This is a genomic window from Paenibacillus sp. (assembly GCF_035645235.1).
Taxonomy (GTDB): Bacteria; Bacillota; Bacilli; order Paenibacillales; family YIM-B00363; genus Paenibacillus_AE.
Genome location: NZ_DASQMZ010000152.1, coordinates 1 through 54,596 on the forward strand (window position 1 = coordinate 1; position 54,596 = coordinate 54,596).

General features: G+C 61.1%; 38 protein-coding genes. 25 read left to right on the forward strand and 13 right to left on the reverse strand.

Annotated features, from left to right (window positions below; genetic code table 11):
* On the reverse strand, positions 1 to 201 hold a 201-nt coding region (locus VEZ38_RS14955; RefSeq protein WP_324894770.1), incomplete at its 3' end, for a LysR family transcriptional regulator.
* A gap of 108 nt (positions 202 to 309) precedes the next feature.
* Here VEZ38_RS14955 and VEZ38_RS14960 point away from each other — a divergent pair.
* Complete coding sequence (locus VEZ38_RS14960) at positions 310 to 828, forward strand: YIP1 family protein (RefSeq protein ID WP_324894839.1); 519 nt, start codon at positions 310 to 312, stop codon at positions 826 to 828.
* 129 nt (positions 829 to 957) lie between these two features.
* Positions 958 to 1,680, forward strand: coding sequence for an SDR family NAD(P)-dependent oxidoreductase (locus VEZ38_RS14965; RefSeq protein ID WP_324894772.1), 723 nt, complete (start codon positions 958 to 960; stop codon positions 1,678 to 1,680).
* A 16-nt stretch (positions 1,681 to 1,696) separates the two neighbouring features.
* Here VEZ38_RS14965 and VEZ38_RS14970 read toward each other — a convergent pair whose 3' ends face one another.
* From VEZ38_RS14970 to VEZ38_RS15005, 8 genes are all read right to left on the reverse strand, one after another.
* Positions 1,697 to 2,986 (reverse strand): MFS transporter, encoded by a 1,290-nt coding sequence (locus tag VEZ38_RS14970; RefSeq protein ID WP_324894774.1) that lies wholly within the window; start codon positions 2,984 to 2,986, stop codon positions 1,697 to 1,699.
* A gap of 178 nt (positions 2,987 to 3,164) precedes the next feature.
* Positions 3,165 to 3,461 carry a spore coat protein gene (locus VEZ38_RS14975; RefSeq protein ID WP_324894776.1) on the reverse strand — a complete coding sequence of 99 codons (297 nt, stop codon included), beginning with the start codon at positions 3,459 to 3,461 and terminating at the stop codon, positions 3,165 to 3,167.
* Between the two features lie 25 nt (positions 3,462 to 3,486).
* On the reverse strand, positions 3,487 to 3,696 hold the full coding sequence (locus tag VEZ38_RS14980) for a hypothetical protein (protein WP_324894778.1): 210 nt from the start codon (positions 3,694 to 3,696) through the stop codon (positions 3,487 to 3,489).
* Between the two features lie 131 nt (positions 3,697 to 3,827).
* Entirely contained in the window at positions 3,828 to 5,030 is a 1,203-nt protein-coding gene (locus VEZ38_RS14985; RefSeq protein WP_324894780.1) for an MFS transporter, read from the reverse strand.
* 462 nt (positions 5,031 to 5,492) lie between these two features.
* The gene (locus VEZ38_RS14990; protein WP_324894782.1) at positions 5,493 to 6,434 is read right to left on the reverse strand and encodes a 1-phosphofructokinase family hexose kinase; all 942 of its coding nucleotides are present in this window, start codon (positions 6,432 to 6,434) and stop codon (positions 5,493 to 5,495) included.
* Positions 6,431 to 7,297, reverse strand: a complete 867-nt coding sequence (gene fba, locus VEZ38_RS14995) for a class II fructose-1,6-bisphosphate aldolase (protein WP_324894784.1) — start codon at positions 7,295 to 7,297, stop codon at positions 6,431 to 6,433. The genes VEZ38_RS14990 and fba overlap by 4 nt, the downstream gene beginning before the upstream one ends.
* Positions 7,294 to 8,088 carry a DeoR/GlpR family DNA-binding transcription regulator gene (locus VEZ38_RS15000; RefSeq protein WP_324894786.1) on the reverse strand — a complete coding sequence of 265 codons (795 nt, stop codon included), beginning with the start codon at positions 8,086 to 8,088 and terminating at the stop codon, positions 7,294 to 7,296. The genes fba and VEZ38_RS15000 overlap by 4 nt, the downstream gene beginning before the upstream one ends.
* A gap of 12 nt (positions 8,089 to 8,100) precedes the next feature.
* On the reverse strand, positions 8,101 to 9,162 hold the full coding sequence (locus VEZ38_RS15005) for an SIS domain-containing protein (protein WP_324894788.1): 1,062 nt from the start codon (positions 9,160 to 9,162) through the stop codon (positions 8,101 to 8,103).
* 170 nt (positions 9,163 to 9,332) lie between these two features.
* Between VEZ38_RS15005 and VEZ38_RS15010 the strand changes: the two genes are divergently transcribed.
* From VEZ38_RS15010 to VEZ38_RS15060, 11 genes are all read left to right on the forward strand, one after another.
* The gene (locus VEZ38_RS15010) at positions 9,333 to 10,304 is read left to right on the forward strand and encodes an ROK family protein (RefSeq protein ID WP_324894790.1); all 972 of its coding nucleotides are present in this window, start codon (positions 9,333 to 9,335) and stop codon (positions 10,302 to 10,304) included.
* A 75-nt stretch (positions 10,305 to 10,379) separates the two neighbouring features.
* Positions 10,380 to 11,018, forward strand: a complete 639-nt coding sequence (locus VEZ38_RS15015) for a hypothetical protein (RefSeq protein ID WP_324894792.1) — start codon at positions 10,380 to 10,382, stop codon at positions 11,016 to 11,018.
* Between the two features lie 330 nt (positions 11,019 to 11,348).
* The gene (locus VEZ38_RS15020) at positions 11,349 to 11,693 is read left to right on the forward strand and encodes a phasin family protein (protein ID WP_324894793.1); all 345 of its coding nucleotides are present in this window, start codon (positions 11,349 to 11,351) and stop codon (positions 11,691 to 11,693) included.
* Positions 11,694 to 11,769: 76 nt separating this feature from the next.
* A complete protein-coding gene (locus VEZ38_RS15025) occupies positions 11,770 to 13,446 on the forward strand; it encodes an AarF/ABC1/UbiB kinase family protein (RefSeq protein WP_324894841.1) in 1,677 nt (558 codons plus the stop codon).
* 285 nt (positions 13,447 to 13,731) lie between these two features.
* Positions 13,732 to 14,775 carry a LacI family DNA-binding transcriptional regulator gene (locus tag VEZ38_RS15030; RefSeq protein ID WP_324894795.1) on the forward strand — a complete coding sequence of 348 codons (1,044 nt, stop codon included), beginning with the start codon at positions 13,732 to 13,734 and terminating at the stop codon, positions 14,773 to 14,775.
* A gap of 71 nt (positions 14,776 to 14,846) precedes the next feature.
* Entirely contained in the window at positions 14,847 to 15,773 is a 927-nt protein-coding gene (locus VEZ38_RS15035; RefSeq protein ID WP_324894797.1) for an ABC transporter permease, read from the forward strand.
* 24 nt (positions 15,774 to 15,797) lie between these two features.
* Positions 15,798 to 16,679, forward strand: a complete 882-nt coding sequence (locus tag VEZ38_RS15040; protein ID WP_324894799.1) for a carbohydrate ABC transporter permease — start codon at positions 15,798 to 15,800, stop codon at positions 16,677 to 16,679.
* A gap of 267 nt (positions 16,680 to 16,946) precedes the next feature.
* Entirely contained in the window at positions 16,947 to 18,326 is a 1,380-nt protein-coding gene (locus VEZ38_RS15045; protein WP_324894801.1) for an extracellular solute-binding protein, read from the forward strand.
* Positions 18,327 to 18,387: 61 nt separating this feature from the next.
* Entirely contained in the window at positions 18,388 to 20,340 is a 1,953-nt protein-coding gene (locus VEZ38_RS15050; protein WP_324894803.1) for an ADP-ribosylglycohydrolase family protein, read from the forward strand.
* A gap of 69 nt (positions 20,341 to 20,409) precedes the next feature.
* On the forward strand, positions 20,410 to 24,309 hold the full coding sequence (locus tag VEZ38_RS15055) for a discoidin domain-containing protein (protein ID WP_324894806.1): 3,900 nt from the start codon (positions 20,410 to 20,412) through the stop codon (positions 24,307 to 24,309).
* A gap of 154 nt (positions 24,310 to 24,463) precedes the next feature.
* A complete protein-coding gene (locus VEZ38_RS15060) occupies positions 24,464 to 26,455 on the forward strand; it encodes a beta-galactosidase (protein ID WP_324894843.1) in 1,992 nt (663 codons plus the stop codon).
* A gap of 107 nt (positions 26,456 to 26,562) precedes the next feature.
* On the opposite strand, the gene VEZ38_RS15065 is transcribed toward VEZ38_RS15060, so the two are convergent.
* From VEZ38_RS15065 to gltB, 3 genes are all read right to left on the reverse strand, one after another.
* A complete protein-coding gene (locus tag VEZ38_RS15065; RefSeq protein ID WP_324894808.1) occupies positions 26,563 to 26,877 on the reverse strand; it encodes a hypothetical protein in 315 nt (104 codons plus the stop codon).
* A 176-nt stretch (positions 26,878 to 27,053) separates the two neighbouring features.
* Positions 27,054 to 28,538 (reverse strand): glutamate synthase subunit beta, encoded by a 1,485-nt coding sequence (locus VEZ38_RS15070; RefSeq protein ID WP_324894809.1) that lies wholly within the window; start codon positions 28,536 to 28,538, stop codon positions 27,054 to 27,056.
* 26 nt (positions 28,539 to 28,564) lie between these two features.
* Positions 28,565 to 33,202 carry a glutamate synthase large subunit gene (gene gltB, locus VEZ38_RS15075; RefSeq protein ID WP_324894811.1) on the reverse strand — a complete coding sequence of 1,546 codons (4,638 nt, stop codon included), beginning with the start codon at positions 33,200 to 33,202 and terminating at the stop codon, positions 28,565 to 28,567.
* Positions 33,203 to 33,543: 341 nt separating this feature from the next.
* Here gltB and VEZ38_RS15080 point away from each other — a divergent pair, with 341 nt between their 5' ends.
* From VEZ38_RS15080 to VEZ38_RS15105, 6 genes are all read left to right on the forward strand, one after another.
* Positions 33,544 to 35,313, forward strand: a complete 1,770-nt coding sequence (locus VEZ38_RS15080) for a sensor histidine kinase (RefSeq protein WP_324894813.1) — start codon at positions 33,544 to 33,546, stop codon at positions 35,311 to 35,313.
* A gap of 1 nt (position 35,314) precedes the next feature.
* Positions 35,315 to 36,943 (forward strand): response regulator, encoded by a 1,629-nt coding sequence (locus tag VEZ38_RS15085; RefSeq protein ID WP_324894815.1) that lies wholly within the window; start codon positions 35,315 to 35,317, stop codon positions 36,941 to 36,943.
* Between the two features lie 94 nt (positions 36,944 to 37,037).
* The gene (locus VEZ38_RS15090; RefSeq protein ID WP_324894817.1) at positions 37,038 to 38,738 is read left to right on the forward strand and encodes an extracellular solute-binding protein; all 1,701 of its coding nucleotides are present in this window, start codon (positions 37,038 to 37,040) and stop codon (positions 38,736 to 38,738) included.
* An 18-nt stretch (positions 38,739 to 38,756) separates the two neighbouring features.
* Complete coding sequence (locus tag VEZ38_RS15095; protein ID WP_324894819.1) at positions 38,757 to 39,656, forward strand: ABC transporter permease; 900 nt, start codon at positions 38,757 to 38,759, stop codon at positions 39,654 to 39,656.
* 23 nt (positions 39,657 to 39,679) lie between these two features.
* Positions 39,680 to 40,567 carry a carbohydrate ABC transporter permease gene (locus VEZ38_RS15100; RefSeq protein ID WP_324894821.1) on the forward strand — a complete coding sequence of 296 codons (888 nt, stop codon included), beginning with the start codon at positions 39,680 to 39,682 and terminating at the stop codon, positions 40,565 to 40,567.
* Between the two features lie 92 nt (positions 40,568 to 40,659).
* Entirely contained in the window at positions 40,660 to 45,249 is a 4,590-nt protein-coding gene (locus tag VEZ38_RS15105) for a fibronectin type III domain-containing protein (RefSeq protein ID WP_324894823.1), read from the forward strand.
* Positions 45,250 to 45,327: 78 nt separating this feature from the next.
* Here the strand turns inward: VEZ38_RS15105 and VEZ38_RS15110 are convergent, their stop codons facing one another.
* Positions 45,328 to 46,737, reverse strand: coding sequence for a hypothetical protein (locus VEZ38_RS15110; RefSeq protein WP_324894824.1), 1,410 nt, complete (start codon positions 46,735 to 46,737; stop codon positions 45,328 to 45,330).
* A 228-nt stretch (positions 46,738 to 46,965) separates the two neighbouring features.
* Here VEZ38_RS15110 and VEZ38_RS15115 point away from each other — a divergent pair, with 228 nt between their 5' ends.
* The 6 genes from VEZ38_RS15115 to VEZ38_RS15140 all read left to right on the forward strand — a co-directional run.
* Positions 46,966 to 48,795 carry a sensor histidine kinase gene (locus VEZ38_RS15115; protein WP_324894826.1) on the forward strand — a complete coding sequence of 610 codons (1,830 nt, stop codon included), beginning with the start codon at positions 46,966 to 46,968 and terminating at the stop codon, positions 48,793 to 48,795.
* Positions 48,770 to 50,443 (forward strand): response regulator, encoded by a 1,674-nt coding sequence (locus VEZ38_RS15120; RefSeq protein ID WP_324894828.1) that lies wholly within the window; start codon positions 48,770 to 48,772, stop codon positions 50,441 to 50,443. Before VEZ38_RS15115 ends, VEZ38_RS15120 begins: the two co-directional genes overlap by 26 nt.
* A 139-nt stretch (positions 50,444 to 50,582) precedes the next feature.
* Entirely contained in the window at positions 50,583 to 52,286 is a 1,704-nt protein-coding gene (locus VEZ38_RS15125; RefSeq protein ID WP_324894830.1) for an extracellular solute-binding protein, read from the forward strand.
* A gap of 93 nt (positions 52,287 to 52,379) precedes the next feature.
* Positions 52,380 to 53,312 (forward strand): ABC transporter permease, encoded by a 933-nt coding sequence (locus VEZ38_RS15130; protein WP_324894832.1) that lies wholly within the window; start codon positions 52,380 to 52,382, stop codon positions 53,310 to 53,312.
* Between the two features lie 21 nt (positions 53,313 to 53,333).
* The gene (locus tag VEZ38_RS15135; RefSeq protein ID WP_324894834.1) at positions 53,334 to 54,209 is read left to right on the forward strand and encodes a carbohydrate ABC transporter permease; all 876 of its coding nucleotides are present in this window, start codon (positions 53,334 to 53,336) and stop codon (positions 54,207 to 54,209) included.
* Positions 54,210 to 54,218: 9 nt separating this feature from the next.
* A partial coding sequence (locus tag VEZ38_RS15140; protein WP_324894836.1) for a hypothetical protein occupies positions 54,219 to 54,596 on the forward strand: 378 nt, incomplete at its 3' end.

Here is a 54,596-nt window from a genome sequence, read left to right on the forward strand (position 1 = left end):
GTACGACAGAAACTCGACGCCTTCGCTGGAGAGCGCGATGCCCCGCGCCGACCGGACGAAGATGTCGATGCCGAGCTCCTGCTCCAGGTCTTTCACGGCGCTCGAGAGGCTCGGCTGCGAGATGAACAGCCGCTTGGCCGCCTCGCTGATCGAGCCGCACGCTACGATGGATAAAATATATTTCAATTGCTGCAGCGTCATGCGCCTTCGCTCCTTCGGGTCACGTCGAATCTAGCATCATCGTAACAAATCCGGAAGTGACGCGCTATTCGTTATGATACCCCCGAGCCGCTGAAAGGTATCCTTCCGATCGCGCTCCTCGCCGGGATCGTCGGGGCGCTGGACCGCGCATCCCAGCGCAGCGCGTTGGACGATATGCCCGCAGGCGCGCTGGCCGCCGTCGTTCTTGTCGGCGGCATGATCGGCGGACTGATCGGGCTGTACCTAGGGGCTCTTATCCTGCGGACCACCGGAAGGTGGCTCGGCGGGGAGGCGTCCTACGACGATATGCTCGTCGCGCTGGGCAGGGGCGTCTCGATGCCGGCGGCGATGGGGGCGTTATGGATTCCGCAGTTGCTTCTGTTCGGCGGGGAGATGTTTACGGCGGAGACGCCCTCGATCGACGCAAGCGCTTGGAAGCAGGTTTTATTTTATCTGATCATTACCGTCGAACTGATCCTTGCCGTCTGGTCCGTCGCGGTGGCGCTGAAGGCGATCGGCGAGGCGCACCGGTTTTCCGCTTGGCGGGCGCTCGGGAGCGCGCTCATTCCGGCCGCGATGCTGGTCGGCTTCTTCCTGATCGTCGGCTTGTTGTTCTCGGCCTTGTAGACGCGCCGGAGGCGGGACAGAACGATTCCGGGTTTCCGTTCGAAAGAAAGCATCGATTCCGCCGCCATTTCCTGCTATAAATAAGGGGAAGCTGGGACTCTTTTTCTTAGTATAGAGGGGGGAAGTGTCATGCAAAGCCCTATCGCATGCGTGACGGGAACGGATCGGGGCGTCGGCTTGGCGCTGACGAGGCTGCTGCTGGAGCAGGGCGGCACCGTGTTCGCGGGAGGCATCGTTCGGGGGAACGAATCGATTGCGGAACTGAAAGCGCTTTATCCGGAACGGTTACATAATTTTTACGTTGATATCGGAGACGACCGGAGCGTGAAGGAGGCGGCCGCGTTCGTGCAGTCGCGAACGGACCGGTTGGATTTGTTATTGAACAATGCGGCGATCCTCGGGGAGACGGAGCGGACGATCTATGAAAACCTCGACTTCGACGACATGCTTCGGAATTACAATATTACGGCCTTAGGCGCGATTCGGATGACGAACGCGTTGATCGAGCCGATCATGAGCGGCGGGAAGTTGATCGTCAATATTTCTTCGGAGGCCGGCAGCATCATGCAGAGCTATCGGGAGGCCTGGTTCGGGTATTGTATGGCGAAGGCGGCGCTGAATATGGGTTCGACGATTATACATACCCGCATCAAGGGGGAGGGCGGCCGCGTCATGCTGTTTCACCCGGGCTGGGTGCAATCGATGATCACCGGCGTGTTCAGCTCGGAAGCGATGTATACGCCCGAACAGGCGGCCGCCCATATTTTGCGCCGCATCGAAGAGCGCGGGCAGGAAATCCACGAGCAGCCGCTTTACCTCGAGGCGGATACGGGCCGCCTGCTGCCATGGTGAACGGCGGGCGCGCCGGCTACGCCGACGAGCGGTCCCGGCTCGGCGGAGGGGCGAACAGCGCCAGCGCCGAGCCGATGACCCAGAAGACTGCGGCGGCGGCGAGTACGGGCGAGTAGCTGCCGAACCGGTCGAACGCCCACCCGAACGGGATCGGGCCCAAGGCGGAGCCGATGACCCCCGCCGTATGCGTAAAGCCTTGAATGCTGCCCAGGTGCTTCCGTCCGAAATAATTCGGCCAGATGACGCCGAACGGAATGTTCATAACGCCGATGGCGACGCCCCAAGAGACGGCGAACGTTAACACCGCCGCGTAGCTTTGCGCGTACATCAAGGCGGCCAGCGGCACAAGGTTCAATGCGAAAGCCAAGGCCAAGATTCGATGCGCCTTGACGCGCTCGACGACGAAGCCGGACAGCAGCGAGCAGCCGAAGCTGACGAGCGGGATGAGGCCGAGGAGGTACGCGGTCGTGTGCCGGTCGACGCCTTGCTCCGCCAGGATGGCGAACAGTTGGAACGTCAACCCCGTATTGACCATGGCGGGGATCGCTCCGCAAACCATGACGAACCAGAACGCTCGCGTACGCATCGCCTCCGCCAGCGTCCAAGCCGCCTCCTCCGTCTCCGGGGAGCCGTTTTCCGGCGCGCCCGCGGGCGGGACGGCCGCGCCGTCGGGCCGCAGGCCGACGTCCTCCGGCCGGTTGCGCACCAATACGAAGGCAACGGGGACGACGAGGACGAGCAGGGCGACGCCGACGATGCGCCAGGAGGCGCGCCACCCGTAGGCGTCGATCAGCGCGTTCGTCAGCGGCGGGAACGCCGCGGCGCCGAGCAAGCCGCCGAGCGCCGCGAAGGCGAGCGCCCGGCCGCGGTACTTGACGAACCATTGGGACACCAGCGTGTTCGGAATGAGGGTCATCGAGCCTTGCCCGAAATAACGGACCAGAAAGAAGCCGAAAAACAACGTCGCCGGTCCGACGACGAAGCTGTTATACAGACAGGACGCGCCGAGGAGCAGCGCCGCCGCCGTCATCATCGCGCGCCGCCCGTACCGGTCGACCCAGCGCCCCATGAAAAATAAGAGCAGCCCCGAGGCGAGCGTCGCCGCGGAGTAGACGGAAGCGACCGCCGTCTGGCTCATGCCGAATTCCTCCACGTAGGAGGCGATGTACACCGCGTTCGAGTACGTTTGGCCCGGTCCGGAGAAAAACACCCCGATCGCGCCGACGGCCACCATCAACCACCCGTAATAAAAAGGCGTCCGGAACGGCAATGCGCCCTTCGCCCGTCGTTCTTGCCCGTACCCCATGTATGCCGACCCCCCGATGAATGACGCTTGTTCCCGATGAAAGCTACATGTAGGATTTTGATCGAACGGCGGGCGGGTGGCAACCTTTATTTTTCGCGCAAGCGAAAGAAGCCGCCCGGGCTCGAAAGCGAACCACGGCGCGGCTTCGGAGACGACGTTCGCCGTGCGCGAGCGCTCCCTAATCGGCGAGCTGCAGGGCGACGTCCGACAGCTTCAGGTCGACGCGCATTTGCTCCTTCGGGTCGAACGGATGATAGAAGCCCTTCTTCACCATATAGGCCGTAATCGCCTCATGGGTCAAGACGGCTTCGTCCATCTGTTTCTTCAAAATCGCGCGCACCTCGGGATGCGTCGACTCCGTAATCGCGATCCCGTACGTCCTGACCCCCGTCTTCGCGGCAAGCAAGAAGTCGGTCGCGATCACTTGATCGCTTAACGCTTTCATGCCCGTCATTTGCTCTAATATCGCGTTCATCGAACCCCTCCTCCTCGATTTATCCTCAATGCGCCTTCTGCAGCAATCCGCGCAATTCCATAATATCCTTGGCGGAATTTTTTACATCCGTCTGGAGAATCGTCTTGAGCTCCTCGTCCTGCACCAGCGCCTGCATCGTTTTCGATTTCGTGAGACACACGTTCTTGAGCGTCAGCACTTCCAGCACCTGCAGCATCTCGTGCGGCGCCAACGCGTCCTTCGCGGCCGTCGTCATTCTCGGTTCACCTCCCGTCGTCCGTACCCCGTTGTTTTCACCTTTTTGAAATTCTTTTATTCAGAAAATGGAAAACCGTCGCAGCGCAAAAGAAAGCGGAGCCGACGACCGTCGGCTCCGCTGCTCTGCTTCTATGAAGGCAAGCTTTTCTTTGCGGCGGGAAGGAAATACAGCAGGAACGCGGCGCAGAGGGCGGCAAGGAACGCGTAGCCGCCGAAGACGTCCGCTTTGGACGAAGCCCAGCCGAAGCCGAGGCCGGCCGCCAGCGCGACGCCGTTCCCGGCGAGCGACCGGAACGAGTCGATCGTCGCCCGCATCGGTCCGTCGATCCGATGATGCAGGTAGCCGGCCGCGATCGGGTCGACGGCCCCGGACGCAAGACAGGCGAACAGCATCGCCGCGATGCCCGCGGCGCCGGGCGCGAAGCCGAGGCAGGCGAGGCAAACGGCGAACGCGGCCAGCGCGCCGACCAAGAGCGTGCGGTGCCGGAAGCGGCGCAGGAGCGCGTCCGCGAGCAGGCTGCCCGGCATGCGCATGGCGAGCAGCGCCGCGGAGAACAGCCCGAACCAGCCGACGGGGACGCCGATTCGATCCAGATACAGCTGCCAAAACTCGTCGATGTACGTCATCGCCGCGCCGACGAGCATGCCGGACAGCAGGACGAGCCGCACGTCGCGGCGGCCGCGGAAGAAGCGCAGCGATTCCAAGGCGATGCGGCGAAGCGGGACGCGCTCGTCTTCGCCGGCTTCCTCGCCGGCCCGGCCCGCGCTTCCCGCCGCCGGGGGCTCGACGAGGCGCAGCGACAGCGCGAGCGCGACGGTCGCGCCGACGAGCGACAACCAATAGTTCAGCTCGAAGCCGAAGCGGCCGGCGAGAAAGCCGCCGGAGAGCGCCGCGGCGACGGACGCGGACAGGTCGAGCGCGTTGAGCCGGCCGAGCTTTCGCTCGAAGGCGCTCGCCTGCCCGGCGCGGTCCAAGCTGTCGTACAGCAGCGCGTTCTCCGAGCCGCTGGCGGCCGCGGACGCGACCCCGGCGAGCGCGACGACGACGGCGAAGTGCCAGAACGTCTCCGCGTACAGCAGCATCAGAAACTCCGCGCAGCCGAGCGCCGCCGCCAGGACGATCAGCTTCTTGCGGCCGTACCGGTCGGCGAGCGCGCCTGTCGGAATTTCGAACAATACGATCGTCGAGGCGTAGATGATCTCGGTATAGACGACCTCCGCGATCGACATGCCGCGCTGCTCCCAATACAGCCGCTCGATCACGTAAGCCGGAACGAGGCTTTGGAAGAAACGTACGGCGTATAACGTTCTAACATTGCGTAATGCATGCATCTTTGCGATCCCCTCTCGATTCGTTCGTAGATGAAGCCGGCTGCGAACGTCGAGCGGGGGCGGACGAGCTCGGCGGAAGGCCGAGAATTAGCAGGGGGGTCTGGCGAGCGTCATCGGTCGGGCTCCTTTCGTGATCTTTAAGGGTTGTGGCTTCATCGTACTGCGCTGTCGGTCGGCGGTCAACACGCAATGCGGGGCGGATACGTTCCTCCTTCGGGCGTCGACTTCGTCGTCGGGGACGATTTGTGCAGGTATTTTGTCCCCGCGGCGGGTTCGCACGGGGGGATGAAACAAAAAATACAGCTATTTCAGGTTGTGTACTCGATTCCACATCCGAATTAGCCGTATTTTTTATCGTTGATAAACCTTTCATCGGTTAGGGCGGGCGTAATAACTGCATGTTTTGTATTTTTGCGCGGGACGCGAGCCGGCCTCCCGCGCCATGCTTGCTGGCGGACGAATTTACAGCGGAGCGACGTCGATGCGCGGAAGCAGCCGCTCGAGCTCGGCCGCGTCGACGCGGCCCGCTTCGCGGTGGAGCGCGTTGGCGCAGGCGGCGGCGGCCGCGAGGCGCAGGCGCGCTTCGATCGGCTCGCCGCGCAGCGTCGCAGCCGCGAAGCCGGCGACGAACGCGTCGCCGCAGCCGACGGCGCTGACGACGGGCAGCGCCGGCACGCGCACGCGGTAGACGGCGCCGTCCGCGCCGACGAGCGAGCCGTCCGCGCCGAGCGTGATCGCCGCGCAGCCGATGCCGCCGGCGACGAGCTCCCGCACGAGCGCGGCGAGGTCTCCGTCGGTCGCGGCGGGGCGCCGCTGCAGCGCGGCGATCTCGTCCTGGTTCGGCTTGACGAAGTCGGGCTTCGCCCGCAGCCCCTCGACGAGGAGCGCTCCGCTCGTGTCGAGGAACGCAAGCGCGCCGGCGGCGCGCGCGACGGCGATGAGCCGCGCGTAGACGTCGGCGGGCGCCCCCGCCGGCGCGCTGCCGGAGAAGGCGACGATCGCCGCGTCGGCCGCGAGCGCGGCGAGCTTCCGCTCGAGCGCCTCGAGATCGGCCTCCGTTACGGTCGGCCCCGGCTCGAGCAGCTCGGTGGACGTGCCGCCGTCGTGCAGAATGTTCAGGCACAGCCGCGATTCGCCGGGGAGGTCGACGAAGTCGTGGGCGATGCCCTGCTTCGTCAGCTCGGTGCGGATGAAGGCGCCGTTATGCCCGGCGACGAAGCCGGCCGCGACGACGTCGACGCCGAGCTGCTTCAGCACGCGGGCGACGTTGACGCCCTTGCCGCCGGGATACGCGACCATCTCCGGCACGCGGGTGACCCGGCCGAGCGGCAGCGTCGGCACGAGGTACGTCTTGTCGACCGCCGCGTTGAGCGTGACGGTCACGACGCTCGTCCGGGCGCTCATCTTGCGTCGGCGGCTTTGCCGGCGCAGCCGCACAGCCGAATTTTCTCGAGCGCCGCGGCCTTCAGCGCCTTCTTCGCCGGAATCATATATTTGCGCGGATCGTTCTCGTCCGGGTTCGCGGCGAACACCGCCTTGATCGCGTCGGAGAACACGATGCGCAGCTCCGTGGCGACGTTCATCTTCGCCATGCCGAGCGATACGGCGCGGCGCACCTGCGCCTCCGGGATGCCGGAGCCGCCGTGCAGCACGAGCGGCACGTCCACCTTCGCCGCGATGCGTTCGATGCGGGCGAAGTCGATGTTCGGCTCGCCCTTGTAGATGCCGTGCGCGGTGCCGATCGCGGGCGCGAGCGTCGGTACGCCGGTCGCCTCGACGAAGGCGGCGCATTCGTCCGGATCGGCGAGCAGCGCATCGGCGTCGGCGACGACGAGGTCGTCCTCGACGCCGCCGACGCGGCCGAGCTCCGCCTCGACGTTCACGCCGACGGCGGCGGCGAGCTCGACGACGCGGCGCGTCTGCCGCACGTTCTCTTCGAACGGATCGTGCGAGGCGTCGATCATGACGGACGTGTAGCCGGCGCGAATGCACTGCACGATGACGTCGAACTCGGTGCAGTGGTCGAGATGCAGCGCGATCGGAATGCGCGTGCGCGCCGCGGCCGTCTTCGCGGCGGCGGCGATGTAGTCGGCGCCGAGATGCTTCACGGTGCCGACCGTCGACTGCAGGATGAGCGGCGCGTCCGCTTCGGCGGCCGCTTCGACGGCGGCCTGCAGCATCTCGAGCGTATGCACGTTGAAGGCGCAGACCGCGTAGCCGCCCGCCCGGGCGGCTTGCAGCATGGCGGTGGAGGATACCAAGGTCATGGGTTCGACTTCCTTTCCGAAATCCAAATGGGAATACCGCGGTCGCGCAGGGCGCCGGCGAGCGGCTCGTCGAGCGGCGCGTCCGTGATGCAGCCGGCGAGCGCCTCGAGCGGAGCGATGCCGAACAGCGAGGCGCGCCCTGCCTTGCTGCGGTCGAAGACGGCGATCGTTCGGCTCGAGCGCTCCATGAGCTGCCGGCCGATGCGCGCTTCCAGCTCGTTGTGCGTCGTGACGCCGTGCGCGGCCGTCACGCCGTCGACGCCGAGAAACATGGTGCCGATATGCAGGCCGGAGACGGTCGTCTCGGCGAGCGGCCCGCACAGCTCGAAGCTCTTGCCGCGCATGACGCCGCCGGTGACGACGACCTGCAGGCCGTCGCTGTCGGCCAATTCGTAAGCGATATTAATCGCGTTCGTGACGATCGTAATGTTGCGGCGGCTCTTGAGCGCCCGGGCGATCATGAACGTCGTCGAGCCGCCGGTGAGGCCGATGACGTCGCCCTCCTCGACGAGGGAGGCGGCGGTCGCGGCGATGGCTTCCTTTTCCAACCAGCTGATATGCTTCTTCTCGTGGAACGACGCCTCCGCGCCAGTGTAGCCCTCGAAGGCCGCCCCGCCGATCGTGCGGATGACCTCCCGGGATTTGCTCAGAACGTCCAGATCCCGGCGCGCCGTCGCCTCCGAGCAGCCGAACGCGTCGACGATTTCCTTCACGGACAGCTCGCCGTTGCGCTTGAGCAGCGTCAGGATGTCTTCCCGGCGGCGTTCGCCCTTGGACTTCGCTTCCGACATGCGAACGCTCCTTTAAATTTTTACGACTTGGGTAAGGTTGCGCGGATGGTCGGGGTCGAGCCCGCGCTTGAGCGCCGTGTAGTAGCCGAGATATTGCACGAGCGGCATGTACGCCGACGCGCGGGCCGCGTCGCCGACGCCGGCGCCCCCGACGACGAACGTCTCGTCGGCGAAGGCGGTATCGTCGCCGGACCGCTCGACGAGCAGGAGGACGGTCGCGCCGTATCCCTTCATCTCCTCGGCGACCTTCAGCTCGTACGCGCGCGCAGCTTCGGAGACGAAGGCGACGACGAGCGTGCCCGGCTCCACGATCGACTTCGGTCCGTGCCGGAATTCGAGCGTGCCGAACGCTTCCGTCCAGACGTAGGACATCTCTTTGATTTTCAGCGAAGCTTCCTGCGCGAGGCCGTAATAGGCGCCCATGCCCAAATAGATGAATTTATTTAGATCGTAGGTATCGACGATGCGTTTCGCCGCTAGATCCGCCCGCGCGGTAACGTCGGCGCAGGCCGCTTCGACGCGCCGCAGCTCCGCGTCATGCGCCGCGTCGCCGGAGGCCGCCGCGATCGCGCACTGCATCATGTACGTCATGCTGCTGAACGACTTCGTCATGACGGTGCTTTCTTCTTTGCCTTTCGGGGAGAGCAGGCTGTCGGCGATCGCATACAGCTTGCTCGTCTCGTGGCACGTAATGCCGCACGTCGACCAGCCGGGCAGCGACTGGACGGCTTCGAGCGCGAGGATGACCTCGGTCGACTCCCCGGAGCGGGAGACGCCGACGACGAGGACGCGTTTCGCGTCGCGGCGGACGGCAGTCTCGCGGAACAGGAATAGCTCGGAGGACGGCAGCGCGATCGCGCTGCGCCCGAGCCATTCGCGGAACGTCGCCGCCATCGTCTGCGCTTGGTAGTACGACGAGCCGGAGCCGATGAACACGACTTCGTCGTAAGCGGCGCGGAGGTAACGGTCGATCCAGGCGTCTTGCCGATGCAGCTGCGCTCTTGCGGCGGCCAGCGCCTCCGCTTGCGAGCCGATTTCGGGGTACGTCAACGAGCCGGGAATTTTAGGTGACATCGGTCGATTCGCTCCTTCGGTGGGTGGATGGTTATGTCTTTCAGCTTACCGGATGGTCGTGAATGTTTCAATCAAAATTTTTGATTGTAACGATCAATATAGAGACATTTTCGAAAATTGTTTGTATGATAAGAGGGAAGAGATTCCGGACGGAAAAGGGAGTGGCAGCCGTGCATGTTAGTATCGGCGTGGATATCGGCGGGACGAATACGGTAATCGGCTTAGTGGACGGCGGCGGGCGCGTCGCGGCGTCGGAGAAAATCCCGACGCGAGCGGAGGAGGGGCCGGACGCGTTGTTCGACCGGATCGCCGCCTCGGCGGCGGCTTTGCTCGGCGGCTTCGGCGTCGACCCTGCCGCGACGACGGTCGGCATCGGCGTCCCGGGCTTCGTCGATCGGGAAGCCGGGATTTCGTTGCTGAGCGGCAACTTGCAATGGCGCGGCGTGCCCGTCGCCCGGGAGGTGGAGCGCCGGCTCGGCGCGCCGACGGCGATCGATAACGACGTGCGGCTGTACGTGTACGGCGAGGCGATGGCGGGGGCCGGCCGAGGGGCGGCGCATGTGCTCGGGGTGACGGTCGGCACGGGGCTCGCGGCGGCGCTCGTGACGGAAGGGCGGCTGTTTTACGGGAGCGGCGGCATGGCCGGCGAGCTCGGCCATCTCCGCCTCGACGGCATCCCGTACCGCTGCGGCTGCGGGCTGACGGGCTGCCTCGAGACGGTCGCGTCGGCCACCGGTATCGTGCGGCAAGCGCGCGCGCTCGTCGCGGCGGGGCGGGCGTCGGTGCTCCGCGACCGGTTCCCGGAGTCCGAGCTGCGCGGCCTGACCGCTTTCGACGTCTCGCGGGCGTACGACGACGGCGACGACGTCGCTCGGGAGGTGCTGGCATCGACCGGGCGGTGGCTTGGGCGCGGACTGGCGTACGCGGTGACGCTGTTCAGCCCCGATCGGGTCATAGTCGGCGGCGGCGCGGCGGCGGCGGGCGAACGGCTGCTGGAGCCGGTGCGCCGGGAGATGGAGGCGTCGCTCATCCCCGACTATTGGGCGCGCATCGATGTCGTGCCGGCCTCGCTCGGCGACGAAGCCGGCGTGATCGGCAGCGCGATGTACGGCCGGCGCCGGGCTGCGGAGCGGCGGGCGTAACGGCGGAAGCGCTTCCCAGCAACTTCGCGAGGCGTCCATGCGTCCTTAACTATAAAGAAGGAGGTTATGCGACGCATGACGAACCTTTGGTTGTTGTTGCTCGCGCTCGCGATCGGTGCGGCGTCTTTGGCCCCGGGCGGCGGGCCGCCGCCGGCGGCTCCGCCGCAGACGAACGCGCCGGAGCCCGCGCCCCCGCCCGCTTCACGTCCCGCGTCGATCACGGAGACGATCGAGCTCGAGGGGATGGAGGAGCCAATCTCGCTGCGGCTGTACGAGGACGCGGCGCTGGGGTTTACGACGTACATTCCGGAGTGGCTCGAAGCCGCTTCGTCGAGCTCGGGCGAAGGCGACGGATTTCTCGCCACGGCCGCGTTCGGCGGCGTGCCGGAGCCGCGCTCGGCGTTCGGCCTGTTCCGGCCCGCGGGAACGTACACGCGGGAGACGATCGCCGCGTACGCGAAGGAGCTGCAGCGCGCATCCGGTTTCACTGTGGAAGCTTACTCAGAGGACGCGCCGCCCCGGTTCCCGGGCAGCGTAGAGGAGTTCGGCATTACGAAGATCGATGAAGCCGACGGCTTTGGCGTCATCGGGACCGTAGCGCTGCTCGAGCGGGACGGGCGTTGGATCATCGTAACGATCCGCTACCTAGAGGATCACGCGGAAGGCTTCGTGCCGCGCGCCATGAAAATCTACGAGCATCTGCAGTGGCACTAGGAGGGATCCCACGCCGCTCCGGTCTGTCCCATCGTTCGCGTACTCGTACCCGCGGACGATGGCGGACCGGTGGGGCATCGTTGATGGCAAAAAATACATCCATTTTCTTCCCTGTCGTTTTATGTAAGCGCATACAATGCGAGATTTACATCTATTTCAAAGCGCAGGATGGTTTTTCCGGCCGAATAACTGTATTACTGCACATTTTGTCCGCGTCTAAGGCGTGCCCCACGGTACTTCGCGACTCGACGAACGCTGTCGATTACATAATTTCGGGCGAACTGGAGAAGTCTACATGCAAATCCATGCATACGGACGGAGGCAGTCCCCATGATGAACGAGCTCTTGAAGAAAGCCGTGTCGCTCGGCATCGGCATTACGGTAACAAGCAAGGAGAAGGTCGAAAAGTACGTCGACGACTTGGTCAAGAAAGGCGAAGTCGCGCCGGGGGAATCGAAGGAGCTGCTCGCGCGGCTCCTGCAGCGGGGCGATGAGGAGCAGGCCGAGCTGAAGCGCTTCGTGAAGGAGCAGCTGCACCAGGTGCTGGCGGAGCTGCGCGTCGCGACGAAGGAGGACGTGGCGCGGCTCGAGGCGCGGCTCGCCGCGCTCGAAGCGAAGCCGGCGGAAGCGGGCTCGACGGGAGTCGCCGGGACGCCGGACGCGCCGACGATGTAACGGGGGCGGCCCCCCGACTGGGGGCACGATCCGCCTGAAAGCCGCGGGCGAGCGAACGACGGGAGGAGAGCGCATGTTGATCGGCAGGCAAATTCGGCATATGAATCGTTACCGCGAGATCGCGTCGGCGCTCATCCGGCACGGCTTCGGCTTCGTCGTGGAGGAGACGGAGCTGTTCCAGGCGCTGTCGCTTCCCGCCCGGCTGTTTCGCGGCGCGCGGGAGATCGAGCGCAAGTCGGTCGGGGAGCGTCTCCGCTACGTCATCCAAGAGCTCGGGCCGACGTTCGTCAAGCTCGGACAGCTCGCTAGCACGCGGGCCGACGCGCTGCCGGCCGATATCGTGTCGGAGCTCGCGAAGCTGCAGGATCAGGTCGGGCCGTTCCCGTACGCGGTCGCGCGGAACATCGTCGCGTCGGAGCTCGGACGCCCGCTCGAGGACGTCTTCGCGGAGTTCGATCCGGAGCCCGCCGCGGCCGCTTCGATCGGGCAGGTGCACCTCGGGCGTCTGCGGACCGGGGAACGCGTCGCCGTGAAAATTCAGCGCCCCGGCATCGCGCCGGCCATCCGCACCGATCTGGAAATTCTCCGCAACCTCGCGGCCATCGCCGAGCAGCGATTCGAGTGGGCGCGCCGCTACCAGCTGCAGGGCATCGTCGGGGAACTCGGCAAATCGCTGCTGCAGGAGCTCGACTACAGCGTCGAGGGGCGCAACGCGGATCTCATCGCCAAGCAGTTCAAGCGGGACGACACCGTGCGGGTGCCGACCGTCTATTGGCCGTACACGTCGAAGCGCGTGCTTGTCATGGAATACCTCGAGGGCGTCAAGGTCGCCCGCCTCGAGCAATTAGACGCCGAGGGATTGGATCGGAAAACGCTCGCCGACCGCATCCTCAAAGCGCTCTTCCATCAGATGTTCGTCGAAGGCCTGTTCCACGCCGATCCGCATCCCGGCAATTTGCTCGCCATGCCGGACGGCGCCGTCGCCTTCCTCGACTTCGGCATGGTCGGGCGGCTGACCCCCGCGATGAAGGAAAGCTTCTCCGATCTCATCATCGCGCTCATGCGGCAAAGCACGGACGGGATCATGAAGGCCGTGCTGCATATGGGCTTGCTTGCGGAGGACGTCGATCTCGACGCCCTCCGCCGCGACGTCGACGAGCTGCGGGACAAGTATTACGGCGTCCCGTTCGGGGAAATCAGCCTCGGCGAGGCCGTCACCGACTTGCTGGACACGGCGCATCGCCATCAGGTGCGAATCCCGCCGGACTTCGTGCTGCTCGGCAAGGCGCTGCTCACGGTCGAGGGCGTCGTCGTCGCCCTCGACCCGGAGATCGCCATCGTCACCGTCGCCGAGCCGTTCGGGCTGAAGCTGCTCAAGGAGCGGCTGCACCCGAAGAAGCTCGCGCAGCGGGCATGGCGGGAAGCGTCCGATTACGGCGAGACGCTGCTTCGGCTGCCGGGGCAGGCGAGCGAGCTGCTGCGCCTCGCGAAGAGCGGCCGGGCGCGGCTCGAAATCAGCGTCCCGGAGCTGGACGCGTTCCTGCGCAAGCTCGACCGCATCGGCAACCGGCTGTCGTTCAGCATCGTCATGCTTTCCTTCAGCATCGTCATGGCCGGGCTAATAATCGGTTCCTCGCTCAGCCGCCGCCCGACCGTGCTATGGAACGTGCCGGCGATCGAAATCGGCTTCGGCATCGCCATGCTCATGCTCGGATGGCTGCTGCTCGCCATCTTTAAGTCGGGTCGGTTCTAACCGCCTCGACGCGGGTATGGCGAGCGCGATACGCGCTCGGCGGCATGTGCAAGCGGGCGCGGAACGCGCGGCAGAAGCAGGGATAGCTTTGCAATGCGGGTCGATTGACCCGCGGATCCCGGTGAGCGACGTCCTTATACGGACGTCCCCTCTCTGTGCGGGAAGCGGTTACAAATTATTGTTGACAACCATGTGGGGCAGGTTATATACTGACTCAAAACTTAAAAATGAATCGTTTTCCAAAATCCATCGTTTGCTTTCGCGGATGAGGGGGGAGGTGCAAGCATGACCCAATTAAAAGATGTAGCGAAATATGCCGGCGTATCGAACGGAACGGTTTCGAAGGTGCTGAATGGAAGCCCCGGCGTTTCTCAGAAAATGAAGCTTCGCGTTTTGAAGGCGATCCAGGAGTTAGATTACCAACCGAATATGGTGGCTCGCAGTCTTCGAACGAAAACGACAAACCTTGTGGCCATCATGGTCCCGTTTACGAACGACCCTTATTTCGTAGAGTTTTTCCGAGGGGTATCCATGGAACTTCGCAATATCGGGTGCGTACCCGTGTTGTACTCTACGGAGCCGAATAAATCGCTTTCTACCCAGGAAATTCGGGACATGGTTATGCGCGGGATCGATGGATTGATCGTATCGACCTTCGGATGGGAGGAGGAGGTGCTCGCGGAGCTTTGCGAGATTGCCAAGAGAGTCCCGGTGGTTTCCTTTAAGCGAGCGTTTCCCGGAACCGACATTCATTCCGTCGTCGTCGACGATCAGGCGGGGATGTACCAAGCGGTATCTTATCTAACTTCCATCGGGCATAAAAGAATCGGGTTTATTGCGGCCGGCTTGGATTTGGAAACGGGTCGGCAGCGCCTTGAGGGGTATCGTCAGGCGCTTCTCGACGCTGGCATCGAAGTGGATGAAAATTTGATCGTCGCATGCGACAGCTACCAAATCAGCGAGGGATACCACAGCGTTCAGCAGTTACTTAAGAGACACCCGTTGCCCACGGCCATTATGGGGGCGAACGACTCGATATCTATCGGAGTGCTTAAATATTTAGAGAGCCGGAACGTAAGAATCCCGGAGGACATTGCGGTCATGGGATACGACGACGTTCCGCTGTCGACGATCGTAACGCCCAGGCTGTCGTCTGTGGCGTTGCCTGTATACGAAATGACGGCAAGGGCCGTACGGATTATTGAGAAGGCGATTAAAGGGGAAATCGAGGGTGTCGTCAACGAATCCTTCTCCGGCACGTTAGTGATCCGAAAATCGACCGATTTCAGCGCGACGGACGAATTCGAATTCGAAAGGTTTTCAAAATAGTTTTCTTTTCGCCATAGAAATGAATCGTTTTCTAAAATGGGAGCGACAGGTTGGGAGGCGGGGGAAGGTCGATGAGAGCGAATCGGGGAAGCGTCGTTTTCGAGTTTCTAAGAAATAAAACGCTATACGCAATGTTGCTGCCTTCGATATTGTTTTACTTCGTTCTTGCGTATTTGCCGATGGCCGGCATGGTCGTCGCGTTCAAGGAGTTTCGTTACGACACCGGGTTGTTTATGAGTCCGTGGACGGGTTTCGACAACTTCGAGTTTTTCTTTATCTCCGGGAAAGCGTGGTTAATTACAAAGAACACCTTGCTCTATAACACGGCCTTCATCATTACGGGGCTCTCCCTCCAACTTCTGGTCGCGATTATCATCGCGGAGCTCGGGGGCGTATGGGCGAAAAAGATTATCCAGTCGACCTTGCTGTTCCCTTTCTTCATATCTTGGGTCATTGTAGGGATTATCGCCTATAACTTACTGAACTATGAATACGGTTTCATTAATTCGTTGCTGAAGATGGTCGGGAAAGAACCGCTCGACTTCTATGGGGAAGGGAGCTATTGGAAGTATATTATCGTCGCGTTCAACAATTGGAAATCGGTTGGATTCGGATCCTTAATTTATTTGGCCGTCATTATGGGAATCGATCCGAGCTTGAACGAAGCGGCAAAAATCGACGGAGCGACGATATTCCAGCGCATTAGGCACATCACGATTCCTCTCACGGTCCCGACAACGGTTATCCTCGTTCTTCTTGCAGTAGGCAATATTTTCCGCGGCAACTTCGACTTGTTCTACCAGCTGGTCGGCAATAACGGGGCGCTGTTCGATGCGACGGACGTCATTGACACTTACGTATTCAGGTCGCTGATCAACTCTTCCGACATCGGGATGTCGGCCGCGGCGGGCTTTTTCCAATCCGTTCTATGCTTTGCCATTATTCTTATCACGAATTACGTAGTGAAGCGCGTTAATTCCGATTATTCCTTGTTTTAACGCCGCGGCAGGGAGGGGAAGTCCATGCGACAGTCTTTGGATAAGCGATTATTCGCGGTTACAGGGTACATCATCTTAATCCTCATTTCGCTATGCTGCGTGTTGCCGTTCCTGCTGATCTTCGTCGGTTCTTTAACGAAAGAGTCGGAGGTCGTGAGGAACGGATACCGGCTATTCCCCGGCGAATGGTCGTTCGCGGCGTACGAGCTCGTGTTTAAAGCGCCTTGGGAAATCGTCCGGGCGGTATCGGTGTCCGTGTCGCTGGTCGTCGTCGGAACGGCGATCGGCGTCTTCATCACCGCGATGACGGCGTACGTCTTGCAGCGCAAGGATGTGCGGTATCGAAATATAGCGGCGTTTTACATTTATTTGACTTCCGTATTTAGCGGAGGACTTGTCCCGTATTACATCATCATGGTGGATTACTTACATATGAAGGATATGTACCTGGCGCTTCTCCTCCCGCTGCTTCTGAATGTGTTTAACATTTTGGTCATGAAAAGCTTCTACGCTTCGATCCCGGAGGCGATCGTCGAGTCCGGAAAGATGGACGGCGCCGGCGAATTGAAGATCTTTATCGCCCTCGTCTTACCGATCGCCAAGCCTGGACTTGCGACGGTGGGGCTCTTCATTGCGCTGGCCTATTGGAACGACTGGTTCAATGCCATGCTCTTTATATCGGATGAACGATTATACCCCTTACAATTTTACTTGTATAACATTCTTAACCAAGCGAATGCGCTTGCAAATATGTCGGCCGTCAGCGGCATTCCAAGCGTAGAGCTGCCGAAGGAGACGGTAAAGCTTGCAATGACCGTGCTCGCCGTTGCGCCGATCATGTTGGTCTATCCGCTCGCCCAACGATACATCGTGGGAGGCATTACGATCGGCGCCGTGAAGGGATAATGTCGGGAAACCGGTATTATATAAAAAAAGTTCTGGGAGGGTAAAGACATGTCTTTCAGTAACAGGTTTAGGTTTCTTATCGCAATGTTATCCATTGTCCTCGCTATGAGCGGCTGTTCGACCGGGGGCGGGACCGCAGAGACGGGCGAGGGCACTGCGTCAGGCGAGAAAGCTGCGGAAGGGGAAAACGTAACGAGCGGGGAAACGGCGCAGCCGCAGCCGGCGGATGCGGGAAAACCCGACACCTCTAAGGAAGTTAAACTTCGCATGGTGCTTCTAGGCGACAAGCCTCAGGATACGGATCTCGTCTATGGCGAAATCAACAAGAAATTGAAAGAGGATATTAACGCAACCGTAGAAGTGGAGTTCGTCGGTTGGGGGGACGTATTTACGAAGATTCCCCTGATGCTGTCTTCCGGAGACGATTTCGACTTAATCGCGACGGCCAATTGGAACAATTATTTCCCGAACTCGCGAAGCGGCGCGTACCGGGAGATTACGAGAGAAGATCTCGAGAAATATGCGCCTCAGACGCTGGCGAATACGGCGCAAGAAGTGTTCGATTCCGCCATGGTGGACGGGAAATTGTATGCGCTTCCGATGAATTACAGGGAAATTACCATTCATGGCTTCTTGGTCCGCGGGGACTTGATGAAGAAGTACCAAATCCCGGACATAAAGACGCTGGAAGATTTCGAGACGTACCTCGCGGCAGTGAAACAGAACGAGCCGGAGATGATTCCGTGGGATACGAATAACAACGCGTTGTTCGTTCAGGAACATTTGACGAGACCCTTCGGTTTGTACAATCCTGACGGGACGCTGTTTACGCTTCCGATCGACGAGGCAAAGCCGAAATACGAGTATATGTACGACTCCCCGAATGCCGCGGCTTTATTTCATCGTCTCAGGGATTGGAACGAGAAGGGGTATTGGCAGAAGAACGCTTTGGCAAGTAAAGTGCCTGCGGCAGAGTCGATGAAGAGCGGAAAGAGCGCGGCCACCTTCGAAAACTTGCCTACCGCCAACACATTGTTCCAAGTCATGAATGTGGAGCATCCGGAATGGGATGTCAGATTTTATCCGGTCAACGCCGATAAACCGTATTTAGCGAACCCGTTCATTAACAACGGCATTGCCATTGGGAAAAATTCAAAAAATCCGGAAAGAGCCCTAATGATGCTCGACTTGTTCCGTAACGATGTCGACTATGCTCACCTCACTTATTACGGAATTAAAGGAAAGCACTACGAGATCTCGGAAGACAATCAGTTGATTTCCTTGCCCGGCGCCACAGGGTTCCCGCCGAACGGCGCCTACCCCTACGGCTGGATCGACGACCGCTTCTTCTTAACGCCGGACAACGGCTTGAGCAACTACGCGGAAGTGTTAAAACGAGCGCAGGACCAGGTGAAGCAGACCAATCTTCGCAGCTTTACGCCGGATTTGAATGACGTCAAAAACAACAACGCGGCGCTTAGCGAAATTAACACGCAGTATGTGCTCCCGCTCTACCATGGCGTAGTGAAAGGCACCGTCGAAGAAGAACTGCAGAGCATTAAAGGGAGAATGGAGAAGGCCGGTTTGAACGAAGTCAGAGAACTCGCCCAGAAACAGCTGGACCAATTCGAAGTCGTCTTGAAGTAATTCGCTCCGAATGAATCGTTTTCCAAAAAGAGAATTCGTCCGACTGTGGAGGAGAAACAATATGAAGCTGCCATATGAGGTTTATTTAGACAAGGTTTACGGTGCGTGGCTCGGAAAAAGCATTGCCGGCACGATCGGGGCCCCCTTCGAAGGAAGGAAGGAATTGTTCGATTATACTTACGATCCGAAGGCGATTGAGCAGATGCTTCCGAACGACGATCTGGATCTGCAGGTGGTGTGGCTTCATGTTTTGGAACAGAAGGGGATTTATTGCACGTCGATGGACTTAGCCGATGCGTTCTATCATCTATACCCTTACGTACCCGGGGAATACGCCGTTTTCAAAAAGAATTATATACGCGGGATTTATCCTCCCGTCTCCGGCGCCTTCAATAACCGGTATTACATTAACGGCATGGGGTGCCCGATCCGGTCGGAGATCTGGGCTTGCATCAGCCCCGGAAACCCGGATTTGGCCGCCGAATACGCCGGCAAGGACGGCGTATTGGACCATGAGGGCGATTCCGTGTATGCGGAGCAGTTTCTGGCGGCGGTCGAAGCGATGGCGTTCTTCGAGGGCGATATCCGAAAGCTGTTGGGCGAAGGCATGCGGTTCCTCCCGGAAGGGACGCGTATCCGAAGGTTGGTCGAGGATACGGTGCGCTGGTCCGGCGAGACCGGCGATTGGCGGAAGACCCGTTCGCGCATCATTCGCGATTACGGGCATCCGGATTGCACGAACCTGTACCAGAATATCGGCTTTACGCTGGTAGCTTTGCTGTACGGCGAGGGGGATTTTATCGAGACGACGATGATTGCGCTGAACTGCGGTTTCGATACGGATTGCAGCTGCGCGACGGCCGGGGCGATGCTAGGGATTATCTCCGGAGCCGAGCATCTGATCGCCAAGCACGGGTTCTACGACACGAGTTATAAGTTGGACGCCCGCGTGACGCGCCGTTCCAACCAGCTGAAAGACCTCGCGGAGGATACGTGCCGCGTCGGGTTGACGGTACATCGCGAACTCAATCGCGCGGTCGACATCGAGGGCGTTCCCGCGTTCGAGCCTGTACCGACCTCGAAGCCGGAGCCAGGCGTCTCGTTCGCGATCGATTACCGAGGCATTCCCGTCGCCAAGTGGAACGAAACCAAGACGGTATCCGTGAAGCTGCGCAACGACATGTCGGAGGCGGTGTCCGGAACGCTCGTCGCCTCCGTGCCGGCGGGCTGGCAGGCGAATTGGAACCGACGGGATGTGCAGTTGACCGCAGGCGAGGAGAAAGAGTTCGAATTGGCCGTTACGGTCCCGGCCACGGTAGAGGTTCTCCGCGAGAACAACCGGCTGACGTTCGAATATGCAGGCTTCAGCGCTTCGTTCGGAATGAACGGCGCGCAAATTTGGAAGGTCTACGGTCCGTTCTGGGAAAATCATTTGGATTTGCCTCGCACGGAGCTTGGAGAGTGGTACTATGCACACATCGAAGGGGCCGGCCCGGACGAGATCGCGGATGTGTCGCGGCAGTTCCACTTGAATACGAAGGCGGACCCGACGAAGGCCTACATTCCCGAACCGGGCACTGCCGACGCGGCTAACGAAGGGGCGGCGGAACACGAATACGTGGTCGCGAACGTAACGGAGGATCTGTTTTCCGTATCCGACCTGATCGGGTTCCAAGGACCGTGCGTCGTCTATGCGATACGGGACGTATACAGCGCCGTGGAACAAGAAGTTAATCTGTTGTTCGGTCACACGGACGGATATAAGTTATGGCTTAACGGCGAACTGGTGAGCGAAGCGAGCCATACGGATTGGTGGACGGCGGAAAATCGCCACGTTACCGGCCTTCGCTTGCGGCAAGGCCGCAATCAAATCATGTTGAAATGTGTGCGAACCGGCAAGTCGGCGGAATACAGCCTCGTATTCACCAACCCCGGGACGACGTTTCCGCATCATGTGGACGATTTAGGATCCTACTCGGGGATCATGAGTCCGGTACAATTAAAATCGGTGTAAGCAGGGCCGCCCGATTCGTCGTCGCGGATCGGGCGATGCTCGCATTTTATACAGGGAGAGGGATCGTTAATGAAGAGTAAACCTCGAAGTCTGCTAGCGACGCTATTGGCCGCCGCCGTTGCGGTCGGGTTAGTGCCTGCGAATGCCGCCGCGGCCGAGGACGGGAAGACGAAGCCGTCGGTGACGCTGGCGGAAGGTACGGTCATCGTGGAAGGGGACCGGTACCGGATGACGGTTGATGTGCGCGAGGAAGTGGCGATTACATCGCTTCTCGTGGACGGCACGGAGTTCCTTCAAGACGGGGGACTTATTCATACCGCCGTCAAAGTGGAAGGCGCGTGGAGCGGCAGCCTTGCGCCGACGAGCGCGCCGGTCGTCGATGTATCGAACCAAAAAGTCACAATCGAATATGAAACCGATTACACGGCGGAGCGTTGGGAGATCAAAGCAAAAAAAGAGCGTGCGGATGTGACATTCGAGAAGACATATAAGGGGAACTTTACTGTCGAAGAGCAGGGCTTCCCGATGATGAAATACGGACAGGACATCGTCGAGAACATCCGATGGAGCCGCTCCGGCGGCAACTTCTGGGTCGGGGGCAAGGGAGGCGCGATGCGCAGGTTCTTGTCCGGAGGCTCGGGGTACCTCGCCGGCGACGATTATTACGCGAATATCCGGAGAGCGATGGAGGACACCTCCTTTACGCTGCTAACCGGCTACGACGCTAGGGCCGCCCTGCGAATTACCGGAAGCACGAACCGGGAAGGGATGACGCTGCCCGCCGCGATAGAGGTAGATCGTGTCCTCGGGCCGGGGGAGAAAAAACTCCTCATGTTAGGGTATAACGTAGCCGCTCCGAGCGACGACCTCCATTATGCCACCGGTTCCAGCGCCGATTTCATGGAAGGTTGGCCGGATTCGGACCAGAAGCAGGGTCATGTCCGTCCGACCGGACAACCGATCTATGCGCCCGTGACGGTGTCTTCCGGTCAGGTAGATCGGGTGAAGCTTGATTTCGAACCGGCCGACTATGACGCTTATTACGATCTTGGCACGCTGAACGGCGTGGACGAACGGCTGCTTTCCGAAGCGCTGAACAATTACGGGCGATTAATGGTACTGGATTATAGATACGGAACGGCACAGGAGAACCCGAACGTGTTCTTCGAGGTGCCGGCGATTCAACAGCACTGGAACGTAGCGCTGGGGACGATTACTAGAGACGATGGCGTCATCGAGACGCTGAAGAACGGGCTTCGGAACGTGCGAGACGGCGCTCAGGCCCCGGACGGACACATTACGAGTCCTTATGTTTGGCAGCGAGGGGATGCATGGGGGTCCGACTACGGGGACATGGGGTTAGGGTACGTGCTTGGGATCGCAGACTTGTACGCATACACGAACGACAAGTCTTGGGCCGAGGAAATGCGGGAATCCGTACATAAAGCGCTGGCTTACGAGCGCAGCTTTTACTTAGACGAGAGTGTGTATCTTCTAAAGAATGTCCATCCGTACAATCCGGCGTTGCGCGAGACGCACAACGATTATTGGGAGAAGTCCGTCGGCAAGTACAACGGTTACACTACTGTCATGTATTACGATGCGCTTATGTCGTGGGCGGCGGTCGAACGCATCGCATTCAACGACCACGCCAAAGCTTCCGAATACGAGCAGTTAGCGCTTCGCGTGAAGGAAGCTTTGAACCGGTCGTTCGACGAAGGCGGCATGTGGAGCGAGGACATCGGCGCCATCATGTACGGTTCGGACAATCTGGAGCTCGCCTATCTTCCCCCGAACGGGGCGGCGCTGCGGTCCGGCTTGTTGTCCGCGGAAAGAGCCCGAAAGCTCGTGGATCGGATCGAACGCGACAATGCCAATTTCAACTTAGGGTTTCATGTGATGAACGTCCGCGATTTGCGCGACGAATCCGTCCCGGCGCCGCAGGACGACAATCACGTCAACACGATGCTCGGCGAGAACGGCGGCTGGTACGGCGCGCCGGACGCGGATTTTTACGCGGGTTTCCCCGTGTACGGGGATAGGGAAAAGATTCCTTATTATATCAACCGGTTCACGCACTATTTCAATCAGACCGGGTTCGTGAACGGGACGACTTGGAAACGGGACGGCGTTACGCCTCAGGATTATGGATGGCATCAGAGCATGCCGGATCAAGTGCTGCCGGTTTGGGCGCTGTATACGTATGCCTACGGCTTCCAGCCCGAGGCGGGGCGGCTCGTCTTGGCGCCTTTCATCAGCGAAAGCATGGTCGGTTCCGAAGTGTTGTACCGCTGGGCAGGCAAAGATATGAGCGTAACGTACGAAGGGCTGTACGCGTACAATGTAACGCTGGACGAACTGCCCGGCGATATCGTCGTTCGGTTCGTAAACCAAACGCCGTCGGCTATCTATCAAGTACGAAGCAATGACCATATCGTCGAGGTTCAGGCAGACGCGAACGGATTTGTAGAGCTGGCGCTAACGGATGCGGGAACGCACCGAGTCGAATTAGTGAATCCCGATGCGGAGAATTTCGACGCGGCAGGGAATGCGGCGTTCGGTAAGCCGGTTCGGGCCTCATCGACGTTAGCGGTCGATTCCGTGACCGCCCACTGGGCGGAGCAGATAACGGACGGAGACCTGCGGAACGGAGCGTGGTTCGCGGCGGACGCCGGTTCCCCGTCATGGGTCGTGGTCGATATCGGCCGGAAGGTTGCCCCGGAAGCCATTAAGTTATACTTCGGCCGGTCGGATCGGTACACGCTTACGTTGGAAGCGACGAACGATCGGGACGGCTCGTGGACGCAAATCGCGGCGGCCGCGGAGGCCGAAGCAGGTCCCCAGTCGCCCCTTGCCTTCGAGGCCAATGCCGGGGCGTATCAGTACTGGCGAGTGAACTTCCTGCAGACTGCCAGCGGCGGGAAGGCGAACCTGCGGGAGCTGGAGATCGGTCAGGTCACCCCGGAAGCGCCCGTCGGCGCCGCGGAGGAGCCGGAGTATATGGTTCCGGTCGTCGTTGCGCCGCTGCCGTCGACGGTTACGGTGTCCTCGAGCTTGACGGACGATCCGAACAGCAACTGGCATGCCAACAAGGTCAATGACGGCATCCGGACCGCCGACCACATCTCTGCCGGATGGTCGAGCGCCGCAGGAGCTCCTACCCGCGAGGAGTGGGTGCAGCTTGATCTCGGAGGCGTCCATGAAATCGGTGAAATCGCCCTGTTTCCGAGAAGCGACGCCTTCGAACCGGGCAACTATTTCCCGCTCGATTATCAAGTGCTTATTTCCGAAGACGGTACGCAATGGTCGACGATTGCCAACGTTACGGATCAACCGTTGACGACGCAAGCGGTCACTTTTACGTTCGAGCCTGCGCATGCCCGGTACGTGAAGGTGTTGGCCACAAGAATGCGGGATGTAAACGGCAACGCCTATTATGTACAAATTTCCGAAATCGAAGTGCGTCCGCCGTCGGCGGCCGGTCCTGTAAGCGACTTTACAAGGAACGTAGCCGTGAACAAGCCGGTTCGCGTCAGCACTGAATTAAGTTGGGCGGCGAATTGGCTCGGGGCGAAAGCGGTCGACGGTCTCCGAACGTCCGACGGAGCTTCGGCCGGTTGGTCTTCCTACGTCGGACCCGAGCATCGCGAGGAATGGCTGCAGGTGGATCTGGAAGAAACATACGACATAAAAGAACTGCGCTTGTACCCGAGGTCGGATAGCGCCTATGCGGCATACTTCCCGGTCGATTACCGGCTTCAGCTTTCCGAGGACGGTACGCATTGGACGGATGTCGCCGTCGCAGAGAATACGGAGCGTCCCTACACCGTTCTGAAATATCCGATGCCGGAAGGAACGAAAGCTCGCTTCGTGCGGCTGCTCGTTACGCAGTTCAGAGCGGACAGCCCGGACTATTTCGTACAACTTGCGGAGTTGGAGGTATGGGCAAGAGGGCCGGTTGCGGATTAGACTCGGGCAACCGCGGCGCTCGCGGCGGAGCATGTCGTCGTTTCCCCGGTAAAGTCCTTACGCTTGGCGGGTGTCTATGAGTACCAGGGGTGCTCCATAATAGAGTAGGCGATACATCCGACGGGAAGAGGGGCGATCGAGCGTGGGGGCGAAGCTGTCGCGGCTCTATTACGGGGCGGCGTATTACCCGGAATGGTACGACCGGGCGAATTGGGAGCAAGACGCGCGATATATGAAAGAGGCGGGGTTGAACGTCGTGCGCATCGGCGAGTTCGCCTGGGCCGATATGGAGCCGGAGGAAGGGCGGATCGACCTGTCGCTCTTCCGCGAGGCGATGGATTTTTACCATGAGCAAGGGCTGAAGGTGATTCTGTGCACCCCGACGGCGACGCCGCCGATCTGGCTGTCGCACGGGCATCCGGAGCGCATGGTGCACGAAGCGGACGGCGTGCCGATGTCGCATGGCTCCCGGCAGCATGTCTGCATCAATAACGCGTACTTCCGGGAGCGCGCGCGCATCATCGGCCGGGCGATGGCCGAGGCGCTCGGGCGGCATCCGGCGCTGCTCGCCTGGCAAATCGATAACGAGCTCAAGGGGCATGTGGCGGAATGCTTCTGCCCGACGTGCCGCGCGTTGTGGCCGCAGTGGCTCGCCGCTCGTTACGGCACGATCGAACGGCTGAACGAGGCGTGGGGGACGGTCATCTGGAGCGAGCGCTATGCCTCCTTCGAGCAGGTGCCCGCGCCGGTAAAGACGCCGTATTTGCACAACGCCTCGCTCTCGACCGCGTATCGGCTGTTTACCCGGGAGACGGCGTCGGCGTTCGTCCGCGAGCAGGCGGCGCTGCTGCGGGAGCATTCGGACGCGCCCATTACGCACAATACGGGGCTCAGCCACTACGTCGACAACGAGACGTTGTTCGAGCCGCTCGACTTCGCGGGCTTCGATCAATACGGAGACGAACAGCAATTCCGGAAAATGGCCCTCGCCTACGACATCTTCCGCGCGATGAAGCGGGGGGCGCCGTACTGGGTCATGGAGACGGCGCCGTCGTTCAGCGCCAATACGCAAGGCTATCATAAACTGCTGCCGGACGGCTACGTGCCGGCGCTGGCGTCGGCCGCCTACGCGTCCGGCGCGGAAGGCTTCATGTACTGGGTGTGGCGCCAGCCGCACGCCGGCGTCGAGCATCCGCACGGCAGCGCGATCAGCGCATGGGGCACGCCGACGGTCGGCTACCGGCCCGTCGTCGAGGCGGGCGCCGCGAAGGCGGAGCTCGAGGCGGCGCTGCTGGCGACGACCCCGGCGCAGGCGGAGGTCGCGATTACGTACTCCGATCGGGCGCGGGCGTTCCTCCTGACCGAGCCGTCCGAGGGGCTCGTCTACCTTGACGAGGTATCGCGGTTCCATCGCGCGGCGGCCGACGCGGGACTGTACCGCGACATGCCGCCGGAAGGCGCAGCGTTGGACGGGTACAAGCTGCTGATTACGCCGTACGTCATGCACCTCTCCGAGGCGTATATCGAGCGGGCGATGGCGTTCGTGCGCGGCGGCGGCGTCTGGGTCGTCGGTCCGCTGACGGGCATCCGCACCGCCGATCACGCCGTACACCGCGACGCGGCGCTCGGCCGGCTGGAGTCGCTTGCGGGCGTTAGGACTGTCTTTCACGCGCCGCTGACGGGGAGCGGGGCGACCGGCAGCGCCTTCGGCGAGAAGGCGCCGCTGTCGCTCTGGAGCTGCGTGTTCGAGGCGACGGACGCCGACGTGCTCGGCGTCGTCGAAGGCGGTCCGGCCGACGGGCTCGCGTTCCTGACCGAACGCCGGGTCGGCCGCGGCAAAGTCGCCATGCTCGGCTCGATGCCGGCGGGAGAGGCGGGCGCCGCGATGCTCGAGCGCATCGTACGGCGCTTCGCCGACGAAGCGGGCGTGACGCAGCGGACCGACGCGACGCCGGGCACATACGTCTATCCGCGCGAAGCGGCCGGCGAGCGGCTGTGGATCGCCGTCAATCTCGACGGCGTCGGCGGCTCGGTGACGCTGCCCGCGGACGGCGTCGACGCCGTCACGGGCGCGCGCGTCGCGGCGGGCCCGCTCGCGGTGCCGCCGTACGGCCGCCGCGCGGTCCGGCTCCCGCAAAGCCGCTAGGGGAGCCGCGGTACCTTCCGAACGGAGTTTTCGATGCGCACGTCGATTTTGGACATTTTGGACGACATGCATAAAGCCCCTCCGCCGTACCGGGAGGGGCTTTATGCTCATTTCAGAAGAAGTCCTGCGAGTAGGAACAGCGCGGCTGCGGTCGGCAGCCATTCCGCATACGGAAGAACGATACTGCTTACTTGCACCGGCCAACCGGCCATCAATAGCAGCAAGCCGACTCCGCCGAGGAGACTCCCCCGCCTTTGCCGCTTACGCTTCGCCGATCGAACCTGAATCCCTATCCCTAACAGAACCAGCGTCGTGCCGACAACGGCAAACGGGATGAAGAACGGCAGGGCGTCGAAGAAGCCGCCTACCACGAAGAGGGCGAACCCCAAAAGTCCGTATCGCAAAGGTTTGAAATCGTTCAAAAGCACGCCCCCCTTCGTTCTCCCGGAAAAAAAGCTGCTCCTCCGCTCGTTTGCGAAGGAGACAGCTTTTTTTGTCGGAGCGGTTTTTGGACAAATTGGACATGATGGAGGGGCGGCGCCGATGTCGGGAAGAGGAGGTACCTTAACGGCAGTTGCACGGCGTCGACCCTAGCGGCTTACGGCAGCTGCGTGTCGCCCATGAGCCAGCGGTCGCATTCGCGCGCCGCTTCGCGGCCTTCGTTGATCGCCCAGACGACAAGGCTCTGGCCGCGTCGCATGTCGCCGGCGGCGAACACGCCTTCGACGTTCGTCGCGTACGAGCCGTACGCGGCCTTCGCGTTGGAGCGCTCGTCGCGCTCGACGCCGAGCTGCTCGAGCACGGTCGGCTCCGGACCGAGGAAGCCCATCGCGAGCAGCACGAGATCGGCGGGGTACACCTTCTCGCTGCCCGGCACCTCGACCGGCGAGAAACGGCCGGCGTCGTCCTTTTTCCATTCGATCAGCACGGTGTGCAGCTCTTTCACGTTGCCGTTCTCGTCGCCGACGAAGCGCTTCGTGTTGATGAGGTACCGGCGCGGGTCTTCCCCGTAAGCCGCCGCGGCTTCCTCTTGGCCGTAATCCATCTTGTACACCTTCGGCCATTCGGGCCACGGGTTGTTCGCGGCGCGCGTCTCCGGCGGGCGCGGCATAATCTCGAACTGCGTGACGCTCTTGCAGCCGTGGCGCATCGACGTGCCGACGCAGTCGGTGCCGGTGTCGCCGCCGCCGATGACGACGACGTGTTTGCCCTCGGCGGAGATGTACGCGCCGTCCGCATGCTCCGAGTCGAGCAGGCTCTTCGTGTTCGCTCGCAGGAAGTCCATGGCGAGGTGGACGCCCTTGAGCTCGCGGCCCTCGATCCCGAGGTCGCGCGCCTTCGTCGCGCCGCCGCACAGAACGATCGCATCGTACTCCTCGCGCAGCGCCGCCGCCGGGAGGTCCTTGCCGATCTCGCAATTCGTCACGAACGTAATGCCCTCGGCCTTCATCAAGTCGATGCGTCGTTCGACGTATTTTTTATCGAGCTTCATATTCGGAATGCCGTACATGAGCAGGCCGCCGGGACGATCGGCGCGCTCGTACACCGTTACCGTGTGGCCGGCTTTATTGAGCTGCGCCGCGCAGGCGAGGCCGGACGGACCGGAGCCGACGACCGCGACCTTCTTGCCGGTGCGCGACGCCGGCGGCTCCGGGGTAATCCAGCCTTCCGCGAAGCCGCGTTCGACGATCGCCTTTTCGATCGATTTGATCGCGACGGGAGAGTCGTTGAGCCCTACCGTGCACGAGCCTTCGCACGGCGCGGGGCAGACGCGGCCCGTGAATTCCGGGAAGTTGTTCGTCAGGTGCAGCCGGTCGAGCGCCTCGCGCCAGCGACCCTTATAGACCAGGTCGTTCCATTCCGGGATGAGGTTGTTGATCGGGCAGCCGGCGGCCATGCCGCTGATCAGCTTTCCGGTATGGCAGAACGGGATGCCGCAATCCATGCATCGCGCGCCTTGGTCGCGAAGCCCGGCCTCCGGCATCGGCTGCGCGAACTCCCGGAAGTGGGCGATGCGCAGAAGCGGCGCTTCCTCCGTCGCCGTCTCGCGGCGGTATTCCATAAATCCTGTCGGTTTCCCCATGGGATGCTGCTCCTCCTCTCCGGCGGTCAGTTGCCGCTGACGCGCGAGACGTCGCGCATATTTTCTTCGAACGCGGCCAGGATCGCCTGCTCGTTCGTTAAGCCCGCTTTCTTGCCGCGCTCGATCGCTTCGAACATCCGCTTGTAATCTTTCGGGATGATTTTCACGAAATCGAGCAGCGCTTCCTCCCAAGACTCGAGAATGCGGTGACCGACGGCGCTGTCGGTAAACTTGACGTGGTTGCGAATCATCGTCTTGACCTCGTTGATTTCGTACGGCTCCGAGACCGATTCGACGAGCACCATCTCCGCGTTCAGCTTGCCGCGCAGCTCGCCGCGCGGGTCGTACACGTACGCGATGCCGCCGGACATGCCCGCCGCGAAGTTGCGGCCCGTGGGCCCGAGCACGACGACGCGCCCGCCGGTCATGTATTCGCAGCCGTGGTCGCCGACGCCTTCGACGACGGCGTGAACGCCGCTGTTACGCACGCAGAACCGCTCGCCGGCGATGCCGCGGATGTACGCCTCGCCGCTCGTGGCGCCGTAGAACGCGACGTTGCCGATGATGACGTTCTCCTCGGGCGTGAACGCGGCCTTCTCCGGCGGGAAGACGACGATCTTGCCGCCGGAAAGCCCCTTGCCGACGTAGTCGTTCGCGTCTCCTTCAAGCGAGAGCGTAATGCCCTTCGGTACGAACGCGCCGAAACTTTGGCCGGCGGAGCCGTCGAAGTGGAGCCGGATCGTATCGTGCGGCAGCCCCTCCGCGCCGTAGCGGCGCGTGACCTCGCTGCCGAGAATCGTGCCGACGACTCGGTTCGTGTTGTGGATCGGCAAAATCGCATGCACGTGCTCCTTGCGCTCGAGCGCCGGCTCGCAAATGCGCAGCAGCTGCGTCCGGTCGAGCGACCGGTCGAGCCCGTGGTCCTGAGGCATCGAGCAGAAGCGGCCGACCGTCTCCGGCACGTTCGGCTGATACAGCAGCGGGCTTAGGTCGACGCCCTTGGCCTTCCAATGCGAGATCGCTCGATTCGTCTCGAGCACGTCCGTGCGGCCGACCATCTCCTCGATCGTCCGGAAGCCGAGGGAAGCCATCAGCTCGCGCGCGTCCTCCGCGATGAACCGCATCAGATGGACGACATGCTCCGGGTCGCCCGCGAACTTCGCCCGCAGCTCCGGATTTTGCGTCGCGACGCCGACGGGGCACGTGTCGAGGTGGCAGACGCGCATCATGACGCAGCCGAGCGCGACGAGCGGCGTCGTGGCGAAGCCGAACTCTTCGGCGCCGAGCAGCGCGGCGATGACGACGTCGCGGCCGGTCATCAGCTTGCCGTCGGTTTCGACCGTGATGCGGCTGCGCAGGTCGTTCAGCACCAGCGTCTGATGCGTCTCCGCGAGGCCCAGCTCCCACGGCAAGCCGGCATTCCTAATGCTCGTCTGCGGCGACGCGCCCGTGCCGCCTTCGTAGCCGCTGATGAGCACGACGTCCGCCTTGCCCTTGGCGACGCCCGCGGCGATCGTGCCGACGCCGACCTCGGAGACGAGCTTGACGCTGATGCGCGCCCGCGGGTTCGCGTTCTTCAGGTCGTGAATGAGCTCGGCGAGATCCTCGATCGAGTAAATATCGTGGTGCGGCGGCGGGGAGATCAGGCCGACGCCCGGCGTGACGCCGCGCACCTCGGCGACCCACGGGTACACCTTGCTGCCGGGCAGCTGCCCGCCCTCGCCCGGCTTCGCGCCCTGCGCCATCTTAATTTGAATTTCGTCCGCGTTGACGAGATAGTTGCTCGTCACGCCGAACCGGCCGGAGGCGACCTGCTTGATCGCGCTTCGCCGAAGGTCGCCGTTCGCGTCCGGCGTAAACCGGCTCGGATGCTCGCCGCCCTCGCCCGTGTTGCTCTTGCCGCCGATGCGGTTCATGGCGATCGCGAGCGTCTCGTGCGCCTCCTGGCTGATCGAGCCGTACGACATCGCGCCGGTCTTGAAGCGCCGGAAGATCGACTCGACCGGCTCGACCTCCTCGATCGGCACGGGCCGGCGCCCGGTCTTGAACGCCAGCAAGCCCCGGAGATGGAACTGCTTCTCCGAATCGCGCGCGATAAACTTCGCGAACTGCTTGTATTGCGCGTAGTTGCCTGTGCGGACCGCGCTTTGCAGCGCGTGGATCGTCTCCGGGCTGTACAGATGCTCCTCGCCGTCCTTGCGCCACTGCAGGTCGCCGCCGGTATCGAGCTCGGCGCCGCGGCCGGAGCGCGCGGAATACGCGCGGCGGTGGCGCTCGAGCGTCTCGCGGGCGATTTCCTCGATGCCGATGCCCTCGATGCGGGACGCCGTCCAGGTGAAGTATTTGTCGACGAAGGCGCCGTTCAGGCCGATCGCTTCGAATATTTGCGCGCCGCGGTAGCTTTGTATGGTCGAGATGCCCATCTTCGCGAGCACCTTCACGACGCCTTTCGTCGCAGCCTTCACGTAGTTGTACTCCGCCTTGGCGCGGTCGACGCCCTTGAGCTGCCCTTCGCGGATCATATCGGAGAGCGTCTCGAACGCTACGTACGGATTGATCGCCTCCGCGCCGAAGCCGAGCAGCACCGCGAAGTGGTGCACCTCGCGCGGTTCGCCGGACTCGAGCAGCAGGCTCACCCGCGTGCGGGTGCCTTGGCGAATCAGGTGGTGGTGCGCGCCCGCGACGGCGAGCAGCGCCGGAATCGGGGCGAGCTCGGCGCTAAGGCCGCGGTCGGACAGCACGATCAGGTTGACGCCTTCGGCGACGAGCCGGTCGAGCTCCCCGAACAGCCGCTCCATCGCCGGCTCGAGCCCGGACGGTCCGTCCGCCGCGGGAAACAGCGCCGGCACGGTCGCGGCGCGGAAGCCTTCGCGGCGCACGTACCGGAGCTTCTCGAGCTCCGCGTTCGTCAGGAACGGCGTCTTGAGCCGGATTTGCCGGCAGCTCTCCGGCCCCGGTTCGATCAGGTTGCGCTCGCCTCCGATCGTCGTGCCTTGGGCGGTGACGATTTCCTCGAAATTCGCGTCGATCGGCGGGTTCGTCACCTGCGCGAACAGCTGCTTGAAGTAGTGGTACAGCAGCTGGGGGCGGTCCGACAGGACGGCGAGCGGCGCGTCGTAGCCCATCGAGCCGATCGGATCGATGCCGTGCGTCGCCATCGGCTCGAGGAATTTGCGCAGCGTCTCGAAGCTGTAACCGAACGCCTGCTGGCGCCGGCGCAGCTCGCCGGACGCCTCCGTCGGCGCCTCGACCAGCGCCGATGCGGCGGCGGATTCCCGCGCGGCGGCCGACGAAGGCGGCTCCGGCAGCTCCTCGAGGCTGACGAGATGCGCATCGAGCCACGCTCGGTACGGCTTCTCGTTCACGATGCGGTCCTTGATCTCCTCGTCGGAGACGATGCGGCCCTCCGCCGTATCGACGACGAGCATCCGGCCCGGCGTCAGCCGCGCCTTGCGCACGATCTTCTCCGCCGGAATCGGCAGCACGCCGACCTCCGAGGCGAGCACGATCAGATCGTCGGACGTCACGTAATAGCGGGATGGACGGAGCCCGTTGCGGTCGAGCACGGCGCCGATGACGCGGCCGTCGGTGAACGCGATGGCCGCCGGTCCGTCCCACGGCTCCATCAGGCAGCTGTGGTATTCGTAGAAAGCTTTCTTCTCCGGGCTCATCGATTCGTGCTTCGGCCACGGCTCCGGAATCATCATCATCGCGGCGTGCGGCAGCGACCGGCCGGAGAGCAGTAAAAATTCGAGCACGTTGTCGAAGATTTGCGAATCGGAGCCGTCCGTATCGACGATCGGAAGGATTTTCTTGATGTCGTCGCCGAACAGCTCGGAGGCGAGCAGCGATTCCCGCGCGCGCATCCAATTAATGTTGCCGCGCAGCGTATTGATTTCGCCGTTATGAATGAGGTAGCGGTACGGGTGCGCGCGCTCCCAGCTCGGGAACGTGTTCGTGCTGAAGCGGGAGTGGACGAGGGCGAGCGCGCTCTCGAGCGACGGGTCCTGCAGCTCGACGTAATAGGCGTCGACCTGCTCGGGCGTCAGCATGCCCTTGTACACGATCGTACGGCTCGAGAGGCTGGAGAAGTAGCATGCTTCGGCGCCCTCGAGCGCTTTCAGCGCATATTCCGCCCGTTTCCGAATAACGAACAGCTTGCGCTCGAACGCCAGCGCGTCGCCGTCCGTCCCCAGCTTGCCGATGAACAGCTGCCGCATGAACGGCTCCGCCGCCTTCGCGCGGTCGCCGAGCGTACCGTTCTCGACGGGCACGGTGCGCCAGCCGAGCAACTCCTGCCCTTCCTCGCGCACGATCGCCTCGACGACGCTTTCGCAGCGCGCGCGAAGCGCGGCGTCCTGCGGCAGGAACAGCATGCCGACGCCGTAATCGCCCGGCTCGGGCAGTTCGAAGCCGAGACCGATGCAGGCTTTCTTGAAATACCTGTGCGGGATTTGCAGCAAGATGCCGGCGCCATCCCCCGTATTCGTCTCGCTGCCTTGCCCGCCTCGATGGTCGAGATTCGTAAGCACGAGCAACGCTTGCCGGACGATGTCGTGGGAAGGTACGCCCTTGATATTCGCCACAAACCCGATGCCGCATGCGTCATGCTCGTTGCTAGGGTCGTAGAGACCCTGCTTTGGGGGGAACCCGTAATCCTTCATCGCTGCCAACCTTTCTCTCATGGTTTTTCGGTGGGACGCTGCGGGTCTCGGCTAGTTGTACTAAATACATTTATATAAGAAGAAACGAAGAAATATGGCACTCCCGCGAAGAAGGCGTCCCGCCGACACCGCCCTTTCGCCGGAGGATAACACCCGACGTTAGTGTTAAGCGCTTTCATCGCTGTTATAATAAAAGCGCATGTCAAATATAGTCACGATTCTATCATCCGTTTCTTGTTCGCACAATACTGAAGGTTGGGAAAAATGTGAGTTTTCTGAACATAAGTCGTTGTATTAAGATAAGGTGGACGAAATCGCGCACGAAACAAGGAGGCGATCCCATGCGGGCCGATCGACCGGATGCGAGCGGGAAGAGCCGGTGGAATACCATTTTTCCGAAATTGGCGCTGGCTTTTTTAATCGTGGTCACGCCGCTTTACGGCATCGGGCTGGTCATGATCAAGCTGGGCGAGTCCAGCGTTCGCAAGGAATTGGCGAACTCGCTGTCGTCCAGGACGAACTTTTTCGTCGACTCGCTCGAGAAAGAAGTGGCCCACACCCTCAATTTGCTGAACCATATCGCCGTGGATAAGGACTTGCATCGCCTTACGTTCACGGGGCAACACATGAAAATCAACGAGTGGTCGGACGCGGTGCTTCGGCTCGAAAGCAAGCTGAGGCTAGTGAAAGATTCCAGCGCTCTTCTCCAGGGAGTCCACGCGCATCTGGTCGAGCAGCGGCGGACGCTCTCGACGGAGCATTCGATCACGGACCGGTTGTCCGACGATTACCGGGCGACGGAGGCGATCTACCGTCTCCCGGACCGGAGCTTCTTTCCGTGGGAGCAACGGTTGTTTCTCGCGGTGCCGTTCCCGGAATCGAATTCCCCGCATGCGCTCTCGCCGTCGTTCGTGCTGCAGGTCGAGATCAATCTCTCCGAATTGAGAGCATTGTTCGCGCAATTCAAGGAATACGAGTCCTCCGGGGCGGTGATGGTGAATCTGAATCAGGGCTGGGACGTCGCCAACCGGAAGGACGAGCCGGTGCTGTTCGCGTTAAAGTCCTTCTTGGGGAGCCGCGCGCAAGCCGGTCCCGTCGAGGGCGTCGAACGCCTCGATGCGGAAGGGGTCGCCTACTTGGTCGCGTACCGATACTCCGAGCCGTTGAACAGCTTCCTAACCGTGTATGTGCGGCAGGACGCGCTCCTCGGCCCGATTCAACTGTACCAGAGGCTGCTTTGGGGGCTGTCCGCCTTGTCGGTGCTCGTCATCTTAGGGTATTCGTATTGGATGTACCGGCTGATCCACCGTCCGTTGAATAAGCTGATTCGTTCGTTCCGCAAGGTAGAGGAAGGGCAATGGACGCCGATCGCGCTTCCGAAGAGCGGAGACGAATTTACCGATTTAATGCGTCACTTCAATATGATGGTTCATCGGCTGAGCGTGCTCTTCCATGAAGTCGTCGAGCAGCAAACCCGGGCGCAGCGCGCCGAACTGAAACAGCTGCAAGCGCAAATCAACCCGCATTTTCTATACAACACTTATTTTACGCTGTACCGGAAGGCGAAGGACGAGGATCTGGAATCGGTCGTCCGCTTGTGCCGGTATATGGGGGAGTATTTCCAATATATTACCCGCAACGCGTCGGACGAGGTGTCCTTAGAAAGCGAGGTGAGACACGCGAAAACGTACGTAGATATTCAAAATATGCGTTTCTCTAACCGGATCGACGTCGAATTCGGCACGTTGCCCGAGGGCTGCGGGCATGCCGCCGTGCCGAGGCTCGTGTTGCAGCCCGTTCTCGAAAACGCTTACAAGTACGGCATGGAGAAGAAGCTGAAGAACGGGAAAATCGCCGTCGGCATCCGGAGGGAGGGACGCCGGGTCGTCGTTTCCGTCGAGGACAACGGCGAGTCGTTGACGGACGACGCCCTGGCGGCATTGGAAGAAGGCTTGCTGTTCCAAAGCCCGGAAACCGAGTATACCGGCTTATTGAACGTTCACCGCCGCCTGCGGCTTCGGTTCGGCGACGAAGCGGGAATTGCCGTATCGAGATCCGAGCTCGGGGGATTGAAGGTCGACGTCTGCATACGGATCGAAGGAGGAAGCTGAGATGTATCGATTGCTTATCGTCGACGACGAACCGGCTATCGTAGACGGGTTATACAACTTGTTCCGCAGCGTCGACGAACTCGACTTGGAAGTATATAAAGCATACGAAGGATACGAGGCGCTGCAGGTCGCGGGGAAGCTGCGCGTGGACGTCTTGCTTTCCGACATCGAGATGCCGGGGCTGAACGGCATTGAGCTGCATCGTCAATTGCAGCGGTTGTGGCCGAGGTGCCGGACCATTTTTTTAAGCGGTTACAATTACTTCCATTATATTCAAGAGTCGATGCGAGGCGGGGCTTTGGATTACGTTTTGAAAACGGAGGGAGACGAAGCGATCGTCGAGGTCGTGGCGAAGGCCATCCGGCAAATTACGGAGCAATCGCAGTTCGAGGAGCTGATCCGGAACGCAAAGAGCCAGATGACCGTCGCGCTGCCGATGCTCCGCAAAGAGTATATGCTGGATCTCCTGAACGGGGACCCTTCGACGGCGGCGTCGCGCCGGGCTCAGTTCGCGTCCTTGGACATTCCGCTCGCGCCCGAACGGCCGGTCTTGATGGCGGCCGCACGGGTCGACGCGTGGCGGCCGGACTTGCCCCCGAGGGATAAATCGCTGTTTTTGTATTCGCTCAATAACATCTTCGAGGAATTTTTCGCGCATTCGTACCGGACGTTCCATCTCGCGTTCGCATCGGATCGGGTCTTATGGCTGCTGCAACCGGTGCTGGAGGATCCGACCGATCCGGGACATCCGATCCGGTATATGAGCGAGATGATCGAGTCGGTGCAGGCCGCGTGCAGGACGTACTTGCAGCTTCCATGTTCCTTTATCGTCGGCAGCCAGACGTACGAGTGGGAATCGCTTTCGGTCGTCTTCGAACGGTTTTCCTTGCTGTTCGGCCGCGGGCTGGGGCAAGGGTCGGAAACGATCTTGACCGATCGGCCCGCGCTCGCGGAGGAGAGGCAGCATGGGCGCGCTTCGCTGACGAAGATGAGGCTGCTGGCGCAATGCCTCGAGCGGAAGCAGCCCGAAAAATTTTTCCTCCTGTACGACGAAATCATGATGCCGCTCGCGGAACGGACGGATCTCCAGGCGAGCGTGGCATTGGAGGCGTATTACTCGCTTGCCTCCATCTTTTTATCCTATTTGAACCGGAACGACCTGCTTCAGCGCTTCACCGACCGTCCGGGCGTGGGGCCTCTGCTGTCGTACGAGGAGCATGCTTCCTTCTCCGACATGACGAAGTATTTCCGCTCGCTCGCGGAGTCGTTGTTCGCGGAAAGCGAGGACGAGACGAAGCTCGTCTCGAACGACGTGATCGGCCGGGTACGAGCCTACATCGGGGCGAACCTGACCGGCGACGTCTCGTTGACGCGTCTGGCGGAGTCGGTGTATTTAACGCCCTTTTATTTATCGCGCCTGTATAAACAACAGACCGGACAAAGCCTGACCGATTACATCAGCGAGGTCAAGCTAAAGACCGCGATGGAAATGCTGGCCGGCACGTCGGCGAAAATTCAGGAGGTCGGGGCGGCGATCGGGTACGACACGCCCTCGTATTTTGCCAGGTTTTTCAAGAAATACACACAAATGACGCCGCAGCAATACCGAGACCTGCACAGAAAGACATGAAAGGATAACAAAGTTATGACTGTCTTGTTTCGGCGCGCCTTCGCGTTAGACCATAATGTTCAATAGAAGAACGACACCCGGGAGGTTACATCGGATGCGCATTTGGAAGGGGAGAGCGAATCATGTACTCGTCGCGGCGCTAATGCCGGCGCTGGCGATCACCGCTTGCAATACGGACGGCAGCATGGAGACGTCCGCACCGGAGGCGACGAAAGCGACGGAGGACGGCCCGTTAGGGAAGTACGACCCGCCGATCACGGTGACGACGGTACGCGCGTTGCCCGACTTGGAGACGTACAGAGAAGGAGAATCGATCGACGACAACTTGTGGACGAGAGATCTGAAAGAGCTGTTCGGCATTCAGGTCGTGAACAAGTGGAAGGTGAATCATAAACAATACAACAATAAAATAACGGTCTCTATGATTTCCGGGGATATGCCGGATTTCTATCAGGTCGATGCCAAGCAGCTGCAGCAAATCGTCGAAGCGGGGCAAGCCGCCGACTTGACGGACGTCTACGAGAAGTACGCTTCCGACGTCACCCGCCGATCGTTCGAGGAGTTCGGCTCGGTCAAGCTCAAGGGTGCCACCTTCGACGGCAGGCTGATGGCGCTGCCGCTGAACGGCGGAATTCCGGGCGGCGCGCAGATGATTTGGATCCGCAAGGACTGGTTGGACAACCTGGGGCTCGAGCCGCCGCGCACGATGGACGACGTGATCAAGATCGCCCTGGCGTTCACGAACGAGGATCCCGACCGGAACGGAAAGCACGATACGTACGGACTGAATGTCATGAAGGATTTATTCGGCGGATGGGCCGGCTTGGACGGGTTTTTCAACGGGTATCATTCGTACCCGTACAATCCGGCGAACGGCTCGGGAACGGATCTGACCTTCCTTAAGAACGCCGAAGGCGATGTCGTGCTCGCGGATACGCTGCCGGAAGTGAAGGTCGCGCTCGGGAAGCTTCAGGAGTTATATAAAGCGGGCGCGATTCCGAAAGAATTCAGCGTCCTGGACGGAAGCAAGGCCGGGGAGCTGGCGACGACGCATAAGATCGGCATGGCGTACGGCGAGTTTTGGGTCGGCACGTGGCCGATCGCGGGCATGAAGAAGGAGGATCCAAAGACCGACTGGAGGCCGTATCCGATCGTCTCCGCGGACGGCGCGCCCGTGCATCCCAGCGGCCGGGGCGACATTCCGACGCAGTTCATCGTCGTCAACAAAGCCGCGAAGCATCCCGAAGCCGTCCTTAAGATTTTAAACTACTATCACGAGAAGGTGAGCGGACCGAATCGGGATCCGAATTACCATCAAGTGAAGGAAGGCGACGTCAACTACCAAGTATTCAGCTTGTCCCCGATTATCGGGCCGGGCTTCAGCAACCAGAACCAAACCGACAACGACCTGATCCAGGAAGCGTTGCGAACGGGCGACGAATCGAAGCTTACCTCTTCCGCCAAGACGTACTACGACGGAATTAAGGAATACGAAAACGGAAATCTCGACATGTGGCTCTGGAACGCGCTGTTCGGCGCGGACGGCGCCTACTCCATCACGAATCGATACGATCGGGAAACCCCGCCCGTTACAAGCGTCTACATGGGGCAGCCGACGACGGCCATGGTCACGAAGGGGCCGATTTTACGGGATCTGGAGGTGAAAATTTTCACGGAAATTATTAACGGGACGCGGCCGTTGGACGACTTCGACACCGCGTTCGTAGAAGAGTGGTATAAGCAAGGCGGACAAGAGATTTTAGACGAAGTGACCGCCAGCGGACGATTGAAATAGGAGCCGGAAGGGACGACCATGACCTCGAAGCGATGGAGAATCGAATGGCCGCTGCACCTCATGATCTGGCCCGGGCTAATGTTGGTGCTGTTGTTTTGTTACGGTCCTATGGTAGGACTGATTATCGCGTTTCAAGATTTCGTGCCTACGAAAGGCTTATTCGGTTCGAAGTACGTAGGGCTGCGGCATTTTCAATATATTTATTCCTTGCCTCAGACGGTGGAGGTCATTCGCAACACCGTCTTCATTTCCGCGATGAAAATCGCGGCAGGCCTGCTGGCTCCGCTCGTCACGGCGCTGCTGCTGAACGAAATTCGGAGAGAGGTCTTCAAGCGCGCGGTGCAAACGATCATTTATTTGCCGCACTTCCTGTCTTGGGTCATCTTAAGCGGGATTTTGATCGAGGTGCTGTCCCCGACGAGCGGCATCGTCAACCGAACGTTAGGGGCGGTCGGCTTCGAGCCGATTTTCTTTCTCGGCGATCAAGGATGGTTTCCGTTCGTCATGGTCGGTACGGACGTGTGGAAGGAGTTCGGCTTCGGCACGATCGTCTACCTCGCCGCGCTGACTTCCATTAATCCCGCTCTTTACGAGGCCGCCGTGATCGACGGCGCGAACCGGTGGAAGCAAACGATGCACATTACGCTGCCGGGGATGATGCCCATCATCGTCCTGATGCTTACGCTGAGTCTCGGGAACGTGTTGAACGCCGGGTTCGACCAAATTTTCAACCTGTATAATCCTTCCGTGTATGCGACAGGCGATATTTTGGACACGTACGTGTACAGATTGGCGTTCGTCAACGCGCAATTCAGCGTGGCGACGGCGGTCGGCTTCTTCAAGTCCGTCATCTCGTTCACTCTGATTTCGATCTCCTATTGGCTTGCCTATCGGTTCGCCAACTACCGGATTTTCTGACGCGCAACGAAGGGGGGGCTTCCATGATCCATCGGAGAACGCGCAGGCAGCAAGCGACGACGGTAGGCATCTATGTACTTCTTACGGCGCTTTCCGTCCTCTGCCTCCTTCCGCTGCTCAACGTGCTGTCGATCTCCCTCAGCTCCGCTTCCGCCATCCAAGCGGGGAAGGTCGCGTTTCTTCCCGTAGAACTCACGGGAAGGGCGTATGCGTTCGTCGCGCGGAAGGAAGCGTTCCTGACTTCGATCGCGGTTTCCGCGGAACGCGTCCTCCTGGGGCTTGCCATTAATATGCTGCTGACCGTTCTCGTCGCGTACCCGTTGTCGAAGGAATCCGCGCAGTTCGCCTTCCGAACCGGGTATGCATGGTTGTTCGTATTTACGATGCTGTTCTCCGGCGGTTTGGTGCCCAGTTACATTCTCGTTAAAGAATTGGGGCTGCTGAACACGTTATGGGCATTAGTGCTGCCGGGGGCCGTGCCGGTGTTCAACGTCATCTTGATGTTGAATTTCTTTCGGGCGCTGCCGAAGGCGCTGCTGGAGGCCGCCTTCATGGACGGCTGCGGCCATTGGAAGCTGCTATGGCGCATCGTCGTCCCCTTGTCGCTGCCTTCGATGGCGACCGTCGGATTGTTTACGATCGTAGGTCATTGGAACGAATGGTTCGCCGGAATTCTCTTTATGAACGATTCGGCGCAGTACCCGCTCGCGAGCTATTTGCAGACGGTCGTGGTGCAGATGGACTTCAGCAAGATCACGAATATCGACGACGCGATCTATATGCAAAGCCTGGACGATCGAGCGGTCCGGGCGGCTCAGATCTTCTTGGGGGCGCTCCCGGTTCTTATCGTCTACCCGTTGCTCCAACGATATTTCATGACCGGCATCGTCCTTGGCAGCGTGAAAGAATAATGAGGGACCAAACGGAAAGGAGGTGAGGCGAAGAGGTTTTGCAAGGCTGACGGCAATTATCACCACTACTTACTAGGAGGGACTTACGCAACATGAGGATGGGTATCGGAAAACGGGCGGTTTCGACGTTGGTTTGCTTCATGATCGCGATGACGGGCTTTCTGTCGACATTATCTATAGGGGTCGAGACGGCCTCCGCGGCGACGACGTTCACGAACGTATCGATGAACACGTCGACGCCGGCCGCGTACGAGAAGTTCGAGATGACGTTCGACCTGAGCGCTACATATGACAATCCGTTTAATCCCGACGAAGCCGATGTAAGGGCTTACTTTACGACGCCGGGGGGCCAGACGGAGGTCGTGCCGGCCTTCTACCGGTCGCATTCGTCGCCGAAATGGGCGGTGCGGTACACGCCCCGCGTCACAGGCGCTTATAGCGTGACGCTGCAAGTAACAGACGTGAACGGGACGGGCCAATCGTCCGCGTATTCGTTCACGGCCGGGGCGGCGAGCAATCCCCGCGGCTTTATGGGCGTCTCCGGCAACCGAACGATCGACAGCCACGGGAAACAGCTGACGCTGCTCGGCACGAACTTCGCCTGGAGCACGACGAGCGAAATTATCGACGCCATGCCGACCTATAAGGCCAATCAGATGAACCTGATGCGCGTCTGGCTGAGCTGCTGGTGGGCGAACTACGCGCTGGAGTGGGGCCCGGTCACGACGCATCAGCAAGGAATTACGATGACGTACGAGGGGATCGGCCGGTACAACCTGGAGAACGCAGGGCGGTTCGATGCGCTGATGGAAGCGGCGGAAGCGAATGATATTTACATCATGCTTACGTTGAACAGCTTCGGCGACTTCTACTACGACTGGGAATACCACGCACACAATATCGCGAACGGCGGTCCGGCGTATTGGACGGACAACGACACGGACTACTGGACGAATCCGACGTCGCTCGAATACCAGAAGAAGCTGCTGCGATACATTTTCGCCCGCTGGGGCTACAGCACCTCGCTCGGCATGCTCGAGTACTGGAACGAGGCGGACAACCACGTGAACACGTACGAGCACAAGCCGTTCTGGCACGAGACGATGGACACGTATTGGAAGTCTTGGGACTTCTATAACCACCCGACGACGACGAGTTTCGCCTGGATGGATCATATCGAATTCAACCAGACGAGCTGGGAGCCGCTCACGACGCTCGATATCGTGAATATCCACTTCTATCATTCCGATCACGACGCGGTCGACACCTGGGAGGACAACATCAAGCGTTCGCTCGCCGATTTCGGCAACCGGCCGACGTTCATCGGGGAAACCGGCCATCTCTTCGAAGATCTGCCGGCAGGAGCGCCGCTGACGCACCGTTTCGTTCACGACGGCGTCTGGTCGCCGGTATTCCGCGCGGGCGCGACGGGGGCGAACCTGCCTTGGGTCATCGATCAGCACCCGTCGAAGAGCGGCTTCGATCTGCCGCCGGAATATAAGCCTTATTACAACGTATTCGCGGGCTTTATCAAGCCGGAGGAATATTACTTGCCTTCGATGCCGCACGTCGATTACGGCCTGCAGAGCAACGGCACGAAGGTCGGCGCCTTCAAGAACGCCGACAGAGCGCTGCTCTGGATCAACGATCCGCAGGGGCACTACGGCGAGGCCGACCCGCGGACGATCAGCGGCATGTCGTTCACGCTGCCTTCGATGAATAGCGGTACGTACGACATCAAATACGTAGATACCGTTTCCGGACAGACGGTACACACGGCCACGGCGACCGCCTCCGGGGGGAATGTGACGCTCAGCGGCATTCCTTCGTTCGAGCGGGATATCGCAGTAAAGGTCGTGCGACAAGGCAGCGGAGCGCAAGATTCTAGCGCGCCATCCGCGCCGACGAACCTGAAGTCGACGGCCAAGACCGATTCGACGATTACGCTCGCTTGGGACGCGTCGAACGACAACATCGGCGTCTCCGAATATCGGATTTACCGCAATTCCGCGCATGTCGCCACCGTCAACGGAGGTACCGTGTACACGGACGCCGGACTGACGCCGAATACCGCCTACACGTATACGGTCGTCGCGAGGGACGAAGCGGGCAACGCGTCCGCGGGCAGCGCGCCGCTCGCGGTGTCGACGAATCCGATCGATACGATTCCGCCTACGGCACCCGGCAGCTTGACCGCGGCCTCGAAGAGCGATACGGGCGTCGCGTTGTCTTGGACGGCGTCGACGGACAACGTCGGCGTGACGGCGTACGAGATCGTGCGCGGGACGCAGACGATCGCGACCGTCGACGGATCGAAGACGGCGTATGTGGACACGGGTCTTGCACCGAATACGTCGTATACGTACGCGGTGAAGGCGAAGGACGCAAGAGCGAACGTCTCCGCTGCGGCGACGACGACGGTGACGACGTTCGGCTCTTCCGACAATTTCCTCGCCAACCCGGGCTTCGAGACGGTCGGCGGCGACGGCCGTCCCGCGAATTGGACGTGCGAGCAAGTATGGTACTGCTACTCGGATACGGCGGTGAAGCGCAGCGGCAACGCTTCGCTCAAGGTGGACGGGAACACCCGCGCATGGTTCGGCTCGTTGCAGAGCGTGCCTGCGGAACCGAATCAAGCGTATACGCTCGACGGATATGTGAATATTAGCCGCAACGTCACGACGACGGTTCGCGCGAAAATCCAGTTCCTTGACGTCGAAAACAAGTTGATCCGGGAGCAAACGTTCGCGGAGATTACCGGTACGACGAACGGTTGGGTCAACGTGCACGGCACGACGACGTCGCCGCCGAACGCGAAGTACGTCCGCGTGAATATTCACTATGCGGATTTGGACGTCACGCTGAACGTCGACGACTTCTCGCTGACGAAGGCGCCGGCGGATACATCGCCGCCTTCGGCGCCGACCGGCCTCGTTTCGCCGGTATCGACCGATACGACGATCGAGCTGTATTGGAATGCCTCCACGGATAACTACAGCGTGTTGGGCTATGACATTTACCGCGACGGCGTGCTCGCCGGTTCCACGACGGGCGCATCGGCGACTTGGTTTAAGGATACGTCGCTGACGCCGGGTACGTCGTACACGTACACGGTGAAGGCGAAGGATGGCGCGGGCAACGTATCCGGCGCCAGCAACGCGGTCGTCGCTACGACCACGGGCAGCGGCTCGGGGGATACGCAGGCGCCGACGGCGCCGACGGGGCTGCAATCGACTTCGAAGACCGCGAATTCCGTAACGTTGTCTTGGACGGCGTCGACAGACAACGTCGGGGTGACGGCCTATGACGTGTACCGCGGTTCGACGCTGGCGGGCACGACGAACGGCACGACGACGACGTACACGGACAGCGGCCTCACCGCCGGCACGACGTATACGTACACCGTGAAGGCGAGAGACGCCGCCGGCAATGCTTCCGCCGCCAGCGCCTCCGTAAGCGTAACAACGGATACGCCAACCAGCAATCTGCTCGCGAACCCGGGCTTCGAGCTCGACAACGGCTCCGGCGTACCCGCTTCGTGGACTTGCGAACAGAACTACTGCTCGCGAAATACGACCGTCAAGCGGACGGGAGACGCTTCGCTGAAGGTGGATCACACGACGGGCGCTTGGTTCAGCATCTACCAAGACGTCGCGGGCACCGCAGGGGAGACGTACAATTTCGAAGGCTACGTGAACATCCCGAGAAACACGGGCACGAACATCGTCGTCAAGACGCAGTTCCGGAACGGTTCCGGCGGCACGATCGCCGAGCATACGGCGGCCGGCTTCAACGGCACGACGACGAACGGATGGACGCAAGTGCAAGGGTCCTACACCGCGCCGGCGGGAACGGCGAACGTGCGCGTGATCGTCTCTATTTTCGATCTGAACGCAGAGCTGTACCTGGACGATTTCGTCTTGTCCGCAGGGTCGGGGAACCCTGGGGATACCGAGGCGCCTACCGCGCCGACGAACGTCGCGGCGACCGCGTCGACGGGCAACTCGATCACCCTGACCTGGAGCGCGTCGTCCGATAACGTCGGCGTCGCCGGCTACGAGGTGTACCGCGGCTCGACCTTGGCGGGCACGACGAACGGCACGACGACGACGTTTACGGACACGGGGCTGTCGTCCGGCACGTCCTATTCCTACACGGTCGTCGCGAAGGACGCGGCGGGCAATACATCCGCGGCGAGCGCCGCGATTACCGCGTCGACGACGTCCGCGAATTTGCTGGCCAACCCGGGCTTCGAAACCGACAACGGCTCCGGCGGGGCTGCTTCCTGGACCTGCGATCAACACTACTGCGTCCGGGATACGGCCGTATTCCGATCGGGCGGGGCGTCCGCTAAAGTCGATTCGAACTCGGGCGCTTGGTTCGGGTACCACCAGTCCGTCGCGGCGTCCGCAGGAACGACGTATACGCTCGACGGCTACGTGAACATCTCAAGGAACGCGGGCACGCTCGTTCAGGTGAAGCTGCAATTCCTGAACGGCTCGGGCAGCGTGCTCTCCGAGTCGGCGGTCGCGTCGTACAACGGCACGACGACGAGCGGCTGGGCGAACGTGAACGGATCGGCGACCGCGCCGTCCGGTACGACGCAGGTTAGAGTTTATATTTACTATCAGCAGCTGGACGCGACCGTGCACCTGGACGATTTCTCTTTGACTTCCGGGTAACGGGCACGAAAAAGGCGGTTGAGCGGGGGAACCCGTTCAACCGCCTTTTTTTATTTGTCATCGTTGCCAGACGACGGTTTAGAAGTCCACCTTGCGCACCTGCTTGTCGAGCTCGACGCCCTTCGGCGAGAGCAAATACACCTCGAGACGCGCCGTGCGGTCGCCTTGCAGCGACGGCTTGTCGATCGGAATCGCGAAGCTGCCGTCCGCGGCGACGGCGCCGCGGTACGCGGTGCCGGCGACGACCAGGTAGCCTTCATGATCGTAAATCCGGTAGCCGACCCATACGTTCTTATCGGCGAGCGTCGTCGCGCCGTGCAGCTCGACGGCGTTCGTGTTCAGGTTCTCGACGAGCTTCGTGACGACGAAGTCCTTGCTGTGGAAGTCTTCGATCGGCGTCTCGAGCACGGGATCGTCGTTATTGAGCGCGGCGGAGATGCGCCATAAGTCGTACGTGTATTCCGCTCGGCCGACCAGCGCGGGCGCCGCGTCGCTATCGGTAAAGTAGACGTCTATAGCGTTCGGCGAGGGCAACGTGCCGTAGGGCGTGCGCAGCAATCCGGCGTTATGATTGCGCGCGAAGCCGGTCACCGCCGCATTCAGCGTGCCTTCGACGCGCCATTCGCCGCCGCCGCCCCAGACGGAGCCGCCCGAGATGCTGACGATCTGCTGCGCGCTCGCGATATACGACGGCTCGCCGGTCGGGTACGGGTGCATCTCGCGCACGGCGTAAAACCGATCGCGGCTCGGGTCGTACGCGATATCGAAGTTGTTCAGGAAGTCCGGGTCGCCGTTCAGATTCGCGAGGCCCGCGTTCGTCAGCCGCAGCGGCGCGCCGACGACCGGGGCGGACATGTCCCCGAGCCGAACCTCGACGCGGTACCCGGCCGTCGCTTGCGCGTCCCCTCGGGTGAAAAACAGCATGAGCCAGCCTTGCCCGTCGATGCTCGTGACCGCCGGCTGGCCGGCGCCCCAGTAGCCGTCGTTCGGATGGGTGACGATCGGCTCCGGGTATTTCACCCACGGTCCGCCGAGCGCGTCGGCGAACGCGACGCCGATCTGATTGTGGGCGCTCGCGTTCAAGTCGTTCCCTAAGTAAAACATCGCGTAATCGTAAACGTTGCCCTCGTACTGGAACTTGCCGGCTACGACCGCCGGGTCGCAGACGTGGAAGCTGTCCCACGCGCCCGCCGGGCCGGCCTGCAGCACGGAGCGAGACTCGGCGACGACGCCGTCCACGATTCGCGTGTAGTAGATGTGATCCTTAATGACGCCGTCTTCCGCGTTATGGCACGTAAACAGATGCTCCGTCGTTCCTTCCCGAAGCACGGCCGGCGCGTACGCGTACGTCTGCCCCGGGGGATCGTATACTTTGGCGAGCGAGCCCGCGTCCCACAGCGCCGCGCCGAACGCGGACGGCAGCGGCGCCGCGGCGAACAGCAGCGAGAGCAGCGTCAGCAAAGCCAGCAATCTCTTCCTCTTCCACATCAACCATCGCCTCGATTTCGGTACGAATGTCGAACGGCGAGGCCGTCCGCTCCCTTATGGTAAATTCCGCCGCTGGGCAAGGTCTACTTCGAAATGTTTACTCGCCTTCCCGCGGGAAGGTAAAGAAAAGACAGTCTCCCGCGTAAACAAAGGGGAGAGGGATTCGCCGTCCGCCGCAGAAATAAGAGGAGAGCGAACACGGCAACGGACGGAAAGAGGGCGAGACGGATGCATTGGCTGCCGTTCCATCGCGTGGCGACGTCGGGGTTTAACATTTTCCAACGGCTGGTCGCCGCGTTCTTTATCGCGATCATACCGATCCTGATCGTCAGCACGCTGATCAACCGGTCGGGGGAGACCGCGATAACCGAAGAAATTACGAATTCGCTGCGCTCTAACGCGCACTTCTACCTCAGCTCGTTCGAGCTCGAGATGGAGCGGGTCATCCGCATGAAGCAGCAGTATATTCTCGACAGCGAAGTGCAGCGGCTGATGATGTTCCACATGTTTTACTCCGACAGCGAATATGTGGAAGCGCTTCAGAACATCGAAAGGCGGCTGCAGCAGCTGCACGACTCCAGCTTGTTCGTGCAAGAGCTGAAGCTGCATATTCCGGAGATCGGCATGACGATTCACAACAGCCGGATCGACCGGGAGATGCCGCAGGCGGAGCTGGACGCGCTCGAGACGCTGTACCGCTCGGGGAAACACATCTACCCGCTCGACGCGGAGACGCTGATTCTCGGGGAGCGATACCCGAAGTCGAATCTGGGCGACCTGCCGGCCACGCTCTGGCTCGAGGTCGTGCTCTCCCGCAAAAACATGGAGGATTCGCTGCGCGAAATCGTTCGGTACAACGACGGGGAAGCGATGATCGTCTCCCGGCAAGGGACGTGGGCGCTCGGCTCGCTGCCGCAAAGCGCGATGGCGCCGCTGCGCCCGATCTCCGAGTGGCTCGACCTGAGCGGCGGGGAGGAGGCCGAGAGCGGCATCGGCCGCTTCGTCGTCGACGACGTGCCGTACATCTTCGCGTACGAGACGTCGGCGCTGCTCGACGCTTCGCTCATCGTGTACGTGCCGGAGAACAGCTTCCTCGGGCCGACGCGCTGGTACGAGCAGCTGTATTGGATTTTGGCCGGGACGTCGATCGTCGTGGTGGTCGCGTTCTCCTTATGGATTTACCGGCTCGTGCATCAGCCGATGTACCGCCTCACCGCCGCGTTCCGGCGGCTCGAGAAGGGCGATTTCAACATCGCGCTCGAATACGGACGCAAGGACGAGTTTCATTATTTGTATCAGCAGTTCAACAAGATGTCCGCGCGGCTGCAGCAGCTGATCAAGGACGTGTACGAGCAGGAGCTTCGGTTCAACCGGGCGGAGCTGAAGCAGCTGCAGGCGCAAATCAATCCGCATTTTTTGTACAACATCTTCTTCCTGCTGAACCGCATCATTCAGCTGGAGGATGTGGACAACGCCAAGAAGCTGACGAAATATCTCGGACAATATTTCCGGTTTATTACTCGCAACAAGGACGACGAAAACGCCGCCGCCGACGAGCTCGCGCACGTCGAGGCGTACATCGGCATCCAGAAGCTGCGCTTCGGCAGCAAGCTCGACGCCCGCGTCGAGCCGATGCCGGCGGAGGCCGCGGACGTGCGCCTGCCTCGGCTCGTCCTGCAGCCGATCGTCGAGAACGCGTTCGAATACGGACTCGAGGACCATCTTGACACCGGCACGCTGCGAGTCGGCGCCGCCGTCGAGGACGGGACGCTCGTTCTCGTCGTCGAGGACAACGGGCGCAGCTTGACGGCGGACAAGCTCGAGGCGCTCGCCGCGATGCTGCGGGAGCCGAAAAAAAACATTGAGACGACCGGCATCGTCAACGTGCACCGGCGGCTTCAGCTGAAGTTTGGCCCCGCGTACGGCCTGACGGTCGGCCGAAGCGAGCTCGGGGGGCTGCGCGTCACGCTGCGCGCGCCGATGGACGATGCGGCGGGAGAACGACAACAGGAGGAGACGGGGGGAGAAGCGCATGTATCGGTTATTGATCGTGGATAACGAAGAATACGTCGTGAACGGGCTGGTGGAGCTGTTCCAGCAGGAGAAGCGGTACGACTTGGAAGCGTCCGGCGCGTATTCCGCGGCGGAGGCGCTCAACGCGCTCATGACGACGCGGATGGACATCGTGCTCACGGATATCCGGATGCCGGGCATGAGCGGCCTTGAGCTGCAGAAGATTATCCATGCCCGTTGGCCGCACTGCAAGGTGCTGTTCCTCTCCGGCTACGACGATTTCAACTACGCGCAGGAGGCGATTCGCTCGGGCGCGCTCAATTATATTTTGAAAACCGAGGACGATCAGGTCATCCTGGACGCGGTAGGCGACGCGATCCGCCGCATCGAGACGGAGCGGGAGACGCAGCATGTGCTGCTCGAGGCGCAAAATCAACTGAAGCAAGCGACGGCGGGCTTGCAGCGCGAGTTTTTCGAGGGGCTGCTGCTCGGGGACAAGCATTTCGTCCGGTCGATCGAGAAGCAGTTCGAAGAGCTGCAAATTCCGCTGTCGCCCGCGCGGCCCGTCTCGGTCGTCGTCGGCAAGGTCGACGAATGGCCGGCGGGGCATACGCCGTACGACCGTTCGCTCCTTCTGTATGCGGTGCAAAACATCGCGAACGAGTACTTGTCGCTCTCGACGGTGCACGCCTCGTTCATCTACGAGCGCTCCAAGCTCGTCTGGCTCATCCAGGCGAAGGCGGAGCCGTGGATGGAGCGTTTCCTCGACGACGCGTCGAAGCAGCTGACGGCGCACTTCGTCTACGGCACGTTCGAGTGCATCCAGTCGTCGTGCAACGACGTGCTGCACCTGCCGCTGTCGTTCGCGATCGGCAAGCAGCCGCTGGCTTGGGAGGCGCTCGGCGGGGAAGCCGACCGGCTGCTCGCCACGATTCAGTCGAACGTCAAGCGGCAGATGCTGCACTTGCAGCAGGAGGAAGCGGAGGCGCTCGAGTCGAGCCGGACGTATTCCCTGCAGTCGGAGGCGTTCAAGCAATTCGAGTTGCTGGCGTACAGCCTCGAGCATAACAACCGCGAGGAATTTTTGCGCATTCTCGAAGGGCTGCTCGAGACGGGAGACCGGGCGGCGCAGGCGAAGAACGACCTCGTCCGGCAGCAGATCGCGAGCGCCGTCTTGTCGATTCTCTGCGGCTACGTCGATAAGCTGCCGCCGGAGGAGGTCGACGAGACGGCGGCGGAGCTCAAGCGCGCGTACGAGGCGGGACGTCCCGCCGCCTGGGAAGCGCAGCGGGCGCATTGCCGCGCGCTCGCCGAGTCGATCCTCGACCGCCACGCGCAGGCCGAGGAGAGCGAAGAAAATCGCATCATCACGAGCATACACGCGTATCTCAACGCGAACCTCGGGGGCGATCTGTCGCTGAAGACGATGGCGCTCGCGCTCGGTCATAATCCTTCCTATTTGTCGCGGTTATATAAACAGAAAGCGGGCAAGGGGCTGTCCGAAACCGTCATGGAGCTGAAGCTTGCGCGGGCGAAGGCGCTGCTCGCGCAGCCGAATTACCGGATTCAGGACATCTCCAAGGCGGTCGGCTTCTTGTCGGATCATTATTTTTATCGGTTTTTCAAGCGGGCGACGAAGCTGACCCCGCAGGAGTACCGGGAGCAGGTAAACGAAAGACAGCGCGGCGAGTAAAAAGATCGAAGTGGTTGCGCGGCGCCCCCGCCTTTACAATGAGGTCACGGTTATAGGCCTAGCCGAACACGGACGTCTTGCACGAAGCATGCTGGCGCGAATACACGAACCTCGAACAGAACAAAGGGAGGGCATTCCATTGGCAATTCGCAAACCGCTACATCTTCTACTCGCCGTCGTCCTGACGGCGTCGATCGCGCTCGCCGGCTGCACCGGCGGCGGCGCCGCCACGAATACGGAGGCGCCCGCGCCCGACGCGGAGAAGCCGGCAACGGCGGAGCAGCCGGCCGCGGAGGCGCCGGCCGAAGAGAAGAAAGGCTACGACGACATCATCGACATCGACTGGTACGTCAACTTGAGCTGGTGGAAGTATTCGGGCGACTGGGGCAACGACATGTTTTCGAAGTACATTCAAGAGAATTTCGGCCTCAATATAAACTTTATTACCCCGGCCGGCGACGGCGCGGACCAAATTTCCGCAATGATCGCGACGGGCTCCGTACCGGATCTCGTGACGGTCGAGTCGTGGCTCGACTACAAGACGAAGCTGGCGCAAGGCGGCTACCTGATTTCGCTCAACGAGCTGATCGAGCAGCACGCGCCGACTTGGAAGCCGTACGAGGACATCTTCGGCTGGTACAAAGAGGCGGACGGCAAGACGTACGCGTCGCCGAACTTCGCGTATTCCCGCCACGCGATGAAGCCGGGCGAGCAGCTCGAGCCGAACAGCGGCTTCACGCTCCGTTCGGACATCTACGAGCAGCTCGGGCGCCCGGACATCTCGACGGCCGACAAATTCCTCGATGCGCTCGAGCGCGTCAAGAACGAAGTAAAGACGTACGACGGCAAGCCGCTCATCCCGATGCAGCTGTACGAATTCACGCAGAACGGCAACCAGTCGGTGAACTGGCTGACGGAATACTTCGCGGTGCCGTACGAGGACGCGAGCGGCAAGCAGTTGAACCGCGCGTTCCAGCCGGAGTATTGGGACGTCCTGAAATTCCTGAACGAGGCGTATCGCCGAGGGCTCATCTCCCAGGACAACTTTACGGATAAGCGCGACCAAATCAACGAGAAGGTCGCGAGCGGCCGCGTGTTCGCGAGCCTCACCGCGCCGCAGGATTTCACGCAGCAATTCCGTACGCTGTGGGAGGCGGACAACAACGCCAAGTACGAAGGGTTCGCGCTGCGCAACTACAAGGGCGACGACCCGGTGCTGACGGACATTCGCGGCTTCGGCTGGCTCGTCACGCTCGTCGGCAAGGAATCGAAGGCGCACGACCGCATCGCGAAGCTGCTCGAGTTCCTGAACAGCAAAGAAGGCCAGCATATCGCGCACTTCGGCTGGGAGGGCATTACGTACAACTATAACGCGGACGGCACGATTGCGTGGACCGAGGAGTACACGACCACGATCGCGAAGAACGACGGCTCGGAGAAGAAGTGGGGCATGGGCTTCAACCTGCAGATGGATTGGTACTCGGTGAAGGATCTGTTCCCGAAGCCGGAAGCGCCGTTCGACGTCTATAACGCCGAAATCAAAAAGCCGCTCGTCCAGTACAGCTACGACACGAGCGCCAACGGCGGCAAGCCGAATCCGGACCATCCGGACCGCAACAAGATGCTCGAGCTGGGCAATCGCTTGTCGCTGTATTGGGGCAAGGAGCTGCCGCGCATCATCATGGCCGGCTCCGAGGCCGAGGCGCGCGCGATCTACGACGAGACGCTGCGCCGCATGGACGAGATGGGCCAGAAGGACCTCGACGCGTACAGCAACGAGTCGTTCCAAGCCGCGAAGGAAGCGCTGGGCGTGAAGCATTCCTGGCCGCCGCTGCTGAAATAACGCACATTCGCATCCCGCGTTCTTCATCGCGCCGCCGCGGCAACAAGCGCGGCGGCGTCGACGTCGGCGGGAGCCGGGAAGGAGAGGGACCCCATGCTGCAACGACGCAGCCTGATCTACCGATTCGCGACGCAGTGGCAGCTCCAGCTCATGGCGCTCTGCGGCATCCTCTTCGTGCTCGTATTCCATTACGCGCCGATGTTCGGCATCGCGATCGCGTTCAAGCAAGCCGACTATTCGGTCAACCTGCTGAGAAGCCTCTCGGAGGCGCCGTGGATCGGCTTCGCGCACTTCCGCGAATTCATCGACGACTACATGTTTCGCGACATCTTGCTCAATACGGTCGGATTGAACCTGCTGCAGCTGGTCATCAATTTCCCCGCGCCGATCGTGTTCGCCATCCTGATCAGCGAGGTGGCGCACAAGCGATTCAAGAAAATCGTGCAGTCGATCAGCTACTTCCCGCACTTCATCTCGTGGATCGTCTTCGGCGGCATCATCATCAACATGCTGTCCGTCGAGTCCGGCATCATCGTGCCGATCCTCCAAAGCGTGGGGCTCATGGACGAACCGAAAAACCTGCTCGGCGACCCGAACGCGTTCTGGCCGATTATCATTTTGACGTCGCTCGTCAAAGGGCTCGGGTGGGGGTCGATCATCTATCTCGCCGCGATTACGACGATCGATCCGACGCTGTACGAGGCGGCGACGATCGACGGCGCAGGCCGATTCCGGCGCATCTGGCACATTACGCTGCCCTCGATTACGGGCACGATCATCGTGTTTTTCATCTTGTCGGTGAGCAACCTGCTCAATTCGTCGTTCGACCATATTTGGGTATTCCAGACGCCGCTGAACCTCGATCGCAGCGAAGTGATCGATACGTTCGTGTACAAGGTCGGCATTACGCAGATGCGGTACAGCTACACGACGGCCGTCGGGCTGTTCAAATCCGTCGTCGCCTTGATTTTGCTCGTGGCGGGGCATCTGATCTGCAAGCGGGTGGCCGGCCGGGGCATTTTCTAGGGGAGAGGGGGTTCGCCTGAGATGTACAACGCTCGTCGCTTCGATTTGTTTACGATCCTCAACTATACGTTCCTAGCGGGGTTCTGCCTGCTTACGGTGTACCCGCTCTTCTTCGTGCTGATCGGGTCGCTCAACGACGGCAACGATTACATGCGCGGCGGCGTCTATTTTTTCCCGAGGGACTTCAGCCTCGCGAACTACAGCGTCGTGCTGCAGGACGAACGGCTGTACACGGGCTTTAAAATCAGCATCGCGCGTACGGTCGTCGGCACGCTGACCAGCGTCTTCTTTACGGCGATGGTGTCGTACGCGATGTCGCGCCAAAACTTGATCGGCCGCGGCCCGTACTATTGGATTCATCTGTTTACGTTGTTTTTCGGCGGAGGCCTCGTGCCGTACTTCCTCGTGCTCAAGAGTCTGGCGCTCATCAACTCGTTCTGGGTGTACATCATTCCGGGCCTGTTCTCCGTGTTCAACATGATTATCCTGAACGCGTTCTTCCGGGAAATCCCGGAAGAAATTCACGAATCGGCGACCGTCGACGGGGCGGGGGAGTTCCGCATCTTCCTGCTGCTGTTCATTCCGCTGTCCGCGCCCGTGCTCGCCACGGTGGCGCTCTGGAACGCGGTGCATCATTGGAATTCGTTCTTCGACGCGATGATTTTCACGACGAAGCCGCATCTCATGCCGATGCAGCTGTTCCTCATGAAGATGATCCGCGAGGCGGACGTCATCTCGAACAGCCAATACGTGCCGCCGCAGGTGCAACGGCAAATCAGCGTACAGACGATTCGCATGGCCGCGATCGTAATCAGCACGATCCCGATTCTGCTCGTGTATCCGTTCCTGCAGCGCTTCTTCGTGACAGGGTTTATGGTAGGTTCTTTGAAGGGGTGATTTCGGAAAATGAAACCGACAACCGCGCCGTCGCCGCGGGCTTATCGATTGTTCGGCGACGAGGACGGCGTCTATAACTACTGTCCTTCGCCGGTCCGGGTCGACGACGAGACGGTGTACGTCTTTTATTGCGCCAATACGGTGCCGGGGCTCGTCATCGACGATATTTTCGCCCGCAAGGGGACGCTCGTCGACGGACGGTGGACGTTCGGCGAGAAGTTCCGCGTGCTGGAGCCGAGCCGGCTCGAATGGGACTGCATCCACGTGTGCGATCCGGACGTGATCAAGGGCGAATTCCGGTATCGCGGCGAGACGTATTCGTGGATGATGCTGTATCTCGGCTGCGACATTCACTATTGCTACCACAACCAAGTCGGCATCGCGTTC

Excerpts from the sequence above, each read along its gene's own strand:
- VEZ38_RS14965 (WP_324894772.1), top strand. The coding sequence starts at position 958 with ATGCAAAGCCCTATCGCATGCGTGACGGGAACGGATCGGGGCGTCGGC.
- VEZ38_RS14970 (WP_324894774.1), bottom strand. The coding sequence starts at position 2,986 with ATGGGGTACGGGCAAGAACGACGGGCGAAGGGCGCATTGCCGTTCCGG.
- VEZ38_RS14975 (WP_324894776.1), bottom strand. The coding sequence starts at position 3,461 with ATGAACGCGATATTAGAGCAAATGACGGGCATGAAAGCGTTAAGCGAT.
- VEZ38_RS14980 (WP_324894778.1), bottom strand. The coding sequence starts at position 3,696 with ATGACGACGGCCGCGAAGGACGCGTTGGCGCCGCACGAGATGCTGCAG.
- VEZ38_RS14985 (WP_324894780.1), bottom strand. The coding sequence starts at position 5,030 with ATGCATGCATTACGCAATGTTAGAACGTTATACGCCGTACGTTTCTTC.
- VEZ38_RS14990 (WP_324894782.1), bottom strand. The coding sequence starts at position 6,434 with ATGAGCGCCCGGACGAGCGTCGTGACCGTCACGCTCAACGCGGCGGTC.
- fba (WP_324894784.1), bottom strand. The coding sequence starts at position 7,297 with ATGACCTTGGTATCCTCCACCGCCATGCTGCAAGCCGCCCGGGCGGGC.
- VEZ38_RS15000 (WP_324894786.1), bottom strand. The coding sequence starts at position 8,088 with ATGTCGGAAGCGAAGTCCAAGGGCGAACGCCGCCGGGAAGACATCCTG.
- VEZ38_RS15005 (WP_324894788.1), bottom strand. The coding sequence starts at position 9,162 with ATGTCACCTAAAATTCCCGGCTCGTTGACGTACCCCGAAATCGGCTCG.
- VEZ38_RS15015 (WP_324894792.1), top strand. The coding sequence starts at position 10,380 with ATGACGAACCTTTGGTTGTTGTTGCTCGCGCTCGCGATCGGTGCGGCG.
- VEZ38_RS15020 (WP_324894793.1), top strand. The coding sequence starts at position 11,349 with ATGATGAACGAGCTCTTGAAGAAAGCCGTGTCGCTCGGCATCGGCATT.
- VEZ38_RS15030 (WP_324894795.1), top strand. The coding sequence starts at position 13,732 with ATGACCCAATTAAAAGATGTAGCGAAATATGCCGGCGTATCGAACGGA.
- VEZ38_RS15035 (WP_324894797.1), top strand. The coding sequence starts at position 14,847 with ATGAGAGCGAATCGGGGAAGCGTCGTTTTCGAGTTTCTAAGAAATAAA.
- VEZ38_RS15040 (WP_324894799.1), top strand. The coding sequence starts at position 15,798 with ATGCGACAGTCTTTGGATAAGCGATTATTCGCGGTTACAGGGTACATC.
- VEZ38_RS15045 (WP_324894801.1), top strand. The coding sequence starts at position 16,947 with ATGGTGCTTCTAGGCGACAAGCCTCAGGATACGGATCTCGTCTATGGC.
- VEZ38_RS15050 (WP_324894803.1), top strand. The coding sequence starts at position 18,388 with ATGAAGCTGCCATATGAGGTTTATTTAGACAAGGTTTACGGTGCGTGG.
- VEZ38_RS15055 (WP_324894806.1), top strand. The coding sequence starts at position 20,410 with ATGAAGAGTAAACCTCGAAGTCTGCTAGCGACGCTATTGGCCGCCGCC.
- VEZ38_RS15070 (WP_324894809.1), bottom strand. The coding sequence starts at position 28,538 with ATGGGGAAACCGACAGGATTTATGGAATACCGCCGCGAGACGGCGACG.
- gltB (WP_324894811.1), bottom strand. The coding sequence starts at position 33,202 with ATGAAGGATTACGGGTTCCCCCCAAAGCAGGGTCTCTACGACCCTAGC.
- VEZ38_RS15080 (WP_324894813.1), top strand. The coding sequence starts at position 33,544 with ATGCGGGCCGATCGACCGGATGCGAGCGGGAAGAGCCGGTGGAATACC.
- VEZ38_RS15085 (WP_324894815.1), top strand. The coding sequence starts at position 35,315 with ATGTATCGATTGCTTATCGTCGACGACGAACCGGCTATCGTAGACGGG.
- VEZ38_RS15090 (WP_324894817.1), top strand. The coding sequence starts at position 37,038 with ATGCGCATTTGGAAGGGGAGAGCGAATCATGTACTCGTCGCGGCGCTA.
- VEZ38_RS15095 (WP_324894819.1), top strand. The coding sequence starts at position 38,757 with ATGACCTCGAAGCGATGGAGAATCGAATGGCCGCTGCACCTCATGATC.
- VEZ38_RS15100 (WP_324894821.1), top strand. The coding sequence starts at position 39,680 with ATGATCCATCGGAGAACGCGCAGGCAGCAAGCGACGACGGTAGGCATC.
- VEZ38_RS15105 (WP_324894823.1), top strand. The coding sequence starts at position 40,660 with ATGAGGATGGGTATCGGAAAACGGGCGGTTTCGACGTTGGTTTGCTTC.
- VEZ38_RS15110 (WP_324894824.1), bottom strand. The coding sequence starts at position 46,737 with ATGTGGAAGAGGAAGAGATTGCTGGCTTTGCTGACGCTGCTCTCGCTG.
- VEZ38_RS15115 (WP_324894826.1), top strand. The coding sequence starts at position 46,966 with ATGCATTGGCTGCCGTTCCATCGCGTGGCGACGTCGGGGTTTAACATT.
- VEZ38_RS15120 (WP_324894828.1), top strand. The coding sequence starts at position 48,770 with ATGTATCGGTTATTGATCGTGGATAACGAAGAATACGTCGTGAACGGG.
- VEZ38_RS15130 (WP_324894832.1), top strand. The coding sequence starts at position 52,380 with ATGCTGCAACGACGCAGCCTGATCTACCGATTCGCGACGCAGTGGCAG.
- VEZ38_RS15135 (WP_324894834.1), top strand. The coding sequence starts at position 53,334 with ATGTACAACGCTCGTCGCTTCGATTTGTTTACGATCCTCAACTATACG.